This is a genomic window from Shewanella sp. SM74 (genome assembly GCF_025653725.1).
GTDB classification, from domain to species: domain Bacteria; phylum Pseudomonadota; class Gammaproteobacteria; order Enterobacterales; family Shewanellaceae; genus Shewanella; species Shewanella oncorhynchi.
In genome coordinates this window covers 1-46,522 of the sequence record NZ_JAKKRZ010000031.1, presented here as the reverse complement: position 1 = coordinate 46,522, position 46,522 = coordinate 1, and the positions used below count along the sequence as shown (strand labels likewise).

34 protein-coding genes, 1 tRNA gene and 1 pseudogene are annotated in these 46,522 nt (G+C 45.3%); 18 read left to right on the top strand and 18 right to left on the bottom strand.

Features of this window, described 5'->3' with window-relative positions:
* The 7 genes and pseudogenes from L5M49_RS21375 to parC form a co-directional block, all read left to right on the top strand.
* The coding region (locus L5M49_RS21375; protein ID WP_411569114.1) for a transposase at positions 1-228 on the top strand (228 nt) is incomplete at its 5' end.
* A 22-nt stretch (positions 229-250) separates the two neighbouring features.
* A pseudogene (locus L5M49_RS21370) lies at positions 251-361 on the top strand (DUF1249 domain-containing protein); the annotation flags it as partial.
* A gap of 15 nt (positions 362-376) precedes the next feature.
* Positions 377-1,216, top strand: a complete 840-nt coding sequence (gene cpdA, locus L5M49_RS21365; RefSeq protein ID WP_105251471.1) for a 3',5'-cyclic-AMP phosphodiesterase — start codon at positions 377-379, stop codon at positions 1,214-1,216.
* 26 nt (positions 1,217-1,242) lie between these two features.
* Positions 1,243-1,818, top strand: coding sequence for a YqiA/YcfP family alpha/beta fold hydrolase (locus L5M49_RS21360; protein ID WP_263142818.1), 576 nt, complete (start codon positions 1,243-1,245; stop codon positions 1,816-1,818).
* A gap of 56 nt (positions 1,819-1,874) precedes the next feature.
* Positions 1,875-3,761: a DNA topoisomerase IV subunit B gene (gene parE, locus L5M49_RS21355; protein ID WP_105251473.1), complete on the top strand. Its 1,887-nt coding sequence runs from the start codon at positions 1,875-1,877 to the stop codon at positions 3,759-3,761.
* A gap of 52 nt (positions 3,762-3,813) precedes the next feature.
* Complete coding sequence (locus L5M49_RS21350; protein ID WP_105251474.1) at positions 3,814-4,986, top strand: PQQ-dependent sugar dehydrogenase; 1,173 nt, start codon at positions 3,814-3,816, stop codon at positions 4,984-4,986.
* Complete coding sequence (gene parC / locus L5M49_RS21345; RefSeq protein WP_198573784.1) at positions 4,979-7,255, top strand: DNA topoisomerase IV subunit A; 2,277 nt, start codon at positions 4,979-4,981, stop codon at positions 7,253-7,255. Before L5M49_RS21350 ends, parC begins: the two co-directional genes overlap by 8 nt.
* 166 nt (positions 7,256-7,421) lie before the next feature.
* On the opposite strand, the gene L5M49_RS21340 is transcribed toward parC, so the two are convergent.
* Both L5M49_RS21340 and L5M49_RS21335 read right to left on the bottom strand, forming a co-directional pair.
* Entirely contained in the window at positions 7,422-8,480 is a 1,059-nt protein-coding gene (locus L5M49_RS21340) for a porin (protein ID WP_105251476.1), read from the bottom strand.
* Positions 8,481-8,915: 435 nt separating this feature from the next.
* Positions 8,916-9,980 (bottom strand): porin, encoded by a 1,065-nt coding sequence (locus tag L5M49_RS21335; RefSeq protein ID WP_263266814.1) that lies wholly within the window; start codon positions 9,978-9,980, stop codon positions 8,916-8,918.
* Between the two features lie 426 nt (positions 9,981-10,406).
* On the opposite strand from L5M49_RS21335, the gene tcdA reads away from it, so the two are divergent.
* On the top strand, positions 10,407-11,216 hold the full coding sequence (tcdA, locus tag L5M49_RS21330; protein ID WP_131524107.1) for a tRNA cyclic N6-threonylcarbamoyladenosine(37) synthase TcdA: 810 nt from the start codon (positions 10,407-10,409) through the stop codon (positions 11,214-11,216).
* A gap of 86 nt (positions 11,217-11,302) precedes the next feature.
* Here the strand turns inward: tcdA and L5M49_RS21325 are convergent, their stop codons facing one another.
* On the bottom strand, positions 11,303-12,928 hold the full coding sequence (locus L5M49_RS21325) for an ATP-binding protein (RefSeq protein ID WP_168826667.1): 1,626 nt from the start codon (positions 12,926-12,928) through the stop codon (positions 11,303-11,305).
* 168 nt (positions 12,929-13,096) lie between these two features.
* Between L5M49_RS21325 and L5M49_RS21320 the strand changes: the two genes are divergently transcribed.
* Positions 13,097-13,708: a superinfection exclusion B family protein gene (locus L5M49_RS21320; RefSeq protein WP_105251480.1), complete on the top strand. Its 612-nt coding sequence runs from the start codon at positions 13,097-13,099 to the stop codon at positions 13,706-13,708.
* A 141-nt stretch (positions 13,709-13,849) separates the two neighbouring features.
* On the opposite strand, the gene L5M49_RS21315 is transcribed toward L5M49_RS21320, so the two are convergent.
* On the bottom strand, positions 13,850-13,981 hold the full coding sequence (locus L5M49_RS21315) for a DUF3149 domain-containing protein (RefSeq protein ID WP_105251481.1): 132 nt from the start codon (positions 13,979-13,981) through the stop codon (positions 13,850-13,852).
* 311 nt (positions 13,982-14,292) lie between these two features.
* On the opposite strand from L5M49_RS21315, the gene L5M49_RS21310 reads away from it, so the two are divergent.
* Positions 14,293-15,882, top strand: a complete 1,590-nt coding sequence (locus tag L5M49_RS21310) for a bacteriohemerythrin (protein WP_263255718.1) — start codon at positions 14,293-14,295, stop codon at positions 15,880-15,882.
* A gap of 146 nt (positions 15,883-16,028) precedes the next feature.
* A tRNA-Leu gene (locus L5M49_RS21305) sits at positions 16,029-16,115 on the top strand.
* A gap of 87 nt (positions 16,116-16,202) precedes the next feature.
* Here L5M49_RS21305 and modC read toward each other — a convergent pair.
* The 3 genes from modC to modA are packed head-to-tail and all read right to left on the bottom strand — an operon-like array spanning position 16,203 to position 18,812.
* Positions 16,203-17,288 carry a molybdenum ABC transporter ATP-binding protein ModC gene (modC, locus tag L5M49_RS21300; RefSeq protein ID WP_263176665.1) on the bottom strand — a complete coding sequence of 362 codons (1,086 nt, stop codon included), beginning with the start codon at positions 17,286-17,288 and terminating at the stop codon, positions 16,203-16,205.
* Complete coding sequence (gene modB, locus L5M49_RS21295) at positions 17,282-18,019, bottom strand: molybdate ABC transporter permease subunit (RefSeq protein WP_006083011.1); 738 nt, start codon at positions 18,017-18,019, stop codon at positions 17,282-17,284. The genes modC and modB overlap by 7 nt, the downstream gene beginning before the upstream one ends.
* A 1-nt stretch (position 18,020) precedes the next feature.
* Positions 18,021-18,812 (bottom strand): molybdate ABC transporter substrate-binding protein, encoded by a 792-nt coding sequence (gene modA, locus L5M49_RS21290; protein WP_263176667.1) that lies wholly within the window; start codon positions 18,810-18,812, stop codon positions 18,021-18,023.
* 205 nt (positions 18,813-19,017) lie between these two features.
* Here modA and L5M49_RS21285 point away from each other — a divergent pair, with 205 nt between their 5' ends.
* From L5M49_RS21285 to L5M49_RS21265, 5 genes are all read left to right on the top strand, one after another.
* Positions 19,018-19,797, top strand: coding sequence for a TOBE domain-containing protein (locus L5M49_RS21285; RefSeq protein WP_263266813.1), 780 nt, complete (start codon positions 19,018-19,020; stop codon positions 19,795-19,797).
* A gap of 812 nt (positions 19,798-20,609) precedes the next feature.
* Positions 20,610-22,220 carry a methyl-accepting chemotaxis protein gene (locus tag L5M49_RS21280; RefSeq protein ID WP_263266812.1) on the top strand — a complete coding sequence of 537 codons (1,611 nt, stop codon included), beginning with the start codon at positions 20,610-20,612 and terminating at the stop codon, positions 22,218-22,220.
* A 284-nt stretch (positions 22,221-22,504) separates the two neighbouring features.
* Positions 22,505-23,737, top strand: coding sequence for an efflux RND transporter periplasmic adaptor subunit (locus tag L5M49_RS21275; protein ID WP_198573561.1), 1,233 nt, complete (start codon positions 22,505-22,507; stop codon positions 23,735-23,737).
* Positions 23,738-23,739: 2 nt separating this feature from the next.
* Entirely contained in the window at positions 23,740-25,773 is a 2,034-nt protein-coding gene (locus tag L5M49_RS21270) for a MacB family efflux pump subunit (RefSeq protein ID WP_263266811.1), read from the top strand.
* A 7-nt stretch (positions 25,774-25,780) separates the two neighbouring features.
* On the top strand, positions 25,781-27,232 hold the full coding sequence (locus L5M49_RS21265) for an efflux transporter outer membrane subunit (protein ID WP_263266810.1): 1,452 nt from the start codon (positions 25,781-25,783) through the stop codon (positions 27,230-27,232).
* Positions 27,233-27,351: 119 nt separating this feature from the next.
* Here L5M49_RS21265 and L5M49_RS21260 read toward each other — a convergent pair whose 3' ends face one another.
* From L5M49_RS21260 to L5M49_RS21215, 10 genes are all read right to left on the bottom strand, one after another.
* Entirely contained in the window at positions 27,352-28,494 is a 1,143-nt protein-coding gene (locus L5M49_RS21260; protein WP_173913176.1) for a site-2 protease family protein, read from the bottom strand.
* Positions 28,495-28,725: 231 nt separating this feature from the next.
* Positions 28,726-29,103 (bottom strand): DUF4144 family protein, encoded by a 378-nt coding sequence (locus L5M49_RS21255; RefSeq protein ID WP_028759298.1) that lies wholly within the window; start codon positions 29,101-29,103, stop codon positions 28,726-28,728.
* Between the two features lie 233 nt (positions 29,104-29,336).
* Positions 29,337-31,025: a DUF342 domain-containing protein gene (locus tag L5M49_RS21250; protein ID WP_263266809.1), complete on the bottom strand. Its 1,689-nt coding sequence runs from the start codon at positions 31,023-31,025 to the stop codon at positions 29,337-29,339.
* Between the two features lie 484 nt (positions 31,026-31,509).
* The gene (locus tag L5M49_RS21245) at positions 31,510-32,553 is read right to left on the bottom strand and encodes a methyltransferase (RefSeq protein ID WP_263266808.1); all 1,044 of its coding nucleotides are present in this window, start codon (positions 32,551-32,553) and stop codon (positions 31,510-31,512) included.
* Between the two features lie 184 nt (positions 32,554-32,737).
* On the bottom strand, positions 32,738-34,060 hold the full coding sequence (locus L5M49_RS21240; protein WP_263181650.1) for an alkaline phosphatase: 1,323 nt from the start codon (positions 34,058-34,060) through the stop codon (positions 32,738-32,740).
* Positions 34,061-34,134: 74 nt separating this feature from the next.
* Positions 34,135-35,088, bottom strand: a complete 954-nt coding sequence (gshB, locus tag L5M49_RS21235) for a glutathione synthase (RefSeq protein ID WP_263266807.1) — start codon at positions 35,086-35,088, stop codon at positions 34,135-34,137.
* A gap of 93 nt (positions 35,089-35,181) precedes the next feature.
* Entirely contained in the window at positions 35,182-35,913 is a 732-nt protein-coding gene (gene rsmE, locus L5M49_RS21230) for a 16S rRNA (uracil(1498)-N(3))-methyltransferase (RefSeq protein WP_263266806.1), read from the bottom strand.
* Between the two features lie 8 nt (positions 35,914-35,921).
* Complete coding sequence (gene endA / locus L5M49_RS21225; protein ID WP_173913177.1) at positions 35,922-36,698, bottom strand: endonuclease EndA; 777 nt, start codon at positions 36,696-36,698, stop codon at positions 35,922-35,924.
* 129 nt (positions 36,699-36,827) lie between these two features.
* On the bottom strand, positions 36,828-37,487 hold the full coding sequence (locus tag L5M49_RS21220) for a SprT family zinc-dependent metalloprotease (RefSeq protein ID WP_263266805.1): 660 nt from the start codon (positions 37,485-37,487) through the stop codon (positions 36,828-36,830).
* A 158-nt stretch (positions 37,488-37,645) separates the two neighbouring features.
* Positions 37,646-38,800 (bottom strand): hypothetical protein, encoded by a 1,155-nt coding sequence (locus L5M49_RS21215; protein ID WP_263266804.1) that lies wholly within the window; start codon positions 38,798-38,800, stop codon positions 37,646-37,648.
* 330 nt (positions 38,801-39,130) lie between these two features.
* On the opposite strand from L5M49_RS21215, the gene blaOXA reads away from it, so the two are divergent.
* Positions 39,131-39,955: a class D beta-lactamase gene (blaOXA, locus tag L5M49_RS21210; protein WP_198573570.1), complete on the top strand. Its 825-nt coding sequence runs from the start codon at positions 39,131-39,133 to the stop codon at positions 39,953-39,955.
* Between the two features lie 164 nt (positions 39,956-40,119).
* Here blaOXA and L5M49_RS21205 read toward each other — a convergent pair whose 3' ends face one another.
* Positions 40,120-41,031 carry a LysR family transcriptional regulator gene (locus tag L5M49_RS21205; protein WP_105251501.1) on the bottom strand — a complete coding sequence of 304 codons (912 nt, stop codon included), beginning with the start codon at positions 41,029-41,031 and terminating at the stop codon, positions 40,120-40,122.
* A 121-nt stretch (positions 41,032-41,152) separates the two neighbouring features.
* Between L5M49_RS21205 and L5M49_RS21200 the strand changes: the two genes are divergently transcribed.
* Positions 41,153-45,706: a biotin carboxylase N-terminal domain-containing protein gene (locus tag L5M49_RS21200; protein WP_263266803.1), complete on the top strand. Its 4,554-nt coding sequence runs from the start codon at positions 41,153-41,155 to the stop codon at positions 45,704-45,706.
* Positions 45,707-46,522: the final 816 nt, after the last annotated feature.

Below are 46,522 nucleotides of genomic sequence, written 5' to 3'. Positions count from 1 at the left end.
AATAAACTACATTGGGTGCTTGATGTCAGCATGGACGAAGACGATAACCAAATCTTCCGCGGTCATGCCGCCGCCAACATGGCAGCCATGCGGCATCTTGGGCTCAATATGCTTCGCGCAGAGACCAGTAAAGCGATGAGCGTGCCACGTAAACAGCGCCGAGCCCATATAAATGAAGACTATCTTGAGCTGGTTTTACTGGCTGGATTAAGCATGAATGAAAAATGAGCACTCACGCTCTTGCCCTGATGATTATCCCAATGTACGCATGTATCAAAGTGATGAAAAGTACCAGGTGAATGCATTCCTGGAAGAGTTATTAAAGATTGGTTACCAACACAGTGTCGTGTGCCAGTCTTAGAATTGGGTATTCAATGTGCTGAAAGAGGCTGTCTCTTACTCCATAGCTGAAGGGGAAAGCGTGCGTATCGTGCAAGTCACAGATCCGCATCTTTTTGCCGATCCTGAAGCTCAGCTATTAGGAGTTAATACTAGCAAAAGTTTTGCTGCCGTATTAAATACGATTAGAGCTGTGGACTATCCTGCTCACTTGATGCTCGCCACGGGCGATTTGAGTCAAGACTATTCGGCTGAGTCTTATCAGCAATTTGTGAAAGCAGTCACCCCCGTTGGCTTACCTTGCCATTATCTTCCTGGAAATCATGACGATCCACGGATCATGTATCTGCACATGCAGGGTGAACAGATTTTTGGGCAGCAGCGTATTCTGGCGGGAAACTGGCAAATCCTCATGTTGGATTCAACCGTGCGGGGAAAGCCTGGCGGCAATATGGCCGAGACTCAGTTCGAATTAATTGATGAAGCCATTGCCGCACATCCTGAATGCCATACTTTACTGGTGATGCATCACAATCCCATCGTTGTGAATTGTACTTGGTTGGATCAGCACTGCATGGACAATGGCGCCGAGTTTATTGCGCGAGTGGCAAAGTATCCGCAGGTCAAAGGATTGCTCTGGGGACATGTGCACCAATGTATTGATACCCATCATAATGGGCCCCATGGCACGTTGCAGTTGATGGCGACACCTTCCACTTGTATTCAATTTAAGCCGTTATCGCCTTATTTTGCCTTGGATGGCGTTCAACCGGGTTATCGTTTGCTGGAGTTGAAAGCCGATGGTAGCATCAACACTAAAGTGTATCGCGTACCGGGTAACCATTTTTCCCCCGACAACAACTCTAGCGGTTATTAACGCGAATAGCCGCAGCCTGAGGAAATATGCTGCTTTATATTCACGGTTTTAATAGCTCTCCATTTTCAGATAAAGCTGTGATGACGGCTAAGTACATGGCGCTGCATCACCCTAGTGTGGCCTTCCATCAGCCCCAATTGCCTAATACACCTAAGGCTGCGATGGTGCTCTTAACCGCTTATGTTGAGGCGGCGATTGATGCCAAAGAGCCATTAGCTTATATAGGCTCATCTTTAGGTGGGTATTTCGCCAGCTATTTAGCCGAAACCTACGGTGGCAAAGCGGTGTTAGTTAATCCTGCGGTAAAACCCTTTGAGTTGTTCGATGAGTTTATGGGTCCGCAATTCAATCCTTACACTGAACAGCATTATCTTGTCTTACCTGAGCATAAGTCTGAAGTCGCTGAATTTAATACGGCTGTGATCCGCAATCCGGATCGTTTTTTGGTATTATTGCAGACAGGTGATGATGTGCTGGATTATCGCGAAGCGGTCAATAAGTATCATCACTGTCAATTGCGAGTTGAAGCGGGTGGTGATCACAGCTTTGTTGGTTATGAGTCGCATCTGCAAACTGTAAGCCAATTTTTACACTTACCTTGACAAACTGACATGCCGAGCCGCAACATGGCCGGATATAACAACCTATAGCGTGCCCTATGACAAATCAATACACCTCTGACGCCATTGAAGTTCTCAACGGACTCGATCCTGTTAAACGCCGTCCAGGTATGTATACCGACACCTCCAGACCTAACCATTTGGGCCAAGAGGTCATAGATAACAGTGTCGATGAGGCATTGGCAGGTCACGCGACAAAAATTGAAGTTGTTCTACATACAGATAACTCCCTCGAAGTCACTGATGATGGCCGTGGTATGCCAGTGGATATCCACCCAGAAGAAGGCATTCCTGGGGTTGAGTTAATTCTGACCAAATTGCATGCTGGCGGTAAATTTTCGAATAAAAACTACCAGTTCTCCGGTGGTTTACACGGTGTCGGTATCTCGGTGGTTAACGCTTTGTCGCGCCGTGTCGAAGTTACGGTTCGCCGTGATGGCCAAGTGTATGACATCGCTTTTGAAAATGGCTTTAAGGTTGAAGATTTACGCCCAACAGGGACCTGTGGTCGTCGTAATACCGGGACTCGAGTGCATTTTTGGCCCGATGCGAGCTATTTTGATTCAGCTAACTTCTCAAATTCAAAACTGATTTATCTGCTTCGTGCTAAAGCGGTACTGTGCCCAGGTTTACGGATAAAATTCACCAATAAACAGACAAACGAAGTCCATGAATGGTTCTATGAAAGCGGCCTAACTGATTATTTAAAGGCGGCTATCGGTGACAATTTAAGATTGCCAGAAGAGCCGTTTGTGGGTTGCTTTAAAGGCCAACTAGAAGCCGCAGATTGGGCCATTACTTGGTTGCCTGAAGGCGGCGAATCTATTGGCGAGAGTTATGTTAACTTAATTCCGACTCCGCTCGGTGGTACCCATGTGAATGGTTTTCGCCAAGGTTTATTGGAATCTATGCGGGAGTTCTGTGAGTTCAGAAATTTAATTCCCCGTGGTATTAAACTGTCACCCGAAGACATTTGGGATCGCGCCGCGTTTATATTGTCGGTGAAGATGCAAGAACCGCAATTCGCTGGTCAAACAAAAGAAAAGCTTTCTAGTCGCCAATGCGCTGCTTTTGTGTCTGGCGTTGTGCGTGACGCATTCTCACTCTGGTTGAACTCAAATACCGAATTAGCTGAATCCTTAGCCGAAATGTGCATTAATAATGCCCAGAGTCGTTTAAAGGCCGCCAAAAAAGTGGCCCGCAAAAAGGTGACTTCTGGACCTGCACTGCCGGGTAAGCTGACAGACTGTAGTGGCCAAGATCCGATGCGCGGAGAGTTATTCCTCGTGGAAGGGGATTCTGCGGGTGGTAGTGCTAAACAGGCCCGCGATCGTGAGTTTCAAGCCATTATGCCGCTGCGTGGAAAAATCTTGAATACCTGGGAAGTCGATGCTTCACAGGTGTTAGCTTCACAGGAAGTCCATGATATTTCGGTCGCGATTGGTTGCGATCCCGATAGTAGTGATATCTCTGAATTACGTTATGGCAAGATTTGTATCCTTGCGGATGCCGACTCAGACGGACTGCACATTGCTACCTTGTTATGCGCGCTATTTTTGAAGCATTACCGTATCTTAGTTGAGCAGGGTCATGTGTATATTGCTATGCCGCCGTTGTTCCGTATTGATATCGGCAAAGAGGTTTATTACGCCTTAGATGAGGCAGAAAGAGCGGGTATTTTAGACCGTATTGCCGCTGAGAATAAAAAGGGTAAGGTACAAGTCACCCGCTTTAAGGGCTTGGGTGAGATGAATCCTTTACAACTTCGTGAAACAACGATGGATCCAAACACTCGTCGTTTAGTACAGTTGACGATAGATGACATCGAAGAAACGGATGCTTTGATGGATATGTTGCTCGCTAAGAAGCGTTCGCCGGACCGTAAAAACTGGCTTGAAGATAAGGGTGACATGGCTTTACTTTAATGTTGTGCACTATTGCCGATAACAATAAAACATAGGCATAAAGAAAATTACAATGTTGTATATTAAAACTAATAATTATAATTGCTTAAAGGTGTTTTCTGCCGGTTTTACGCTCTTAGCGAGTGTGACGTTATTGCTCTGCAATAGCGCCTTTGCGGGTTCCCAATCGATCATGATTACCGTCGCTAAGGGGTTTGGTTTATCGCTTTATGCCTCGGATATTGGCGATGCTAAGCAGATGGCGATGGGGGCTAATGGCACTTTATTTGTCGGTTCCAATAAGAGCGGCACTATCCATGCTCTCGTTGATAGTAATCAAGATGGTCGTGTCGATAAGCGCTATGTGATAGCCAAAGGGCTTGAATCACCCGATGCGATTGCATTCCACAATGGTGACTTGTTTGTCGCCACTGAAAATCAAATAGTGCGCTTTGTTGATATTGAGCAAAGATTGCGCCGCCCGAGTCGACCCAAAGAGATTTACAGTGACTTGCCTTACTCAGAGAAGAAAAGTTCTCGGGCAATTAATTTTGGCCCAGATGGCCGTTTATATGTGTCTATTGGTGCGCCCTGTAACGTCTGTGAAGCGCCAGTGCCTTACAGTAGTATCATCGCGATCAATGTTGATACAGGCGCGAGTGAGCAGATTGCGGCTGGTGTGCGAGATGCAAGTGGATTTGATTGGTCGCCAATAGACAAAAAATTATGGTTTGCCGATCAAGGCCGTGATTGGATGGGGGACAACTTGCCACCCGATGAGATTAACCGCATCGATGTGATAGGGAGTCATTATGGCTTCCCTTATTTACATGCCAGTAGTGTTGTCGAACCCGCCTATGAAAAACCGAAAAATTTAAAAATCACTCTGCCAATGTATGAGTTGCCAGCCCATGTTGCACCCACGGGACTTGCATTTTATCGCGGCAGTCAATTTCCCGATATTTACCATAATCAGTTGTTTGTCGCCGAAAATGGCTCGTGGAATCGTTCGAGTAAAGTTGGCTATCAAGTGGTTATGTTGAAGATTGAAGATCAAAAAGTGGTGAGTCGTGAAACGGTTGTTAGTTTCCTTGACGGTGAATTTCCCGTTGCTCGACCCTTTGCGCTGTTATCGGCATCCGATGGTGCTATGTACATCTCCGATGATTTAAAAGGTAACGTGTATCGCTTGTTTTATAAGGGCGATAGTACTGAAGAAACACAGGAACTAGAAGAAAATGAGTGACGCTATCAAGTTAAGTCTCGATGGGGTAGAGCAAATGCCATTGCGGCGCTTTACCGAAGAGGCTTATCTGAACTATTCCATGTACGTCATTATGGACCGAGCCCTGCCACACATTGGTGATGGACTTAAACCGGTACAGCGTCGAATTATCTATGCGATGAGTGAGTTAGGTTTATCGGCTCAATCTAAGCATAAAAAGTCGGCTCGTACGGTTGGTGACGTATTAGGTAAATACCATCCTCACGGCGATAGTGCCTGTTATGAGGCTATGGTATTGATGGCGCAGCCATTTTCATATCGCTACCCGTTAGTCGATGGCCAAGGTAACTGGGGTGCCCCCGATGATCCTAAGTCATTTGCGGCTATGCGTTATACCGAAGCACGTCTCTCTAAATTCTCTGAAGTGTTACTCAGTGAACTGGGACAAGGTACGGTTGAATGGGGGGCTAACTTCGATGGCACTTTGAAGGAACCTAAAGTACTGCCTGCACGTTTACCGCATATCTTACTCAATGGTATTACTGGTATTGCCGTAGGTATGGCGACGGATATTCCGCCGCATAACGTGAGAGAATTAGTCTCCGCTTGCGTAGCATTGCTCGATGATCCTAAGCTTGAACTCGAGCAATTGATGGCCTTTGTACCAGGCCCTGATTATCCAACTGAAGCCGAAATTATTACCCCGTCTGCCGATATTGCAAAAATTTATGAGTCGGGCCGTGGGTCATTAAGAGCACGTGCGGTTTACACTGTCGATGGCGGTGAAATCATCATCACGGCGCTGCCGCATCAAGCCAGTAGCGGTAAAATCTTAGAGCAAATCGCCGGTCAAATGCAGGCGAAGAAATTGCCTATGGTGGCCGATTTACGCGATGAGTCGGATCATGAAAACCCAGTGCGTCTTGTGGTGGTGCCGCGCTCCAATCGCGTCGATTGCGATCAACTGATGGCGCATTTGTTTGCCACCACAGATTTAGAAAAGAGCTTTAGAGTTAACTTAAATGTGTTGGGTCTCGATGGGCGTCCGCGAGTTAAAGGGTTGAAAACCTTATTAACTGAGTGGTTAGAGTTCCGCGTTGATACGGTTAAACGTCGTTTAGAATATCGTTTAGATAAGGTGGTATCGCGGTTACATATACTCGAAGCCCTAATGATCGCTTTCCTCAACATTGATGAAGTGATCGAGATTATTCGTTTTCACGATGATCCTAAAGCTGAGTTGATGGCCCGTTTTTCACTCAGTGATAAACAAGCTGAATCGATCCTCGAGTTAAAGTTACGGCATTTAGCCAAGTTAGAAGAATTTAAGATCACGGCCGAACAAAATGAGCTTGAAGCCGAACGCGAAAAACTGGAGCAGTTATTGGGCTCAGAGCGTCGCTTGAAGACGTTGATCAAGAAAGAATTAATTCAAGATGCCGAAACCTATGGCGATAATCGTCGCTCGCCAATCGTATTGCGTAATGAGTCTAAAGCATTAACTGAACAAGAGTTAACGCCGACAGAAGCCGTGACTGTTGTCTTATCTGAAAAAGGTTGGGTGCGTTGTGCTAAGGGCCACGATATCGATCCTTTGTCGCTCTCCTATAAGTCTGGCGACCAATATCTATGTAGCGCGATGGGACGTAGCAATCAGGCCGCAGTGTTTATTGATTCGTCTGGGCGGGCTTTTGCGACGGATAGCCATACTCTGCCATCGGCCCGTAGCCAAGGTGAGCCTATTACGACTCGCTTCAATATGGCACCTGGCGAAACCATGCAGCATGTGTTGATGGGTGAAGAAGACCAATGTTACTTGTTAGCAACGGATGCGGGTTACGGTTTTATTTGTTCATACAACGATATGGTGTCGCGCAATAAAGCGGGTAAAGCCTTGCTGAGTCTACCAACAAACGCTAAATCATTAACGCCTAAGTTGATTGACCGCACTAAAGAAATGTCACTGCTAGCGATCACAAACGAAGGGCGGATGTTACTGTTTTCGCTAGAAGCGTTACCGCAATTATCCAAGGGTAAAGGTAATAAAATTATTGGCATACCAACCGAAAGAGCCAAGAATCGCGATGAACTTATGACACATTTACAATTAGTGCCAAGTGATACGCCGGTTACCCTGTGGGCAGGTAAGCGCAAGCTCACACTGAAGCCAAGCGATCTTGAACATTATCGAGGTGAACGTGGTCGTCGTGGTGCAAAATTGCCTAGAGGATTACAACGTGTCGATAGCGTTGAATTAGGTGACGGCGGTGATGCTTTAGCGAGCATCTAATGCTTTGTCATGGTTTCAATGCTGTAAAGAATTAAATGGGTTAACTAAAACCACCTTAGTTTGGCTTAGGTGGTTTTTTATTTTTGGTGCTTTTGGATTAGATTTGAGACATAAAAAAACCTACTGTATTACTACAGTAGGTTTTTATTATCTCTTAGGTAAGAGATTAGAAGTCGTAACGTACGCCTACAGAGAATACGTTGTCATCTTGTAGATCTGTTTTAGCATTAGCAACAGTAAAATCACCACGGTACATAGCGTATTGACCATAGATCATAGTTGATTTCGCTAAGCGATAATCAGCACCAATGTTGAAGTTTTGGAAATTGATGTCATCAGCACCTTTTACGCCGCCCAGTTTAGTGTAAGCGCCACCTAAACCAGCTTCATCAATGCCGTATTCAGCCTTCAGGTTTACACCGTTCAGATCATAAGAAACGTTAACAAAGTAAGTGTTACCTTCGATGTCATTGTTCACAACATCTTCAGAGTTTTGGAATAAACCACCAACTTTGAATTGACCGAATTTTGCTTGGCCAACTAAACGGTATGCATCAACACCAGCAATGCCTTTGTTATAGGCTACTGCAGCATAGTAGTTTTGTTCTTTAAACTTGCTGTCACCTAGAGTTGCGCTTAATGCATATAGGCTTTCAGAAGTCTTAGCTGTAGTGTCGTTATCATCAAATTGATAGTTAGCGTTTAATGTCACTAAGCCTGCAATTTTTGGTGAATAGTACCAAGCACCATCGGCAGTACGAGTTTGGGCACTGACTAAACGGTCGATATCGGCGTTAGTGTTACCGAAAATATCCACAGCACCTTCGGCTTGTTTGAATACTGAGTCATTACGACCCACTAACACAGTACCAGCGTTAGTTTTTAAACCTAAGAAAGTGTTACGTGCTTTGAAAACATCACCTGCACCAGAAGTGTTTTCAACTTGGAATTCCATTTGGTAGATAACGTCAAAGCCATCAGCGATTTTTTCTGAACCTTTAACACCTAATAGAGAGAAGTTGTTTTCTAAATAAGTACCTGCGTTATTCTCATCGGCATAGTTTGCTTCTAAGCCGTTAGTACCTGATTGTAGAGTGGCACCTGTGTCAGTATGGGTTAGAGCAAGCTCTAAACGACCATAGAAGCTTGGGCCTTCGGCTAGCGCACCGAATGAAGCCAATGCCAATACTGATGCAACTGATGCAGAGATGAATGTCTTTTTCATGTTTTGTGCTCCCTCGAACCTAAGTTCTTATCCATTTTTCATGGTTTTTGTGTGGTTTAACGCATTTGCTACCTGAGTCGGTAACAAAGTTGCCGCCGATTTTTACAGTTTTACGACTCGCAGGCTGTGGCGCAGATCATGTTTTTGGCTCTCCTTGCCTATATTCGGGCCATTTCTGGGATCTTTCCTTATATCTTGACTGCAAATTTACCTGAAAGGGGTAAAACTCTATTTTTCACTTACTACTTAAGTGGTAGGTAAGGCGGATTGCCTTAGATAGTGCGTCGGCGAGGGTAACTGTAGCATATACTAATGCTGTAGCAAGTCTGTCATATTGGTTATAGATTTGTGTTTGGGGGCGATATCTAAGCAGAAAAAGCGGCCGAAGCCGCTTTTTTATCAATAAATAACCTTGGGGTTAGTTGATTAATCTATTTAAAAATCAACGCGTAAACCGACAGTAAAGATGTTGTCATTCAGGTCTTGCTTCACATCGGCCAACATAAGATCACCATCGAAGCGCGTGTAGTGACCATAGACCATAGTCTTAGTGCTCAGGCGGTAATCAGCCCCCACACTGAACTGTTGCAGGTCAACATCACGGACCAGTTCTAGGCCACTGTTGTCTTGGTCACCAACATAACGGTTCACGTACTTGCCTAGACCTGAGTCATCTTTGCCGTACATCATCTTTAGTTTTAAGTCGCCAATTAAGTAGGCTGCGTTGACAAAATAGGTATCGCCTGAGAGATTGGCAAACTTATCATCCACATGCTCACTGTGTTGATATAAGGCACCTAAGATTACGTCACCGAATTTAGCTTGGGCCACACCACGATAGGCTTCAATGTTATCAATACCATCACTATAGGCGGCAGCGACATAGTAGTTTTGTGCTTTAAAGGCTTTATCCCCTAAGGTGGCGCTCAGAGCATACATTTGATCTTTGCTATACACGTCGTTGCCATTGCTATCCACTTGGTCATAGTTATCACTCATCAGATAAGTGGCATTAAGCGTCACGAGATCGGCAATTTTAGGTGAATAGTAAGAAATGCCATCGGCGGAGCGTGTTTGGCCTGCAACCAGTAAGTCGATATCAGCATTGGTATTACCGAAAAGATCGAAGCTACCTTCAGCTGCTTTAAATACGGTATCGTTACGACCCACTAAGGCCGTACCTGCGGCACTTCTGATACCTAGGAATGTATTACGGGCATTGAAGGTTTTATTTGAGTTATCAAAGTTTTCGACACCAAATTCCATTTGATAAATGATGTCAAAGTAAGGGCTTACAGCTTCAGAACCTTTTACGCCTAACCAAGAGAAGTTGTTTTCAAGAACAGTGCCCTCCTTTTGGTTTTGAGTTGCATAACCTGTGTCTGAATTGGTAATGGCAAGATCAGCATGACCATAGAATTCAGGGCCATCGGCGAGTGCTGTGAATGAATAGAGTGTGAGGCTAGAAATAATAGCCGTCGTCAGTAGATTCTTTTTCATCTTCATTTTCCTGTGCTTATCGCTGTTATATGCATTGATAACTTCAGTATCTATGCATGCTGTTGAGCTTTTATGCGGCAAAGTCTGCACAGACTTGAAATGATAAAGTGTGATCTTGATCAAGTTTCATATAAAGGATGGCTTATTCAACATATTGTTTTACAAGTGAAATACATGTTTTTATTAAGTCGATTACCAAATGACTCGGTGGTAAATGATGGGCCTTTGCTTTTATTACACTCATTTAGTATTCGTATCCCTTTGCATCTAGTGTTTGGTGGCTGAGGATCTGATTTCGGTTTATGTCGATATCGTTTAGAATCCACGGCACATTTCTGGTGTTGCTTTTAAGCTGTCCCAGCTGGTATCTACTGGATGCTAGTGCAAGCGCTCCTGCTGTTATTGGGTAATATAAGGTAAGTATTTATGACTGAGGCCTATCAAAATCGATTTGGCGGAATTGGCCGTTTGTATGGACAAAAGGCGTTGGCTAAATTTGCCACATCCCATGTGATGGTAATTGGTATTGGTGGCGTCGGTACTTGGGCGGCTGAAGCCTTAGCGCGGAGCGGCATAGGGCAGATAAGCTTGATAGATTTAGATGATATCTGTGTCACTAATACTAACCGACAAATACATGCTCTTAGCTCCACCATCGGCGGTTCTAAAGTTGCTGTGATGGCGCAACGGATACGTGAAATTAATCCTGATTGCCAAGTGAATGAAATTGAAGATTTTATTACATTGGATAATCTAGGCGAGTATTTACTTGGAGCTAAAGAGGGCGGCAATATTGATTATGTTATTGATTGTATTGATGCCGTTAAGCAGAAGGCTGCGCTAATTGCTTGGTGTAAACGTCAAAAAATTAAGATAGTGACAGTGGGTGGTGCGGGTGGACAGACAGATCCGACACAAATTCAGTTAACTGATCTCGCTAAAACCTACCAAGATCCTTTGCTAGCCAAAGTGCGTAATATTTTGCGCCGCGAGTATAACTTCTCTAAAAACGTGCAACGCCGGTTTGCTATCGATGCTGTTTTTTCCAGTGAGCAGTTAGTGTATCCCCAAGCCGATGGCTCAGTGTGCGGTACTAAAGCGGCGGCTGATGGCAGCATGAGGATGGATTGTGCTTCTGGTTTTGGGGCTGTGACTATGGTCACTGGGACATTTGGTTTTGTGGCGGCAAGTCGCGTATTAGCGCGATTGGCACAGCAGGCTCAAGAGGCGGTTTAAACTCTTAACCTAGATTCAGCCAAGATATCACCGCTTTCAAGGGCGGTGATACCCCTTCAATATTATGTAATTTCATTAGGTTATAGTTAGATATAAAAATCTTGTTGATTATTGACTGGTTCACATTGAGTGTATGGAAATTTAATATCAAATTGTGGGCCGCCTAGTTTTGAGTCTGCGCGATAACTCATAGTGCCTTTCAACAGTGTTGCGGCATTAAAGGCCGCTGATAATCCTAAGCCAGTACCACCTTTATTACGATTTGTAGTAAAGAAGGGTTCGAACATGTGCTCAGCAACATCTGCTGGAATGGCTAAGCCATTATTTTGAATGCTGATTTGAATTGATTCTTCATCCAAAGTCGCATTAATGTGGATAAGATTGTCTTCATGTCCTTGGAATGCATGGGTAAAGGCGTTCGAGAGAATATTACTAACAATTTGATTTAACAAACTGATATTGGTTTTGATATTGAGTGTAGGCTCCACGTTGATCTCCGTTGAGGCGTTAACATTGGGATGCATAATTAATGTCGACTCTAGGATTTCATGTAGCTGCTGGTTTAGATTACAGCATTGGTGTTCTTCATGACTGCGATCGATGGCGATCGTTTTAAATTTTTGAATTAAGCTACTGGCTTTAGTGATATTACGGACAATGAGTTCACAGCTTTCTTGGTACTCATTAAGTATTTCATTTATCTCATCTAATGTAGCTTGATCGCTGTGGATCAGGTCGATCAGTTCTTCAATATGGCTGAGCTGCGCACTCGCCGCCGTCAAACAAATGCCAATTGGGGTGTTTATCTCATGGGCAACCCCTGACACGAGTCCACCTAAGGCCGCCATTTTTTCTTGCTCAACTAAAACCTGTTGTGCTCGTTTTAGTGCGCTAAGGGATTGTTCTAACTCTAGTGTTCTTTCTTTAACTTGTCTTGCTAGCTCTTCTTTATAGCTACGTTCGAGCTTGAGTAGCCGCTCTCTATCTTCTAAGGCTATTTGCAGTTCCGTCTTAGAATTCTTTAAGGCGCTAAATGAGCTTCTAAGTTGTACTTGCATGCTATTGATGGAATCGGCGACTTGTTTGAATTCATCAATTTTTTCATGACGGTCAAATTGTAGTGGCTCATATTCATGGTCTATGTCGATATTTTTGCAGTATTGGCTGAGTTTATCTAAGTGTTTAGTAATGTTGAACCACACTAAAAATAGAATAAAGCCAGCCACTAAGAAGGTTTTAATGCCATTAGAAAGCAGAATGATAATGGCCTTATCATACAAGCGTTGATAGATAGCATCGACATCGACTTGTATTTCGAGTGTGCCGACATTGATGTTTTCAGTCGGTGATTTATAGACTAAAGGAAAGGTTTTATCTAAGGAGTGTTCTTGTTTCTGCTCGCCTGCATTCCATGCTTGGCCGCTGTCATCTTTAATCGAAATATAGTTAATATCGGGCAGCTGAATTAGCCCATTGAGCTGAGTGTTAATGAGCCGCTCGTCAATAACCCAAATACTGGCGGCGAGCACATCTAAGTTCACCTTTTCCATGTTGGAAAATACTCTATCGATACGTACTACATCATTGCGATAATCACTGATCAACTGATATGCAGTGGTGATTAAGGTGATAACAGAACTAAAAAGTACAATAGACAGGGTAAGGTGCCTGCCTATGGGGCTTTTGATAAGTTGGCTAAAGAATGTCAGCATCTTAAATTTTCTTTATGCAATAGCGGCTTGAGATGCTTATAAGCATAGACCTACAGATCCAGAAAGTGCATTTTCTCGCAGATAAAATCAACGAAATATGTCTTCATTTGTGGCATTGAATTTGCTTGTTAGCCGATAAGTTCAATTTTTTGTCACTGGGATAGCACTATGTTTAAACTCAAGCTGGATTCAGTTAAGTTTTTTAGCCCGAAGAAAATGATGTTTAGAGTCATGTTGTGGCTTATGGTGAGTTGTTCTGTCTTACTTCTTATTCCCCCTAATGTGCTGGCAGTGCTGGCGCTCGATAAATTTGTGCCAGAACATGCACAGTTTGTTGGATTAGGTCTAATCGTTTCTATCGCTTACTTTTTGAGTCAATTAATTAACTTAGGCTTAGATGAGTCTATCCGTCATTTAAGTGATAAGCGCGTTATTGAGACGATTGAAGCTAAAGTGAATCTACTTGATCCCGCTGAGCGAGCTTTAGTGAGGGAATTCTTTCTTCAAGGCGCCACGATTTTGACTCTGCCGCAAAATGAACCCGCTGTAAAAAGTTTAGTGAATGCCTGTATCTTAGAGAAGCTCGGTAACGAGCGCCATTATGCAATTCAGGGACCGACCGCTGACTATAAGATTGCCATGAAAGCGCGTATGTACCTTAACCGTGATGTGCTGCGTTTGCCAGCAGGTGAGCCGAGCCAAGAAGAAATGCAGTCGTTGATTAAGGCGCGCCCGCAATTTTTGAATGGATTAGTACAAAACAGAAAACACGCAGCATAGGCGTGTTCAGCATCACTCGGATGAGTGCTAGCTATGTTTTAGTTAGCATTTTTAACATGCGAGACAACAAAAAATGGGGGTGATAAAACCCCCTAGATTTTGCATTTATACAAGAAACATGAAGAACAACTGGAGCAAAAACTATGGTTTCGGTGCCGACTTCACAATGAACATCCAAGTGATATAAGACACTATCCCTATTGTGCTAAAGATAACGATCATTGAAAGTAAGCCTATGGGGTTACCAAACATCAGATCTAACCAAAATGCCATGACTGAAATCCTCTTTCCTGTGAAGTCCTCGCTAAATTAGCGGTATTCGATAGCTAAAATACTGATCTCGATCAATAAAAAATCGACATAGGAATACAAAGTCATAACCCTTAGTTAACTCTGTGATCTTGGTCAAATTTAAGGGTATGCTTAACAGCGGCGAGTTCAAATAATTTAGTTTTGTTTCTTCTTCCGTTAGCGTCTAGGATTAACCTATTCAACTCGATCGATATTCAGTTAACGCGCTATTCCATTTATTCGTTCTTGTTTTTATATGAAGGCGCGATATCAGTTTTTTAAAGGAGTAAAAAATGGATTCTAAAAAAAGTCACAAGGATTCAATGGGATATAATTCTATCTTTGCGCCACTATTGTTGCTGATTTATCCCCTCTATTGTTTGGTGATCACAGGGCACTTTGTTGCCATTTTGTGTTTAAGCGCGCTCGCCGCCATTTTAATTTTCAACATCAATAAATTAATTCGTAATTTGAGACAACTTGAACGTGCAGCACACCACTTAGGCGAGGGAGATTTGAGTTATCAATTGGAAGAGAAAGATGCGGGTGTGTTCATTAAGGTAGTACATAACATTAATCGCATGGGTGAAGATGTCAGCCGTACGATTTTGTCTTTATCTGATACCTGTGAAGGGATGAAAAAAGTCGCCTCGGATATCAAGGTTATCAGTGAACAGGCAAAGCAAGGCGTGTTAGAGCAAGAGCATCAAACGGAACTGGCAGCTAGTGCAATGACGCAGATGGTTTCAAGTGTACAAGCCGTATCGCAAAATGCGGTGAGTGCTGCGCAGGCAGCTGATATTGCCCAAAGTTCTGCTAAGCGCGGCGACCAAATCATGAATGGCATAGTCACTAAAATTGGCGCTATGTCGCAACAGATCCATGATACTCGAACCGTGATCGAGCACTTGGCCGCCGACAGCAACAATATCAGTAGTATTATTGAAACCATTTCGCAGGTGGCCGAACAGACCAATTTACTCGCTTTAAATGCTGCCATTGAAAGTGCGAGAGCGGGTGAACATGGTCGCGGTTTTGCTGTAGTTGCCGATGAAGTGCGTAATCTCGCTAAACGAACATCCGAAGCCACGGTTGAGATCCAGCAGCAAATCGCCGCATTACAAAAAGGCGCACAACATGGTGTTGAAGTCATGTTGAAAAACGTGGCGATTGCCGACGAAACGGCTGATATGGTTGATCAAGCCCATAGTGCACTCGGGCAGATTGTCGCTCAGGTGGAGACCATTACCGATATGTCCCACCAAATTGCCACTGCATCGGGACAACAACATACAGTAGCAGAGGAAATTAATAAAAATATCAGTGTGATGGCTGAGCTAGCCCTGAGTAATGCCTCCCACACCAACAACACTAACTTATCGAGTTTGAAAGTGTATAACATGTCGCAGGAAATCGGCTCTTTGCTGCATCGATTCCATGTGAATGCGGCATTTTTTAATTCGAGTCAGGCGCAAAATAAACTCTTTGTGAAATGGGGGCCTGAGTTAGACATAGGAATGCCAGAGATCAATCGTCAACATCAGCGCTTAGTCTCATTGATCAATGAATTACACCGCACATTAAATGAAGAGTATGGACTCGAAGCCATCAAACGTATCGTGCAAGGGTTAGTAGATTACACGGCCAATCACTTTGCCTATGAAGAGGAACTCTTTGCGCGTTTTGGTTACCCTCAAACTGACAGCCACAAGGAAAAACACGGCAAGTTAGTAGGGCAAGTACTTGATTTTCAAAAGCGAGTTGTTAGAGGTGAAGATGTTGCCGACGAATTAATGGCTTTCTTGAAAGCTTGGTTGGTAAACCATATTCAAAAAAGTGATAAAGAATATACCGCTTTTTTATTATCCCATGGCGCAGAATAACCCCAAGAGCATGATTTTTGAGCGGTTAAATGCAATTTGTATTAAAGTCGCGGCAAAAGACTTGCCATTGTCATAAGCAAAGGTATAATTCCCAGCACTTAGAGACAGCCAGTTGTTTTGATTGCTTCTAAGTGCATATTTGATATGCCAGTGTGGTGAAATCGGTAGACACAGGGGATTCAAAATCCCCCGCCCTTAAAAGCGTGCCAGTTCGAGTCTGGCCACTGGTACCAAATCCTTCTGATGAAGGAACTAAAACCGACCTAGAGTCGGTTTTTTTGTGCCTGAAATTTGGTTTTCGAACGGTGCTCTAGGTTGAGCTAGTGGGATTCGGCGATATCCATTTGCGTCATAGTCACGCCTTTGATTTGTGCATAAATCGCTTTTCCATGAGTGAGTTGCAGTTCGTCGCAGGCCCAAGGGGTGATGTTGGCCCAAAGTGCATCGCGGCCTAGGGCGATTTTTAATTGGATTTGCTCGCCGTTATCACTGGGGTATAACTCTTTAATTTCTCCCTTTAGCAGGTTGCGGATACTTGAGCCTTTGGGGATCTCAGTGCAAACCGAGACATGATTTGCCTGAATACGCACTTTGAGTTTCTTTGCCGTTTCAGCCAGATAGCCACTTACCCACAAATAGTTTCCATCATCCATCACGAGTCGCGTCATGGGGTAGTCGGGATGTCTGTCGGCGACCTTTGCACTGAGGAGTGAGCTGAGTTCCTGCAATGGCACCCAAGGCCGCATTTGCTCGCTATTCCACACTTCACTTAAGGCCCCTTGGGCGATCAATTTCCCCTGATGCAGCACCAGCATATAATCCGCCAGTTGTAAGATCTCATCTAGGCTGTGGCTCACATACACTATCGGCAGTTTTAGTTCCTGCGATAAGGTTTGCAGGTAGGGCAGCAACTCGCGTTTACGGGGTAAATCGAGTGACGCTAGCGGTTCATCCATCAACAGCATATCGGGCGATGTCAGCAGGGCACGGCCAATGGCAACCCGTTGTTTTTCACCGCCCGATAGCGTGCTGGGATAGCGACTGAGGAGTTTTTCAATCCCTAATAGTTGCACAATTCTATCGAACAAGACTGGGTTGGCTTTACGCACACCATAGTTGAGATTGCCCTTCACGCTATAGTGCGGGAACAGCCGTGCCTCTTGAAATACATAGCCAATATGGCGCTTTTCTGGGGGAAGGTTCACTTTGCCTTGTTGATAAAGCAGTTTGTCGCCGAGGCGGATTTCACCGCAATCTGGGGTTGAAAGCCCACCGAGTAGGTTCACTAGTGAGGTCTTACCCGCACCCGATCGGCCAAAAACGGCTGTCACGCCTTGCAATGGCAATTGGGTATCGACTTTCAGTTGCAGTTGTCCGAGTCGTTTTTCAATATTGATTGTTAACATACGCTTGCCGTCCTCTGCAGGGCTTTTTTACTCAGCCATTGGGAGGCAAGTAAAGACGCGAGTGCGATAACGATCGAGATAATGCACAGACGCATGGCCTGATATTCTGCCCCTGGGGTTTCAATAAAAGAGTACATGGCGAGCGGAATCGTACGGGTTTCACCTGGGATATTAGAAACGAAGGTAATAGTCGAGCCAAATTCCCCTAGGCTGCGGGCAAAGGCGATAATCATGCCTGACACTATCCCTGGAGAGGTGAGCGGCAGTGTGATGGTGAGAAATACTCGCCATCGACTGCTACCTAAAGTGCGTGCGGCCTGCTCGAGTCGAATATCAACGGTTTCAAAGGATTGGCGTATGGCTCTGACCATCAGCGGGAATGACACTATCGCCGCCGCGAGGGCCGCACCGCGCCAACTAAAGCTAAAACTGATGCCAAACCAATTAAATAACCACTGGCCGATAAAACCTTGGCGGCCCATGCTGATCAGCAAGAGGTAACCCACTACCACGGGCGGTAACACCAGTGGTAGATGGAGCACACTGTCAAATATAGCCTTGCCAGGAAACTCGACCCTTGCCAGCAACCAAGCGCACAAAATACCCAAGGGTAAACTGGCGATAACGGCAACGGATGACACCTTTAAGCTGAGCAGCAGTGCGGCAATTTCATAGTCGCTCAAAAGAGAGCCACTTAGCAGAGAGCCGCTTAACAAAGAACCACTCAGCACCCTAATTCACTCCAAAGCCATATTTCTCAAACACATTTTTTGCGCTTGGGCCCTGCAGATACTCATTGAACGCTTTGGCGCTTGCGGTCGATTCTTGTTTGACTAAGGCGACAGGGTATTCAATTGGGCTGTAACTCGTTTCTGGGAAGGTGCCAACGATTTTGATCTTTTGGGCGACTTTCGCATCGGTTGAATACACTATGCCAAGCGGCGCTTCACCCTGTTCAACCAAAGCGAGGGCGGCACGGACATTGTTAGCACGGGCGAGTAAGGGCTCAGCGGCTTGCCACAGCTTGAGGTTTTCGAGGGCTTGTTTGGCATATTGTCCAGCAGGCACATGATCTGGATCGCCAACAGCCATACGACTGCCTTTTAATGCGGCTTTAATATCCCAATCGCCATTGAGCACGACTTCTGTGATGGGACTATTTTTCTCGGCAATCAAGACTAAGGTATTTTTTAACAAGGTTTTTCGGCTGTTAACATCGACCGCTTTAGCATCGATCAGATAATCCATCCACTTTTGATTCGCCGAGACAAACAGATCGGCTGGCGCACCATTGGCCACTTGTTTTGCCAGTGTTGAGGAAGAGGCGAAGGAGAATATCACCTTAGTATTGTGTTCTTTTTCATATTGCTGGCCGATTTCGTTAAGGGCATTGGTGAGCGAAGCCGCTGCAAAAACAGTCACTTGCTCATTGTCTGCCGCAAAAATAGGGCTAGATGTCAGTACCATTGTGAATAACGAAGCCGTGGTAAAACGCAGTAATTGCTTAAGGTGAATGGATTTCATTGTGTTCCTCCGTGATAAAAAGTGATCGTTATATACCAATCTATATATCGATCATTCAAGCCCTAAGCAATCAATTAGTGATCTGTGTGCGGTTTCTTGCTGATTAATGGCATTAATCCGCTGAAATATCTCGGCAATCTTATTGGTATCCTCAAGACGATGAAGGACAATAGGACTCAAGTCAGACTTGGGTGCTGGATAAACGATGGATTTACATGCATTACTTACGCTTTCCCTCGGGGATAAGCCCTTCGCCAATCCTAGGCGGATAAGCCTGCTTGAGCAGGTTGCCAACACAGGCTCGATCAGCCAAGGCGCCAAGCTTGCGGGGATCAGTTATAAAGCGGCGTGGGACGCGATCAATGAGATGAACACCGCTATGCCCGAACCCGTAGTGTGTAGCGAAAAGGGCGGCAAAGGCGGTGGCGGCGCTAAACTCACCGAATTTGGCGAACGGTTGCTTAAGGTGTATTCCATCACCTCCCAAGTACAAGAAATGGCTTTGGCTGCCTTGCTCGATGAGTCCGTCGATATGCACAGTTTATTGGATGTGATGGCGCATTTCTCTCTCAACACCAGCGCCCGCAATCAGTTAACGGGGCGTATCAATAGCATTGATTCATTTGGATTAAATGACAACATCAGCGTGACTTTAGCGGGCGGACAACAGATTCAGATTTCAGTGACCCATTCGAGCTGCGAACGCTTGCAGTTAGCCCTGGATAAATCTGTGTTGTTACTGTTTAAAGCCCCCGCTGTACTGGCAACGACTCATGTCTGTGAAGTGGATGGGCAAAATTGCCTAAGCGGTCGTTTGCTGAGCGTGACTGAACTTGGCGATAAGGCCGAATTAGCCATAGATATTGATGGCAAAGACATCATCTATTCAGTGATGCCACTCACCCAAATGCAGAGTTTGGCTGTCGGCGAATCATGTTTCGCCTGTTTTGATGCCACGCAGGTGATCCTCGCCAGCATGAATTAGTCGAATTGAATAATTAATTCGATTAATCATTGGGTTATTCTCTGGGGGATGGCCAGTGACTTGGCGTTATTGTTTTTGCCGTGGGTTGACCATTTTTTTATTTGAATGTACATCAAAGTTGTGGGACTTCACCCTGATTTTTACTCAAGAGTCGACCAAGGGGACTGCTCGTCCTATCCTCTTTCCTATTTATAAACAATCGGCTATGACACTCGAACGGGGTTGAAAGCCTCTTGGGCTCATTGCCAAATTTGCTATTACTTCCGAAGTCCTCACTTTATATCCATATAAAGTACCCCAGTTCGGCAATCCTTTCCTCTCGATCATAAGCGCGAAAATCACCGATTTCATTCGCCCCTGCATCTGCAAAAGCTAGTCTGTCGTTCATGACAGAACTCATGCACTCTTTATTAAATCAAGAGGTCTACGTGTTATGCACTAACTCCTAGAGGACGGTGTATTCCTTAGGATTAAGTGTTAATGGTTCGTTATTAAAATCATCAAGTTATGCATAGCTGTATTGTTTAGATTTATGATAAATATTGTAATTAAGTTGTTTATTTGTGGGGAGGGTAAATTCAATTTCATTGAGAAGTACAATCCTTATTAATTGATTAATGTCACGGTTTATATTTTTATGCCATGTTATTGGCAGAATTATTGTAAATATATATTGTTACATTTGTTTCTTTGTTGGTCTTTTTATTGTCAGATAGATAAAATATAATCAGAACGATATGCTGTTTGCTGCTAAAGATTGCCAATATGTTTAGTGATGACTTGTTGAGAGTGTAAAGATGAAAATAACTAGGATGTTAAGTATTCAAAATAGACTTGTGATTACTTTTTCGATCGCTATTGCTTTGATTGTGTTGCTTGGTTTTTTGTCATTATCTTCTATGAAGAATATTCGTAGCGAAGCTGACTTGATTGAAACTAATATTCTTCCTGCAATTACTAGTTTAGGTGATCTAAATAGTAATTTAATGCGTGTTAGAATTTATACTTTACGTATCATCGGTGATGATAATGACGTCGATGTCCGAAATCATGCGTTGAAAATTGATGAGTTTAAAAAAGAAATTAAAAAATATCGTTCTGATTATGAAAAAACTATTTATCTTGATTCTGAACGAAAATTATTTGATGAATTCAGAGTTGCCGAAAATGATTATTATAGGGAGCAAGAGGAAATTATATCTCTTGCTTTGACGAATAAGAGAAGTGAAATTAATAAAATTATTGGTAAAGTTAATTCCTCTGCTGAGAAAATGGCTAGTCTGCTCCGTGATATACTAATGGCTAATAAAGATGCCGCTGATGAGGCTCGTGTTAACTCTATGAAAGAGTATGAAAACAGCTTTATGAGAGTGTTAATCATAGTCAGTATTGCTATATTTTTATCCATTATTATAGCGGTTATATTGTCGCGAAGTATAAATGTACCATTGAATGCAGTTGTTAGTTCAGCAGAAGTCATTGCGCAGGGTGATTTAACGCAGCTGATAAAAGTGGAGGGTTCAGATGAAATAACTCGTTTAGCAAATGCGCTTAAGATTATGCAAGGCAACTTGCGAGAAGCAATTAAACAAATTAGCAGCTCAGCAAATCAGTTAGCTTCAGCAGCAGAGGAATTAAACTCAGTAACAGAAGACTCATCTCGTGGGCTTCAATTACAAAACGATGAAATTCAACAGGCAGCGACTGCTATTACCGAAATGAGTTCAGCAGTTGATGAAGTAGCTAGGACTGCGCAGCAAACTTCTGAAGCATCAATTGAATCAGCAAAATATGCCTCACAAGGAAAAATACGTGTAACTGAGACAACGGCTGTTATTATTGATATGAATAATGAGATGGTTGTAAATACAGAAGTTATTAGCCAGTTAGCATCGCAAGTTGCATCAATTGGTAAAGTATTAGATGTTATAAGAGCAGTCTCTGAACAAACCAATCTTCTAGCGTTAAATGCAGCGATTGAAGCTGCTCGAGCAGGTGAGGCTGGGAGAGGTTTTGCTGTCGTAGCTGATGAAGTTAGAAATCTTGCCCATCGCACTCAAGTATCAACGGGTGAGATTGAACTTATGGTACAACAAGTTCAGTTATCAGCTGAACAGGCAGTAACTTCAATACAGAATACCAGCTTAAAATCAAGTCATGCACAGAATGTAGCAAATCAAGCCGCTGAAACTCTTGAACTAATCACGTCTCGTATTATTTCAATCAGCGACAGTAATCATATTATTGCTAGTGCTGCAGAAGAGCAATCAAATGTGGCTAGGGAAATTGATACCAATATACTTAAAATAAGTGATTTGGCTTCGCAAACTGCCGCGGGATCTCATCAGACAACCGCAAGTTCAATTGAGCTTACTCGTTTAGCTGTTGAGCTAAATGATTTAGTGACAAGGTTTAAGGTTTAACTCTTTTTGGTTGCGAATGATACTTTCTATAGTCTCTGATTTCTTTGGCATGTAGGCCATTTAAGCAATAGCTTAAATGGCCTCGGAATTTTTGGAATGAAAAAGTACAAGATTACCGAGCTTTCCTTGTATATTTCTACACAGATATTTGCAAATCTTTACCTGTTAAGGACACTTCCTTCGTCTACTGTCTTTGGCTAACTCTATATACTGTTGGAACAATTTCAGTTCCTTAGCAAGATGAATGCTTGCTGTCTTTAGCATTGATGGACACGACAATACCGATGAAAAAATCCTCAAAGCGTAAATTGCTGCTCGCGTTAAGCGGCTTAATCCTCCTTAGTGGCGGTGCTTATTTTATGTGGCATAAGCCTGAAACGGCACCTACCTATGTAACTGAAGCGGTGCGCCGTGGCGATATCGAAAACTCAGTACTTGCCAATGGCATGTTGCAGGCATCCAAACTGGTGAGTGTGGGCGCACAGGTATCGGGGCAAATCTTAAGTTTGCCGCTGGCACTGGGTGATGAAGTAAAAAAAGGCGATTTGATTGCTCAGATTGATAGCCTAGCGCAGCAGAATAATTTGAAGGATGCCCTCGCATCACTCAAGAGTATCAATGCTCAGTTCCGTGCTAAACAGGCGCAGATCCGCCAAGCTAAATTGGAATTTAGCCGCCAGCAGCAAATGCTTGCCGATAAGGCCAGTTCTCGTGCCGATTATGAAGTGGCCGATGCTAATCTAACGGTTTATCAAGCCGAGCTTGAGCAATTAGAAGCGCAAAAACAACAGGCTGAGATTAACGTCGACAGTGCCAGAATCGATTTAGGTTATACCAAAATTACCGCGCCGATGGATGGCACTGTGGTGTATTCCGCGGTAGAAGTGGGGCAAACCGTTAACGCTAATCAAACAACACCGACCATAGTTGAAATGGCGCAGCTGGATACCATGACAGTTAAAGCGCAGATTTCCGAAGCCGATGTTGTCAATGTCCATCCGGGTCAAGCCGTGTATTTCACTGTCCTTGGAAAACCGAATCATCCCTACCGTGGCGTTTTGAGGGCGATTGAGCCTGGGCCGATTTCGATGGATGGTGACGATAGCAATATGAGCTCTAGCGACTCAGACGCCATTTATTACCATGGTCTGTTTGATGTAGAAAACCCTGACCGCACCTTGCGTATCGGCATGACGGCGCAGGTGTCTATAGTGTTAGCTAAGGCCGATGATGCGCTATTAGTGCCTGCACAGATATTGCGTATAAAGCCGAGGGAGAAATCCGCGGTGCCAGAGGCTAAGTCTGTCGAGCGTAAAGCCCGCAGCGGCCCGCAATATCAAGTGCCTGTATTAGTTGATAACCAAGTGCAATATGTGGATGTCACTGTGGGGATTAACAATAAAATCAATGCTGAAATCACCGCGGGTTTGAAGGAAGGCGATCAGGTTGTGCTTGGCATGCCGTCTTCCGATGATGGCAGCAGTAAATTACGTCGCCCACCTAGCGTGAGGTTTTAACAGTGACAACGGCATTACTTGAAATTTCAGGTTGTTATCGCACTTTTCAGGCGGGTGAGCAGCAACTCACTGTGCTGAAAGATGTGAACTTGTCGATTGGCCGTGGCGAGATGGTGGCGATAGTAGGTGCTTCTGGCTCGGGTAAATCGACCCTAATGAACATTCTTGGTTGTTTAGATAAGCCGTCAAAGGGCGCGTATTTTATCAACGGCCAAGATACCTCAACGATGGACGTTGATGAGTTAGCGCAGCTGCGCCGCGAGCACTTTGGTTTTATCTTTCAGCGTTATCATTTACTGGGTGATTTGACCGCCATAGGCAACGTCGAAGTGCCTGCTGTGTATGCGGGTAAAGAACGCACGGTGCGTAAAGACAGGGCCGAGCATTTGTTAACGCGTTTAGGCCTTGGCGACAGGCTTGACCATAAACCCAATCAGCTCAGTGGCGGACAGCAGCAGCGGGTCAGTGTGGCGCGCGCTTTGATGAATGGCGGCGATGTGATCCTTGCGGATGAGCCAACAGGTGCACTTGACAGTCACAGCGGCGAAGAAATGATGCAGTTGTTGCAGGAGCTGCACAGCGACGGTCATACCATCATTATCGTGACCCACGATATGCACGTGGCCCAATATGCCGACCGCATTATCGAAATCAAAGACGGCGTGATCATCAGCGATGAGCGCAGTCAGGATAAACAAACGGCTAAGCCACAAAGCTCGACGTCACAAACTTCGACGTCGCAAAGCTCAACGTTACAAAATATGGCGCCACAAAATCCTAGCGGTGCAGTGGCAGCAAAAGATGGCTCGCGTGCGCGGGTGGCTTCGTGGGACAGATATGTCGAAGCGTTTAAAATGGCGCTGGTGGCAATGTCGACCCACAGGTTACGTACTTTCTTGACTATGCTCGGGATTATTATCGGTATCGCCTCTGTGGTTTCTGTGGTGGCCTTAGGTGAAGGCTCGCAGCAGGCCATCCTCAAAAGTATCAGTTCGATGGGGACTAACACGATTGATATTCGCCCCGGTTCTGGTTTTGGCGATAGACGCTCGGCGCGGGTGCGCACCTTAACCGCAACGGACGCCAATGCCCTTAAAAATCTGCCCTATGTTGATAGCGTGACGCCAAGCATTGGCTCTACTGCAACGGTTCGTTTTGGTAATAAAGCGGTATCGGCATCGGTGAATGGAGTGGGGCCTGAGTTTTTCCGTGTAAGAGGGTACGAGTTAGCGCAGGGCCAATTTTGGGATGATGCCAGTGTCGCATCGCTCGCCCAAGATGCGGTGATTGATGACAATACCCGTAAGGAGCTTTTCCCTAACAGTGCAGCCGACAATAACTCGGCGATAGGGCAAGTGATTTTCCTTGGAGATTTACCCGTACGTATCATAGGTGTGACGCAGCCTAAAGAAAGTGCTTTTGGTAACAGCGATGCACTTAATGTATGGGTGCCTTACACCACAGTTTCTGGCCGTATGGTGGGTAAAAACTATTTGGATGGCATCACAGTGCGACTCGATGAAACTGTGCCGAGTAACGCGGCGGAGCAGGGTATTATCACGCTGCTTAAAATGCGACACGGCACGCAAGATTTCTTCACCATTAATACCGATACCATTAGGCAGAACATCGAAAAAACCACAGCAACCATGACCTTACTGATCTCGGCTATCGCGGTGATTTCCCTTGTCGTTGGTGGAATTGGGGTGATGAACATTATGTTAGTGTCTGTGACTGAGCGAACCCGTGAGATCGGGGTACGTATGGCGGTGGGTGCGCGCCAGAGTGATATTTTGCGCCAGTTCCTTATCGAAGCCATTTTAGTGTGTTTGTGTGGTGGCACCTTAGGCATCGCCTTGTCCTACTTAATTGGCGTGGTGTTTGCTCAAACGGGAGGCAGTTTCCAAATGATTTATTCCACCACCTCCATCGTTGCCGCCTTTGCCTGTTCGACCTTAATTGGTGTGCTATTTGGTTTCTTACCCGCCCGAAATGCGGCGCAGTTAGATCCCGTTGACGCATTGGCCAGAGAGTAATAACACCATGAATAATAAACTATTTAATCGACCATTTTCGCCTCGTAGCTGTGCTATTGCTGTTTGCACGGCTTTGGGAATCGCTTTGCTAAGTGGCTGCGGCAGTGTTATGCGTTCAGACTTTGAACCGCCTGCATTGGCAATTCCAGAACAGTGGCAACACACCACAGTGAACGAGCAAGTAAAAGTCGACCCTTGGTGGCAGCAGTTTCATCAGCCCGAGCTCGATAAGCTGGTCAGTCAAGTGTTGATCACTAACAATGACTTAACCCTAGCGACCTTAACGCTGCGTAAGGCACGCTTGCAGGCAGGACTAACGCGGGATGATCTATACCCACAGTTATCGGCAAACCTTGACGCTTCCCGTAATCAGCCACTTGAGGGTGGCGATGCGACTAAGAGTTATCAAGCAAAATTGTCTGTCAGTTATGAGGTGGATTTGTGGGGCAAAGTATCGGCCAATATCGACCAAGCTCAATGGGCTGCGCTGGCGAGCGCCGAAGATAGAGAAAGTACTACCCAAAGCCTAGTGGCGACCACAGCATCCTTGTATTGGCAGATAGGTTATTTAAATCAACGGATTGATTTAAGCCAAAAGAGTATCGAGTACAGTCAGCAAACGCTGGCATTAACCCAAAGGCAGTATGATTCTGGGGCCGTGACGCAAGTGAATGTGCTTGAAGCTCAGCGCAGTATGGCGGGACAAGAGGCTGCCCATAGCCAGCTTATTCAGCAATTAACTGTGGCTAAAAATGCCCTCGCGATATTACTGAATCAGGCACCTGCAGCTGTTCCTGCGCAGAGTTTAGCTTCAGGGGGAACTTGGGTTGAGATTAAGCAACTCCCCGACGTAGCAGTGCCGGACGTTAGCGTGGGTGTACCCGCAGATTTGTTAGTGAGACGCCCAGATGTGAAGGCCTCCTTGTATCAACTGCGCTCCGCCTTGGCGAGTAAAGATGCGACCTATGCGAGTTATTTTCCAAGCCTGAGTTTAACTGGCGGTGTTGGGGAGTCGACCTCTGAGTTAAAAGAGTTGTTACGTAATCCCGTTGGCAGTTTAGGCGCAGGGCTAGTCTTGCCCTTTTTGCAGTGGAATCAAATGCAAATCAATAACGACATTGCCGATATCGATTATCAAACTGCAGTGGTGAATTATCGCAAGACGCTTTATTCCGCCTTTGAAGATGTCGATAACGCGATTTCGGCTAAGCAGCAATATCGCTATCAAGGGGAGAAATTGGCGCAGCAATTCAGTGCCGCGGCAGCCGTTGAAGCCATTTATGAGAGCCAGTACCGCAATGGCGCTATCGGTATTCAGAATTGGATTGATGCCCAAGAGAATCGTCGCAGCGCCGAGGCGGCTTTACTCGAGAATCGCTATAACCAACTCACCGCCCAAGCGACGCTTTATCAAGCCCTTGGCGGCAGCGATATCGCTCCGCCTTTGGCAAAGGAATAGCGCATTTTTGTAAAAGCATCACAGCGCGACAGAAAAATAAAAAACCGCTATTAATAGCGGTTTTTTGTATTGCATCACTCTGGGCAAGTGTTTGAATCTGTGCTTAGCCGTTAAGCGTATTAGCTGCGTAATATTTGCAGCGGCAAGCTGAGCATATCATCGCCCGTTCCCGCTAAGTGCCAGATGATGCCGACTAAGGCACCAACCGTGAGCAAGTACCAAATAACCGAGAAGATTTGCCCGTATCTGTCTAATGGCAGCAGGTGGCTTTGATGGCGAGTGCGCCACTCGAAGATGATTTCTAAGCTGCCAATCAACAGTAAGAAGCCCAATAGCGCTAAGCCTAAGGTGTAGCTGATATACACACCAAAAGCGGCACCGGCGGCGCAGGCGACCAGCCCCATGATACTGTTCATCGAAAAACTAATGCTCTTTAAAATATGGCCGCCATCGAGTGGCAAAATAGGCAATAAATTAAATAGGTTAAGCAGCGCATTAAAGGCGGCAAGGCCAGCAAAAAACACATTGCCTGTTGCGTGGTAAGCAATCAAGGAAGCGATGGACATCAAGAGCCCAAAGGTAGGTCCCATGATAGAAATCACCACATCTTGCCAACGTGTATTAATTTTCTCATCGGAGAGCGCGAGTCCGCCCATAAAGGGAATAAGGTAAATCCCTTTGGTTTTCATCCCAAAATATTTCATTGCGCGAATATGGCCATATTCGTGGAATACCAAACAGGCGATAAGTGCGAGGGCGAATTGGAAGGAGAATAGCCAAGAATAAGCGGCAACACTGGCACCCGCTAACACTACCTTTATGACTTTAGCGCTCTTTAACAGCTTAAAGCCGAGGGAGGCGAGTCCTATCATGCTGATTTTTTGCTGCTTAACGATGGGCGTTTCTGGTGTTTGGCGTTCGATATCTTTCTCTGTCCGTCGCCCTTGGTCGATAATCTTGTCATCCATCAGCAAGCAGTAATCGAGGCGGAAAGGCTGCCAAACGAGATCGGTTTCGAGGCGAACTTGGATTTTAGCTTCTGTCATGGCGATGGCTTGCTCACCACTTTCTGTCACCAATGGGCTGCTGTGGTGGGTGAGCTCAAAGACATGGACTTTGAGGCCGCCATTATCGACGGAAGCTTCTTTTTGTGAGACTAAGGTGTTGTCCCAGTAGAGTTGTTGCCAGCCCGCGAGCGAGCCTTCTAAGCGCAGTTGTTTGCCTAAGCAGTCAATCTTAAGTAGTTCCAATTTCGGTTCCATCTGTTTGTATATTTAGTGCCAACTTAAACGTCATCTCTTGAGTCGACGCAGAAAACGGTTATTTTGGAGTGCATCTTAAGCGCTTTACCGTCTGGCTTAGCGCTGTTGCACCGCGGCAAATTATGCCTGTGAATTGATTATGAGGATATTAGCTTTTAAGGTCATATTGTTTTTTATTGATTAACTGAGTCATTGATAGCCATTTATTATGGCTTATCATGTGTTTGCTGTTTATTCATCGAGGGTACGAACAATTTCGATTCCTTGGGCAATTGTCGTGAAAGCCAGTTTAGCAACACAACATTGTCCTAGTGCTTGGGCATGATTTTGAACCCATTTGATAAATTCATTGAGTGGTAAATCCTGTTTTTGGCGCAGTAATCGAGGTAATTCGCCAACAGGATCTTCATGGATTTTTTGTGGACAGGCACTGATAAGGTATCGTTGCCCTTTGGAGTCTAATAATTGATCGGTTTCGATGAAGTGATGCTGATAGAGACAGGCCAGTTCGAGCCAATCTCTTTGATGTTCTAGGTAAAGTAATTCGTCATTTTGAGTCAGTTTTACAATCGCTGGCCATTCAATACTCGACATCTTAACGCTAGTCATTTCAGATCCTTAGGAAGTTTAAAATGGGCTCTGAGGTATTCTCTGAGATCAATCGGCGGCAGTAGACAAGGATTAGGATTTTGCAAGAAGGTGACTTGGCATACTGCTGCGTGCGTTTATCTGTGAGCAGTATGCCACGCTTGGAGAAGATAGATAGAGGCCAGAACGAGTTCAGAGGTTTGGCTGCCGAGCGAAAGCCGCCTCAGCAATGGCGTTAAGAACCCTAGTGAACCTTATGTGCTCGGTACAGCTTTTGCCTTGGCGTTATAGTCAAAGTTAATCTCTTGATTAACATTGGCAATACAACAAGTGCCGTGTTCACGTGCCGTACGGTGATTTGCTGGACCTATATGCAGCTCAACGTTAAGGAATACGTGTTTAAGCACTTCAATACGGTATTTTTCGTAGTAGCCTTCGACTTCTTGTTTAAAGGTATCGAATTCAAGCTCTTCACGGGTACGTTCGTCCATGATGCGATTCTTCTCATCAAGCATCATCTTGATTTGCTCAATCATAACCGCGTCAGCTTGCCATTCTGACTTGGGGGGCAGTTTATTGAGGCGAGCCTCGATATCTAAACTGGCGACGACCATAGCTTTAACACTCTCATCGAGTAGCTTGAGATCTTGCTTGAGTTCAGCCTGTCCCATTGCGCAGTAAACGTCAGTTTTAGTCCCTGCCGTTGCACCTATGACAACCGCCGTGATGCCTTTTTCAGCGTGTGCGACTCCGCCAACCAGATCGCCACGACGACCGCTAGGATCGCTGACCGTTAAACTGCTGGCGGTTTTGGTATTACTGTGGAGCAACTGTTTAGTGACTAAGATATTACCTTTGGCAACTAATTGAGAATATTGCACAAATTGGGCGCTGATCTGCCCTTGAGAATAGATATTGGTAGAGTATTCATTGGCTTTAATCTGGCGGCCAATGATGCCTTTACTCACAGTGACATCGCCTTCCGCTTCAAGGGTGGCGGAGTCCACAAACCCCATCACGGTAATATCGCCTGAGCTTTTAACTATCATGCCCTCGTGGACATCACCTGTGATTAAAATACTGCCCTTGAAGGTGACATGGCCTGTGCTGATGTCGACGTCTTTAAGTTGCAGTACATCATCGACATTCATACCTGTACGGGTTTCGACGGGTTGCCCCGGCACTGTGGCGATCAGCTTATTGGGATCTTTGGGATGAAAAGCTGTGCCTGTACCCGCTTGAAGCACGGCATCCTTACCAGGTTTTTGTTTAAGGACTTCGCCCTTGATGTTGTAGCCCGGAGTGCCTTCGGTGGCTAAATGTTTAACCATCAAGAGATCATTGGCTTTAACAACGATCATTGCGCCTAAATTGCGCATATCGACACTGCCATCTTCGCGCTCTTGTGGCTGAAGCAAGCGCTCCCGCGCAAGGAATACTTTGCGTTCTAATACCGCATTGAGTCCATTAACAGGGGCTTTGCCTTGGGCTATTTCACTTTGGCAGATTTCCCCTGGCTTGAGTGTGCTGAGTTGCTTTAGTAGAGCTTGAATTTTGAGTTTGCTTAGCCCCATGCAGACGTTGTTTTTTTTGAGATGAGTGAGGATCTCTGGCAAATCTATCTGTTTACCACCCCATGCTGCGGTAAGTTTAAGGCTGGCTTGCATTTTATCGGGACTAATCTCGATAGCTATGCTGCCATCGCGACGTTCGGCCAAAGTAGTATAGAGCTCAAATTTTCCATCGTCTTGATTACAAAGAGAGTTGATTTTAGCGACGGTTTTAGTAATGGCTGGCTCTAGCGGAAACAGGGCGGCGAATTCAGGTAAAGACAACAGGCGCATTATGTCTTCATGGGTGACTGGACCATGGACATTAGGGATCAGGCGCAATTCAGCTTTTGTCTTATCGCTGTTTAGCTCTATGAGTTCAGGGTCCAGCATAGGGGCATTCCTAGTAATTGCGTTTTATTCTTGTTAAGAAGCTGTTTTGAGTATAACAGTAGAAACTTAGGGTAAAGAAGCCTTTTTGGCTGCAAAATCAGCAAATGTTGTCATTTTGTTGTTAATGGTCTATGAGTGAATTTTAAAATAGTTTTTTATAAAAAATTGAGTCCTATAATCAGTGTTATCTCTGGTTTTATAACAAAAATTACTGAATAAACCACAACTTATATTGATTTTAGGTTTAACCATTATTTTGATGTTTTAAATCGAATCCCTATGTTAGGAACGGCTGTTGAGTGACTATAAGTGAGAGATTGTCAGAATCGCTGGCATGCGGCAGATCACAATATTGAATTTTGTAACACGATGAAAGGGAGGTTTTATCTGCAAACAAACAAACAGGGATTGGGATAAGAGTGAGTGGCTGGTGTCGACAATAACGCGCTTCTGCGAAAGCATCTGCGCGTTATTAATCAAACAGCTATTTGTGCTGGAAGTAATACAATTTGTACTTGTTGTTATCGGCAACCACTTTCAATTGGCCAAATTCGGCGGCGATAATATCGGAATAGGGCAGGTGGCGATTGGCGACTATTTGCCAAATACCATTATGTTGTAATTGCTTAGCGCTATCGGTGACAAAGTTCTGCGCTATGCTGGTGGTGCTGGCGAGGCCATCATGAAACGGCGGATTAGAGATAATGCCGTTAAATTTTCCTGCAGTTTGCGCGAGCCCATCGGACGGATACACTTTGGCTGTCATGCCATTGGCCGCCAGGGTGAGTTCGCAAGAAGCTAACGCCATGGCATTAATATCAACGCATTCTAGGGATAGGCTCGGTTGTGCTTTTAGTAGAGCGGCGGTGATCACGCCTGCGCCGCAACCAAAATCGAGCACTCTGCCCGAGAGTGTTGGTAGGTGTGACAATAATAATTCAGTGCCGAGATCTAACCGTTTTTCGCTAAATACCCCGACTAAATTACAGATACTGATCTCGCCTTGCGGCGTTATGAGTTGATACTGACTGACCCAGTCGCTAAGTTTCATTGCCGGGGCGCTGCCCTCTAAATTGCTACCAAATAGTAGGCAGTGGCGGGCGTTATCGAGCTTCATCCCCGTCGCAAAATACTCAGGCAAGAGTTTAACTAAAGACTTAATGCCGCCTTTGTTTTCCCCAACGACTAATAGCTGGCCGTTAGGCACAAGATGGCTGGCGGCGAGGTTAAACAGATAGGGTGCGAGGGGTTTAGCCTTGGGGAAATAAACGATAACCGTATCGTACTTTTCTGGTGTAATTGGGTCTTGATGTGGCAGTTCGTGGCCGAAGTAGCAACGCAGTTTTGAATTCGCGTGCGGCGCTAAGTGTAAATAATGGTGATAATCCAAGGCGAGGGCATCGACCGAGGCCGCGACATCGAGCAGGGCTTTTGGCAGTAGATCGGCTTCATGATTGAGCACTAACACCTTATGTTGGCTTAGGCTGTCTTGATTACGAATAATGACTTGCGATGGATTAGTTAACACAGTTACAGGCACCTATAAACTTAAGTGTGGGCATTATACCCGTTATTCACGCCCGAGCCAGTTTGCATCGAATCACTGCGCTAAGACCTAATAAAATCCCTAATAAAAAGGCCCAATAAAAAAGGCAACTGCATTATGCGGTTGCCTTATGTGATTGCCTTTAATAAACGGAATCGATTAACGCTTAGCTTTTAGGTTTCTTCGGTTTTGGCAATAAGCTGAAAATCTTATTGGCGATATCAGTATTGTCTTGATGGCCGTTAAACAGCTCAGATGCGGGACCTGCGGCAAACACTTGTACGTCTGTGCCTGTATGGCCGTCGGTTGTCCAACCCGTATCAGTTCGCTTATCAATAACATGGCGAATTGCAACCGCTATGGTTTCTAACCCCTGCATTCTGGCGACCGTTAATTTTGCGATTTCTTCTTCGTTGAGCTCAAAACCTAAACCGCGGGCAAGATCAGCCTGCCATTGTTCACCGCTGATGGCGGCTAAGGCTAATGTGTCGGTACTGGCTGAAATGTTACGTAGGATTTCAGGGTTCCAGTTGTAGTTTCCATCGACGCCAATCGATAGGCCGCCGGTATTATGGTCGGCGGTGATCACCATCAGGGTATCAGGATGTTCACGCACGAATTGCTCAACCACTTCAATGGCATTGGAGAATTCATCCATTTCACCCATGGCTGTAGCTATGTCGTTATTGTGACCCGCCCAGTCGATGAGGCTTCCTTCGACTAACAGTACAAAACCTTGGTCATTCTGCGACAGTAAACTGAGCGCTTTTTGGGTTAAAGTGCTGAGTTTTTTCGCATCTTTTTCATCAATCGCCCAAGGTAATTGGACTTCGGCAAACAAGCCTAGCACTTTAGGTTGGGTGATGCTGGCGAGATCTTCAAAACGAGTAATATGTTGATAACCTTTGGCTTTAAATTGCGCTAATAGCTCAGGGGTAAAGTATTTTTGACCACCGCCTAAGAATACATCGGCGTTAGTTTCTAGATAGCTGAGTGCCAAAGCATCGTAGTTTTTACGGCTCTCATTGTGGGCTAAAAAGGCTGCAGGCGTGGCGTGGTTTATCTGGGATGTAACAGCCACACCAGTGCTGAGGCCAAGGGATTTGGCTTTTTCGAGTATGGTCGGCAGCGGTTGCTTTTGGGTATCGACCGAGATCGCCCCATTGTAAGATTTAACGCCAGTGGCGAGCGCTGTTGCTGCCGCGGCTGAGTCGGTAACATAACCACTGACACTGGCGGGATAAGTGCTCGCCATACCTACAAGTAAACGGTCGAATACGGTTTGTTCGACTTCCTCTGTGTCAGGATTATCTTTGTAGTAACGGTAAGCGCTAGTGTAAGACGGTCCCATACCATCACCTATCATGATGACAATGTTTTTGGGACGCGACGGTGCTTTCGTTGGACCTGTTTCTATGTTGGCCCAAGTCGGAGTCGATAGTAATAAACCTATGCCGAGTAACAAGAATGGCGCTTTGGTGAAACTCATATCACATCCCTAGAAAGTGGCTAGGCGCTTGTGATGTCAAAGCGCCTTAAATCAACAAACTCGTTGGTAAATTTTTATGCTTTGGTGTTCATGCGTGCTTCAATAGCATCCATTAACATGCCGGTGATGTCGACATTAAATGCTGCTTGGATCTCACGGATACAAGTTGGACTAGTTACGTTGATCTCAGTCAGCTTGTCACCAATGACATCGAGGCCGACAAAAATCAGTCCACGCTTTTTAAGTTCTGGACCAATGGCACGGGCAATTACCCAATCGCTGTCGGATAAAGGTTGAGCCACACCGCTTCCGCCTGCCGCTAAGTTACCACGGGTTTCGCCTTTCATTGGGATACGCGCCAAGGCGTAGGGCACAGGCTCACCATCGACCACTAAAATGCGTTTATCGCCTTTGGTTATCTCAGGGATAAAGGCTTGCGCCATGGCATATTGTTGGCCATAGCTGGTCAAGGTTTCTATGATGACCCCAAGGTTTGGGTCGTCCTGCTTCACGCGGAAAATCGAGGTGCCGCCCATACCATCAAGTGGCTTAAGAATAATATCGCCCTTCGCTTGGTGGAAAGCGCGGATACGTTTGGCATCACGGGTTACGATCGTTTCTGGCGTGAATTCGCTAAACCATGCGGTAAACAGTTTCTCGTTAGCATCACGTAAGCTTTGTGGCTTGTTAACGATCAACACGCCTTGTTCTTCGGCGCGTTCAAGCATGTAAGTTGCGTAGATAAACTCAGTATCGAATGGCGGGTCCTTACGCATTAAGATCACGTCGAGTTCGCTCATCGGCGTGTCTTGAGATTCACCTAGTTCAAACCATTTGCTCGCATCATTGAAAACAGTTAACGGACGCATATTGGCCATAGCCACACCGTTGACCATGGCAAGATCGGCCATTTCCATATAAAACAGCTGATAACCTCTTTCCTGCGCGGCCATTAACATGGCAAAACTGGAGTCTTTCTTAATGTTGATCTCACTGATGGGGTCCATCACTATGCCGAGTTTTATCATTAATCTGTTCCTTATTTGTCGCCGTTTGCAGGCAAAAAAGCATTTATTGGATAATGGGGTGCCATACCACCGCTGTGTGCGGCTGTGGACGGTCTAGCCTAAATCACCAAATCTGAGTTGCAGTGCCGTAATGGCGGTGAGCGAGGCGGTTTCGGTGCGTAGCACTCTGGGGCCAAGCAACACATCGGTAAATTGATAGGTTTCTGTCATGGCGATTTCTTCCGCCGACAAACCGCCTTCTGGGCCAATTAATAGTCGCACGCGGGTATGGGCCAAATCTAAGCCATTGATACCGTGTGCGGCACGTGGATGCAAATTGAGTTTAAGCGCTGAGGTAGGCTCAGTGCACCAATCGTGTAAGTCCATCGCTGGGCGAACCACGGGCACTTGGCTGCGTCCCGATTGCTCACAGGCGCTCACGACGATCTTCTGCCATTGCTGAATTTTTTTCTCTAGGCGTTCGCCGTTGAGTTTCACACCGCAGCGATCGGAAAACAGCGGCGTAATCGTATTCACGCCAAGCTCGACCGATTTTTGAATGGTGAACTCCATTCTATCGCCACGGGAAATCACTTGGCCTAAGTGTAAGTTGAGTGGCGACTCAGATAAATTGGCCTCACAGGAGAGCAGTTTTACTGTGACATGCTTCTTACCTGCGTCAACAATTTCAGCAAGATAATCATGGCCATCGCCATTAAATAGACTGATATGTTCGCCGTTGCCCATGCGTAGCACCTTGCCGATATGGGCCGCGCCATCTTCGTCTAAGTTCAACTGTTGATTGATGGCTAATGGCTGAGGTTGATAAATTCTTGGGACTCTCATTGTCGACCTTATTCGGCTAATTGTTGACGCTGTGGTGGCGCATTACAGGCATTCTGCACAAAGGGGTTATGGTTACCTTGGGTTTGCGCTATGGCGTTATCACGTTTGCACTCAATAGTATCAACTGGATAGGTTTTATCCCATGCCTTAAACAATTTTAATTGGCTTGAGGCGATTTTAAGACCATAGGTCTGCTGCATATAGAGGTAGGTTCTGGCTATCTTACCGCGGGTATTCGCGGGAGGTTGTGCTTGACGATTCTTAAAGTCGACTACCATAGCACATTGGCCATATTGGTCGGCCTTACCGTTCCATTGGCTAAATCGGAAGTTGCTGCGATCGCCATTGACCTCACCAATTGCGGGTACCAAATTATGCATGTCCGATTCCATTTTATTAAATTCATTACTGTTATCGGCACAGTTTTTACGGCCGCCCTTTTGCCAGCATTGGAGTTGATGGCCAAATTCCCAGGCGGGGACTATGTGTTCCCACTCGATACGGTTGGCGCGTGTTTCCTGCTTACGGACTTGATAACCACAGCTGGCGAGATCGGGTTTCCACGATTTGCCTTTGATCTGAATTTCACAGCCACAGTAAAAGCTGACTGCGGGCAGAGTACCTTGGCGACTGCCTGCGTAGAGCGCCTGTGACTTGGTTTTCGCTTGGCTGAAACTGCTGGGATGTGACACTGAGGCACTTGCGGGCACAGATAAGGTCGCCGCCCAAGTGATTAGGCACAACAAAAGTCGCCGTGAATTAACGGTTAAAGAAGCTATGTTCAAAATTTATCCCAAAATAACAAACACTACGCGAGCCTTTGGCTCGTCTTTTATGGCGTGATGGTAAGGGAAATATCGCTGTTTATGCAAATTGAGTCGTACTTAGGTGGGAGTTTTGTTTGCTGAAAGTCGCTAGATCGCAGTTAAATGGGTCTTACAGCGTTTACAAATATAACGACTTTCACCACGCAGCACCTTGTTATGGCGGCGAATACTCAGTCGAATCGGTCCACAGGCGCAGCGATACTCAACATCGCGACTCGTAACTGAAGTGGTATTAAAGCTATGTGTGGTACTCGGATTGACCTTAAATACCGTTAACATCAAAGATTGCCATTCTTTACCGTGGGGCTTGGTTTTGCCAAAAAGCTGAAAACACAGCAAATGACAAATTTCGTGGGGGACGACCTCAGTCAGAAATGCCTCGCTGTTTTCGCGTAGCAATACAGGATTGAATCGCAAGCGATTCTGTTGCAGATGAGCCGTACCCGCGCTCTTACCCCTTAGACTAAATTGAGTGACTGGGCGTGGAAAAGTGCGCTTAAGCGATATCTCGGCCTCTTGATAACAGGCTTCAATTCGCTCTAGTACTTGAATTTGTAGTGACGAGAGTGGGCGTGATGAACCGGTGAAAATATGTGCCTGAGTCGGATTGGGTGCAGGTGGACTCGTTATCACCTGCGACTTATCTTGGCTTTGGCCCAAGGCTGCGTACGTCGATTTTGTCAGTGGGGCAAGTGCTTCACTGCTGCGACGGCGTAAGGCATTGAGTAAGTCTGCAGGTTTCAACATAGGGTTAGCGTTGGATCTCGTCGGTTAAAGATAAAATTGAGTGCTTAAAACTTATCGGTGATTAAGCCTGCCTAAGCGTTCACATCAGAAGCGTTCGCATCATAGCGAACGCTATCTGACAATGCCAGTTTCAGCCTGTTTCAGGAAATGTGACTTGGCTATAAACTCGCTGCCGCCTGCATCACCATAGTGCGTACTTGCTCGACTATGGCTTGCTCTGTATCGGCATCATAGCCTTTGACTCTTGGTGTGTGAATGTGGCCGACCTTGGCATGGCTATTAAACTTTTGCTGCAAGACTATGGCGCGATAGGAGATTTCATTAGAGAGATAACCGCCGCCAGAGCCTTCGACTGAGGTTTCGTTTTGCAGTTCGTTTAATGATGTTGCACTAAATTCGCCGCGGGCAAGGGTAGTGACAGTATGGTTATCATTGACTTTCCATTGACCATCTTTGACTTGCATAGCCGAAACAGGCAGTGAAAATTCCACAAATTCGGGGCCGATAAAATCGTTACCATTAAGCTTTGGGGCAACCGGTGCGGTTTTAGTGCCGCCAGTGAGTACGTTTTGGTTATCGGGCGCCGCTGCGCTGCGGTTTCGCCCTGGGAAGCGTTCAATATCAAAATCAGTTCGGCCCATGCTAACGGTGAACACAAAATGGGTTTTAGGATCGCGATAAATCGGGCTCAATAGCGACTCGATAAGTCCTTGATCAAAATCTGCAAAACGCACTGGCACCATAGCGGTTTCTATTTGCGCCGTTTTACCATTAATTTCAAAGCGAAAACCATCCAAGGCGAGGGCGACTAGACCTGAAGGATTGCTCTGGGTGATATCTTTGTCGAGGAAGAAAGGATCGAAACCCGTGAGGAATATTTTGATTTGGATATCATCACCATATTGAATATCGCTAAAACCCCGTGAGGCCTTTTCAACCGCACTCATTAATATGTCTTGTTGCCAATCGGCCATTTTAAAGTTGGCGCTGGTGGTTTTTAGACTATTAAGCATGGCAAGGCGAGCCCAGTATAAAGGTCGGTCGTCAAAATGCCCTGACTGTACATCGCGGACAGCTTGTTGCCACAATCTGTGTCCTTGGCGCGCCGCTAATTGGGTGGCGTCAACTTCGTTTTTCTTTGAGCTCAGCTGAGCCAGACCATCGTCAAGTGCTTGATAGCGAGTGACTACGTCGCCTATGGTTTTTTCGGCTGTTGGTAGGCGGGAAACTTCAACGTCACCAAATAACTGCACGGCACTGGCTGTAGTCATTAAGCTGGTGGTGAGGATGAGTGTTAACACTGGCTTCAACATGTTTGGCTTCCCTGTAGTGATTAGACGTTATTCATTGGAAATAATAATTATTTTTTTCATTCGGATAGGCTCTTATGCCAAAAAGTATGCACTACAAGCTGAGGGTAATAAAGTTAAGCTCAGTGATCTTTGTCATCTTATGCCAATATCTTCTATCACAAATCATATGGCGCTAGCATTAATCCATCTGCAACAGTGCAATAGGGTCTAGTTTGCCTCTTTTTTGCCACAATTGGTCAGCAGTTTGCTAGGGCTTGCCAAAACCCTAAGTGATAGCCTTAATCACTTTTTTAGTTCATTGGATTGTTTGTTTTTCTACAAGGAGACTTTATGCGTTTGTTCACCATATCGGCTGTGCTGGTGATGTCGTCTATTTTAGTGTCGTCAAGCTTAGTGGCGCCGACTTTTGCATCTACTACAGCTAAGGAGTGGCAAGAAACCCGCAGTTGGGATGCCAGTTTTACTCAGCACCAAACTAAAGGCGTAGTGGTGTTATGGAATGAAAACAAGCAACAGGGATTCACTAATAATCTTAAACGTGCCAATCAAGGTTTTTTACCTGCATCGACGTTTAAGATTCCTAACAGTTTGATCGCGCTAGAGCTTGGCGTGGTGAAGGATGAGCATCAAGTCTTTAAGTGGGATGGTAAAAGTCGAGATATCGCAACTTGGAATCGTGATCATAACCTTATTACTGCAATGAAGTATTCGGTTGTGCCTGTCTATCAAGAGTTTGCTCGCCAAATTGGTGAGGCGCGTATGTCGAAGATGATCGCCTCGTTTGATTATGGTAATGAGGATATTTCGGGAAATTTGGATAGCTTTTGGTTAGATGGTGGCATACGAATTTCGGCTACAGAGCAAATCGATTTCCTACGTAAGCTTTATCACAACAAGATACACGCTTCTGAGCGCAGTTTACGTATTGTTAAGCAAGCCATGCTGACTGAAGCGAATTCTGACTATATTATCCGTGCGAAAACCGGTTATGCAGTCAGAGCAGAACCAAGCATTGGCTGGTGGGTAGGTTGGGTTGAACTCGATGATAATGTATGGTTTTTTGCGATGAATATGGATATTCCCGACGCGGCAGGTTTACCATTGCGTCAAGCCATTACTAAGGAAATCTTAAAACGGGAACACGTTATTCCTTAGCCCATGCTAGGTAGCGTAAGCATAGCGTATCTAAACCTTGCGAGAATTGCGTATGAAACGGCCTACTTAGCTGACATCAATCGTGATACTGAAAGCCTAGACTCAGATCTAGGCTTTTTTATTGGGTTTTCTTGAAACAGGCTTCCTTGATGCGACGGGAAACGTTAACCCATTAGGGATTGCAGGCTTTCTTGGCTGCTGAAGCGTTTTACAAAGAAGTCTAAGAAGACACTGATGTTGGTGGCCAGTTGGCGTCTGCTCGAATAAACCCCATAAACCTTAAAAGGTTCAATCGGCCATTCCTGTAAAATCGGTACTAGCTGTCCATTAGCAAGCTCGGTTTTACAGGCTGAATTGGATAACATGGCGATGCCAAAATCATCTATGGCTAATTGCTTCACCATTATCGGGCTGTTGACCCTCACTTTACGCTGAAAGTTCGCCATGGTTTTACGCGAACCTTTACCCAATGGCCAAATTGGTGCTGAGCGAGAAGTCCCCAATAAAATCCCACTGTGCAGGCTGAGTTCCTTTGGGGTCGCGGGTGTGCCTTTGAGTTTTAAGTATGCAGGGCTTGCCACTAAAATTGGCTGGCGTTCAAACAGTAATCTTGCGACTAAGTCCGACGATTGAAGTGGACCATATTTGATGGCTATGTCATATCCTTCACCGACTAAACCAATATCGTTGTCGGTAAACTGGACATCTAATTCAACATTGGGATATAAACGCATAAATCCGCTACAGAGGTTAGCGATAAGTTCTTGGCTAAATGACACAGGGATTGCAATGCGTAATGATCCTGACACATCATCGTGAGTATTCTCGATAACTGCCTTGGCCGCTTCTACCTCATTGCGAATCGAATCACAGTGTTGATAAAAGAGTGCCCCGATTTGGGTCAAACTCAAATTACGGGTGTCGCGCTGTAGTAATCGCACGCCAAGTTGTTCTTCTAGCTGCGCGATTTTGCGACTTATGGTGGATTTTGGGTGGCCGGTTTCACGTGCAGCTTGGGAGAATCCCTTCGCTCTAACTACGGCTGCAAATAGCATCATACCGTTTAAATCTGGCATGTTATTCCCACTGTCTCATATTTGGAACAAAGCGTCCTATGCAGTTTAATGGCATTTGACGGGATAACAAAGTTATATTTATTGGCTAAAAATTTTCAGAGGCTAAGCAGAGGATCTTTTGATGACCAGCAATAATCAGCCCAAACACATGACTCAAGCCCAAACGCCCGATCCGCTTTTTTTACAGGCCGAGCATTTGGCAAAAGATTTTTCTCTGTTTCCTAAGCACAGTAAACAGAGTTTATCGGAAGAAATTAAAGGTCTTTTAAATGAGGATGCTATTCAAGCAAACTTAAAAGACTTGGCATCTTTAGATGTCGACGGTTACGTTGCTAAAGTGATCCAGCCGACCCAAGATAAAGGTCGTCCTGGTGCAAAACGTATTATTGCCGATCTTAAAGGTCGTTTGATTACGGAAACTCACTTGGGCTCTTTTTACAGTGCTGAGGTCGAGCTGAACTTTGGTTCACGCACTCGTCGTATTGGCTTTATTGCCCAAGAACGCACTACCGCTAACGGTGCTTGGATGCCTGAGCATCATTACGCCGCTTGTAAAGCAATTCGTCATTTCGCCGAATTGTCTATGCCTATTATCTATTTAATTGATACCCCAGGGGCGGATGCTGGCGAAATCGCTAACAGCCAAAACCAAGCGCATTCAATTTCTAAAGCCATCGCAGAAAGCGCCAACGTTGACGTACCGACAGTCGGTATCGTAATTGGTGCTGGTTATTCTGGTGGCGCAATTCCATTAGCTGCGGCGAACATTCTGTTGTCGTTGCGTGACGGTATTTTCAACACGATCCAGCCACAAGGTCTGCAAAGTATTGCTCGTAAGTACAACTTATCTTGGCAAGAATGTGCGAAATCTGTGGGTGTATCACCAGAAGAGCTTTATACCTCAGGTTGTATCGACGGTATCATCGACTTTTCACCGGGCGATCGTGACGAGCGTCAGCACAATCTGCGCCGCGCTATTATTAGCAGCGTAGAAGCGGTTGAGCGTGCAGCGATGAATTTTGTGCGTGAATCTAAAGATTTACGTGAGCATTATGATCGCAGTTTAACTCGTTTCCTTAATCCATCTAAAAACTTGATGGCTTTGGAACTGAACGCAGAATTGGCTGTGGCAACGAGCCCGACCAGTCACCATAACTTGTTCGGTAGCGCCTATCGCTATTTGCGTTATTTAACGCTACGTAGCCGTATCCATTCTATTTCTCAAGAGCAATATGGTCGTCTGTCACGTGCTAGCGTGCCAGAAGGTGATCTGTTGGCACGTATTCAACAGGAACAAGACCGTGTGTTCCAAGCTTGGTTGTCTAACCCTGACAAGCTAGTTTATGACGAAGATTTGAATAAATTGTGGACTAACTTTGTCGCTAAACGTGACGAAGTCTCTACCGAGCGTAACATGCTGACACGTTTGATTTTGGGTGAGCCAAAAGAGAACTATAAAAAAGCACGTAAGGCGCTGTTATTCAACATCAGTTGGTCTTTATATCACCGTTGGAAAAGCAATGCGGCTAACAACTTTAAAGGGCTGATTCAGCACTTAGAAAGTTTGCCAAAGTCTGTGACTCAAGCTAAATGGCCTGAGCTGAATCAGCTGACTGTGCTTGATGTGGTGGTAAATGAAGAACTGCGTGAAGACTTTATTTGGCAATGCCATAACATTCTGATCTTCAATGCCTTGTATGACAACGTTGTGGGCAGCTTAGCGTCAATCGCTAAAGAAGCCATGATGTCGAAGAGTTTGTCACGTAACTCAGTGAACAACCTGTTGCACAAGTCAATTGACCATGCATTGTCGACGCAAGATACCTCGAACGACAAAGCTAAGTTCTATAAGTGGCTCAAGTATTTTATGGGTCAATCGAACCGCGCCGATTTGTTGGTGCGAGTAGAGCAGTGGAAGAGTGTGGGTTTCCCACAACTTAACGACAGTCTATTCGTGGTACTGACTTACTTCTTCGAGCGTTTACTGCCTGAGTATTTCGATAGTGAAAGCGATACCAGCAAGTACACTGGCGCGATCAACCCTGTGCGTATCGGTCGTCGTAAGGACTTCTGGAACCGCTTGACCATGGGTTATCAGGATCTATTGATCCAAAAAGTGCTGCGTGACGAAAAACGTAAAGGCAACATGACTTGGGAAAATGTGGTGAAGCAGTTCTTTACCCATTTCGAAGAGATCAACGGCGACAAGATGTCGGCTAACTTGCTCAACTTCCCTGGCTTCCGTTTATCGATTGAAGACGCATTAGATAAAGGCATTCGCCCATGTGGTTTGATCACAGGTATTGCTGACTTTAAAGAAAAAGGTCAAAAAGTGCGTGTGGGTGTGGCTGTGTCTAACACCGCATTCCAAGCGGGTGCATTCGATATGGCCAGTGCTGAGAAATTCTCTGCACTATTAATCGAGTGTGCTAAGCGTAAATTACCCGTTGTGTGCTTTATCAGTTCAGGCGGTATGCAGACTAAAGAAGGCGCCGCGGCGCTATTCTCTATGGCTGTGGTGAACGATCGTATCACGCGCTTTATTCGTGATAACGAATTGCCAGTACTGATGTTTGGTTTTGGTGACTGTACTGGTGGTGCGCAGGCGAGTTTTGTGACTCACCCATTGGTGCAAACTTACTATCTGTCTGGTACTAACATGCCGTTCGCAGGTCAAATGGTGGTGCCAGCTTACTTACCATCAACGGCAACGCTGTCTAACTACTTGTCAAAAGTACCTGGCGCAATGGCGGGCTTAGTCCATAACCCATTCAGCGACAATTTAGACTCTCAGTTAGCGGGTATCGATCCTCTGATGCCAATGCCTTCGGCAAAAATTAACGACGTGATCATCAATGCACTGTCGACCTTAGTGGTTGAAGCTACTGTTGAAGAAGAAGTGATCGTGCAGAACGATCCACGTAAGTTAATGAAGCCAATTAACAAAGTATTGGTTCACGCCCGTGGTTGTACTGCGGTGAAACTTATTCGCAAGGCGCATGACAATAATATCAATGTGGTATTAGTGGCGTCGGATCCTGATATGACGTCAGTCCCCGCGGATATGCTTAAAGAAACTGACAAGTTAGTTTGTCTTGGTGGTAACACCTCGGACGAAAGTTACTTGAACGCATACTCAGTGCTGAAAGTGGCCGAATATGAACAGGTTGATGCATTGCATCCTGGTATTGGTTTCCTATCAGAAAGCCCACAGTTTGCTGCATTGTGTGTGAATAACGGTGTTAACTTCGTCGGTCCTAGCGTGCATTCAATGACGACTATGGGTAACAAGTCGAACGCAATTAAGACATCGCAAGCGCAAAACGTACCTGTTGTGCCTGGTTCGCACGGTATTCTGACCAATGCTGAACAAGCCGTAAACGTGGCGAGCGAAATCGGCTATCCAGTACTGCTTAAAGCGGTACAAGGTGGTGGCGGTAAAGGTATTCAGGTTGTAAAACGTCCTGAAGACATGATTGGTTTATTCCAAAAAACCGCAACTGAAGCGGCCGCTGCCTTTGGTAACGGTGACTTGTACTTAGAGAAGTATGTGACATCACTACGTCACATCGAAGTGCAGTTACTGCGAGATAAGTTCGGCAACGCGAAAGTATTAGGTTTGCGTGACTGCTCGGTTCAACGTAATAACCAAAAAGTGGTCGAAGAATCTGGCTCAACTATGCTGCCGGATGAGCTGAAGCGACAAGTGCTGGCTTATACCCGTGCCTTAGGCGACGCGACCGATTACATGGGCGCAGGTACCGTAGAGTTTATCTATAACTTAGATGCGAACGAAGTCTACTTTATGGAGATGAACACGCGTTTGCAGGTTGAGCATCCTGTCACGGAAGCGACTTCAGGTATTGATATCGTTAGTGCGCAGTTTGATATTGCCGCTGGCCGTTCAATTGCAGCGTTAGAGCCTAAAGAAATTGGTTATGCGATGGAAGTACGTGTGACGGCTGAGAAAGCGGCGCTCGATAGCCATGGCATACTGCAGCTGATCCCAAATCCTGGCAAGATCACTGAGTGTGTGTTCCCAGATCATCCAGATGTGGAAATCATTTCGATTGCTGCGCCAGGTAAAGAAGTATCGCCATACTACGATAGCTTGATTGCGCAAATCATCATGCGTGGTGAAAACCGTGAGGATGTAATTGCCAAACTGTACGAATACTTAAACAGTGTAGTGCTGAAAGGCATCGCGACTAACATTCCGTTACTCAAGCTGATCTTGAAAGATGGTACCTTCAACGAAGGTGTTTACGACACTAACTATCTGCCACGCTTAATGGCTGAGCTCGATATTCCTGCGTTGATCGCAGAAATGGAAGCTGCCGCTGAAACTGCGGAAGTAGACACTGAGTCACTGCGTGTTGGCGAAAGTAACGAACTGAAAGTGTTAGCCCAAGGCGCTGGTATCTTCTATACCTCTTCTGCACCGGGTGAAGCGGACTTCGTGAAAGAAGGTGACATAGTCACAGTCGATCAAACACTAGCACTAACAGAAGCGATGAAGATGTTCTCGCAAGTGACCTTAGCCGGCTTTAACCGTCAGAGTGCGATTCTGTACCCTGAAGATAAGAAGTATCGTATAGAGCGCATCCTGAACAGCAATGGTCAGCAAGTGTCTCAAGGCGACTTACTGTTCGTGGTCTCGCCTGTTGAAGAATAAGCTCAGCGTTTAACGCCATAGCTGAATGAGAAAATACCCGCCATTGGCGGGTATTTTTTTGCTTCTAAATTATTGCCACTATGCCACTAAATTTTCTGTCATTAAATATAGGTAAGCGAACATGCCACTCTTAATGTGCATGACGTTTTTGACAAATCAACTTAGCTTTAATAGATAAGCTCATCGCTAACAAGTGGCCAATCTCAGCTCTGTGCAATACGACCTGTATCTCTGATTAAGTTGGCAAAGAATCTCTTTAATCTGTCATTCGTCAATTTATCAGAACAAGCAGCATCAAGTACCCACCTCTGGCCTCGAGAATCAACGGAATCTCCATGCTTTATTCGTAGTAATAGAGGTTCATCAAACTTCATTTTAAGTTGAAACTGAGTCTAAAATGAGCTGGGTGTGGATAACTTTGGGGGTAGGTGGTGGGTATGGTGTGGCTAGATTAGATAATTAGAATTAACTGCAAATTTCCTTAAAATAGGGGTTGCACAAAATCTCCTGCTCCCTATAATGCGCATCCACTGACACGGCAGACAGCGTTAAGCAGCCTGATGTGACAGTTCATCAATGAGTTTATTGATTGATGAGTGTTAAGAAAGTTTGCAAAAACTCCTTGACGCGAAACGGGAAATGCGTAGAATACGCAGCCCTAGCCAACTGGAAGCGTTCGACGCTCAGTGTGGTACTCAAGTTCTCTTACGAATATTGAGTTGCTCTTTAACAAGATAAAACAAGAAATCTGTGTGGACACTCACAGGTGTTGAGTTAATCGAAACTGCTTAACCTTCGGGTTGGCAGTCAAAAATT

Coding starts and splice junctions, on each gene's coding strand:
- L5M49_RS21310 (WP_263255718.1), top strand. CDS start 14,293: ATGGATTCTAAAAAAAGTCACAAGGATTCAATGGGATATAATTCTATC.
- gshB (WP_263266807.1), bottom strand. CDS start 35,088: ATGATAAAACTCGGCATAGTGATGGACCCCATCAGTGAGATCAACATT.
- L5M49_RS21360 (WP_263142818.1), top strand. CDS start 1,243: ATGCTGCTTTATATTCACGGTTTTAATAGCTCTCCATTTTCAGATAAA.
- L5M49_RS21200 (WP_263266803.1), top strand. CDS start 41,153: ATGACCAGCAATAATCAGCCCAAACACATGACTCAAGCCCAAACGCCC.
- modC (WP_263176665.1), bottom strand. CDS start 17,288: ATGTTAACAATCAATATTGAAAAACGACTCGGACAACTGCAACTGAAA.
- L5M49_RS21220 (WP_263266805.1), bottom strand. CDS start 37,487: ATGTTGAAACCTGCAGACTTACTCAATGCCTTACGCCGTCGCAGCAGT.
- L5M49_RS21260 (WP_173913176.1), bottom strand. CDS start 28,494: ATGGAACCGAAATTGGAACTACTTAAGATTGACTGCTTAGGCAAACAA.
- parE (WP_105251473.1), top strand. CDS start 1,875: ATGACAAATCAATACACCTCTGACGCCATTGAAGTTCTCAACGGACTC.
- L5M49_RS21255 (WP_028759298.1), bottom strand. CDS start 29,103: ATGACTAGCGTTAAGATGTCGAGTATTGAATGGCCAGCGATTGTAAAA.
- L5M49_RS21205 (WP_105251501.1), bottom strand. CDS start 41,031: ATGCCAGATTTAAACGGTATGATGCTATTTGCAGCCGTAGTTAGAGCG.
- L5M49_RS21335 (WP_263266814.1), bottom strand. CDS start 9,980: ATGAAAAAGAATCTACTGACGACGGCTATTATTTCTAGCCTCACACTC.
- L5M49_RS21215 (WP_263266804.1), bottom strand. CDS start 38,800: ATGTTGAAGCCAGTGTTAACACTCATCCTCACCACCAGCTTAATGACT.
- L5M49_RS21250 (WP_263266809.1), bottom strand. CDS start 31,025: ATGCTGGACCCTGAACTCATAGAGCTAAACAGCGATAAGACAAAAGCT.
- L5M49_RS21325 (WP_168826667.1), bottom strand. CDS start 12,928: ATGCTGACATTCTTTAGCCAACTTATCAAAAGCCCCATAGGCAGGCAC.
- tcdA (WP_131524107.1), top strand. CDS start 10,407: ATGACTGAGGCCTATCAAAATCGATTTGGCGGAATTGGCCGTTTGTAT.
- L5M49_RS21340 (WP_105251476.1), bottom strand. CDS start 8,480: ATGAAAAAGACATTCATCTCTGCATCAGTTGCATCAGTATTGGCATTG.
- L5M49_RS21350 (WP_105251474.1), top strand. CDS start 3,814: ATGTTGTATATTAAAACTAATAATTATAATTGCTTAAAGGTGTTTTCT.
- L5M49_RS21280 (WP_263266812.1), top strand. CDS start 20,610: ATGTTAAGTATTCAAAATAGACTTGTGATTACTTTTTCGATCGCTATT.
- blaOXA (WP_198573570.1), top strand. CDS start 39,131: ATGCGTTTGTTCACCATATCGGCTGTGCTGGTGATGTCGTCTATTTTA.
- parC (WP_198573784.1), top strand. CDS start 4,979: ATGAGTGACGCTATCAAGTTAAGTCTCGATGGGGTAGAGCAAATGCCA.
- L5M49_RS21315 (WP_105251481.1), bottom strand. CDS start 13,981: ATGGCATTTTGGTTAGATCTGATGTTTGGTAACCCCATAGGCTTACTT.
- L5M49_RS21275 (WP_198573561.1), top strand. CDS start 22,505: ATGAAAAAATCCTCAAAGCGTAAATTGCTGCTCGCGTTAAGCGGCTTA.
- L5M49_RS21265 (WP_263266810.1), top strand. CDS start 25,781: ATGAATAATAAACTATTTAATCGACCATTTTCGCCTCGTAGCTGTGCT.
- L5M49_RS21320 (WP_105251480.1), top strand. CDS start 13,097: ATGTTTAAACTCAAGCTGGATTCAGTTAAGTTTTTTAGCCCGAAGAAA.
- L5M49_RS21285 (WP_263266813.1), top strand. CDS start 19,018: ATGGATTTACATGCATTACTTACGCTTTCCCTCGGGGATAAGCCCTTC.
- rsmE (WP_263266806.1), bottom strand. CDS start 35,913: ATGAGAGTCCCAAGAATTTATCAACCTCAGCCATTAGCCATCAATCAA.
- L5M49_RS21240 (WP_263181650.1), bottom strand. CDS start 34,060: ATGAGTTTCACCAAAGCGCCATTCTTGTTACTCGGCATAGGTTTATTA.
- modA (WP_263176667.1), bottom strand. CDS start 18,812: ATGAAATCCATTCACCTTAAGCAATTACTGCGTTTTACCACGGCTTCG.